Source organism: Sporosarcina sp. AD_1, assembly GCF_057373025.1.
The window spans coordinates 1-57,343 of sequence record NZ_JBPVIR010000003.1; the positions used below are offsets into that span (position 1 = coordinate 1).

A 57,343-nucleotide genomic window follows, 5' to 3' on the forward strand; every position below is an offset into this window, starting at 1 on the left:
AAAAACCCGTTTGCACGGGTTTTTGTTTTATTTTTCAAGCAGTTTCACAGATTCACGGACAAACGCAGGAATGTCATCAGGCGTCCGGCTCGTCACTAGCTGGTTTTGGCAGACGACTACTTCTTTGTCCGCGAATTTGGCGCCGGCGTATTCCATATCGACTTGGATGGATTTATAGCCCGTCGCATCTCGTCCTTCCAGCGTTTTCGCTGTGATGAGCAGTTGTGGGCCATGGCAGATGGCGAATACCGGTTTCTTGTCGTCCATGAAACGCTTTGCGAATTGGACGAAGCGATCATCAGCGCGAAGCTGATCCGGCGAAAAGCCGCCGGGGATGAATAACGCATCAAAGTCATCCGGATTGACGTCATCAATTCCTTTATCGATTTTCACCGTCGATTGGCCTTGCTTGCCTTTCACTTCCTTGCCCGCTTCTTTTTCAATTGTCACGACGTCATGTCCCGCTTCTTTGTAAGCGGACGCCGGTTCCGTATATTCCGAGTCCTCGAATAGATTCGTCAGTACTGCAGCAATCTTTGCCATTTGATTCCACTCTCCTTCAGAATATGCTACTGTCTCACTGTCGTCTATTCCCTTCAGGATAGAAGAGTAAACTCAGGGGCGGTACTTCGAGACGTACGGATTATCTTTTTCATAGAAACGCCAAGGATAATGGACCGCTTCTCCCGAGTTTCCGATGCCGACGCGAGGACCGCTTTCAACTTGCTGCGCTCCCGGACCTTCAGAAATGAAAAGTGGTTCATCCCCCCAGTGATGACCGTAATACTTCATTGTCACACCGAGCGCCTTCGCCAGCTTCCCCGGTCCATTTGTCCAATCAATCATCCGCAAGTGCTCCCCTCGGTTCTCCTTCATCCACTCCAGCCCTTCCACCGGCTCACCCGCGCGGATCAATACGGCATGCGGTGTTCCGACAGGACCGCTGACTATATTCATTAGTGTATGGGTATGCATCTGATACGTATAGACCATGCCGGGCTCACCAAACATAACTTCCGTTCGCTTTGTCCGACGGTTGCCAAAACTATGTGCCGCGCGGTCCTCAGGGCCATGGTATGCTTCGGTTTCCACGATGCGCGCAACAAGCAAGCCCTCCGGACGTTCGTGAACGATGTACTGTCCGACCAGTTCACGTGCAAGCTGTAAAACAGGCAGCTCAAAAAAATCTTTATCAATTGGCTTGTACAACTTCTCCACTCCAATCATCCAGTGTCATAATGCGACGAAAATATTCAACTTCATTATGGGAAATATTTCACGTATACTCAAAGAAAACACATAGGGGTGTTGAGTATGAAACAACTGCAAAAAGAAATCCGTCAATTCACAGATGAGCGGGGCTGGACAGGCAATCACGATGCGCGAAACCTTGCCATCTCGGTATCGCTTGAAGCGAGTGAACTGCTGGAGCATTTCCAATGGGAGGCTCCCGAAGACGCCATCGCGTTGCGAAAAGATGAAATCGCCGATGAAGCGGCCGATGTGTTTATTTACCTTTTGCAATTCGCGGAGGCAATTGGAATTGACTTGGAGGAAGCAGCCTGGTCCAAAATGAAAAAGAATGCGGCCCGTTTCCCTGTCAATTCAAACTAAACAGCCCTTATCTCACGATACCCTAAATGGAAAAGTGCGAACCAGAAGATATTTATTGCTAGTCAAGAGTTTGTGCAATCCTTGCTAAAGTACAGGTAAAGGCTTGAAGGGGGAAAAAATTTGAATGAAGCATCATTTATTGAGTTAGAAAAGAAACTTAAAAGCATTAAAATTGAAGCTTTTGTTATTTATAAAGGGGAAGACCGGATCTTCGAATACTTGAAGAATAAAAAAGTTGCTGAAAAGCCGGCTAAAATATATTCCATTACAAAGAGCATAGTAACTATCTTAATCGGTATCATGGTAGACAAAGGCATGATTAAAAATATTCACGAACCAATTCAAAACTATTTTCCAGAACTAGATGCGCTTAAGGATCCACAAAAGAGAGAAATTACGATCTTCCATTTGCTCACCATGACTTCGGGATTACAAGCCGGACAGTTTCAAGGATCAAAAAATTGGATCAAATTTATAGTTGAACAACCCATAACGCATGAACCAGGTTCCACCTTTCAGTATAATTCAGGAGACTCTCATCTACTAAGCGCAATCATACAGAACATTTCCGGAACTACCACCGCTGCATTTGCTGAGAAACACTTATTTTATCCATTAGGAATACATAAATATATTTGGGTGAAGGACCCGCAAGGAATTAATGGTGGTGGTTTTAGTCTCTCTTTAAACGTGGAGGATATGGTGAAGATTGGTTCATTATTCTTAAACGAAGGACGGTTTAATTCAAAACAGATCATTTCTTCCAACTGGCTCAATCAGGCGAAAACTCCATATAAACAGTTTGAAACCGAAAGAGAAGGAACAGCCGGCTATGGGTATCAGCTATGGACTTATGAAAGCTCTCTCCACCCAATTGACTACTATTATGCTAATGGCCTATATGGGCAATATATTTTTATAGTGCCGAAGCTAAATATGATGGCCGTCGCCAAAAGCCATCTACAAGATGATCAACAGCAATCTGCACCGAGACTCTTTTTTGATGAGCTATTAGGCAGTTGGCTGAATAATGACTAGAAGCAGTGGTGCATCAATAAAAAATGTACACGCCTAAAATTAGGGTGTACATTTTTCATATACATCAACTTTTCTTTCAGATTACAGAATCACGCTTTTTTCTTCTTTACACAAACAACCCTTGCCCTTCAGCAAACTCCCGATATAGGGCATGCTTCGCTGCCAATTCCTCGTGCGTTCCAATACCGGTGATCCGGCCAGCTTCCAAAAAAATGAGCTGATCCGCATGAATGACTGTCGCCAACCGGTGCGCGATGATCAATGTCGTCCGCCCTTCCATCAAACGCTGGAGTGCTTCCTGCACATGCGTTTCAGAGCCGCTGTCCAAATTGGAAGTCGCTTCATCAAGAAGCAGAATCTCCGGATTATGAAGCAATGCACGCGCAATCGCAATCCGCTGGCGCTGGCCGCCCGACAGTTTCATGCCCCGCTCACCTACAAGAGTATCGAACCCATCCGGCATTTCCTCAATGAAGGCAAGCGCATTGGCCGCCTCTGCCGCCTTCCGGACTTCTTCCAGAGTTGGCCGCTGATCCAATCCATAGGCGATGTTATCAATGATTGTTCCGCTTAACAGCGGACTTTCCTGAGAGACATATCCTATTTTCTTTCTCCATTCAGAGAGCGACATATCATGAATCGGAACGGCCCCAAGCCGAATCTCTCCTTCTGTCGGAGAATAGAACCGTTCAATTAACGAAAAGATTGTCGTCTTCCCGCCACCGCTTGGTCCGACAAATGCCGTGACTGTCCCGGGTGCCGCGTTGAACGTGAGGCCTTTCAGCACATCCTTTCCGGATTCATACGAGAAGCTCACGTCATCAAATTGTATGGCTCCGTCCACCGCCGATTGCGTTCCATCAGCCGGCTCGCTCTCCATCCGCAAGATTTGCTGGATCCGGTCCGTAGCACCGACGGCCTTTTGGAAGATGGTAAAGACTTGCGCCATCTGTGCAAACGGCATGATGATCTGGAACATAAGGAAGATGATCGCTACCAGTGTTCCAGCCGATAACTCTCCCCGAGACACTTGTGCGCCGCCATAGCCAAGAATAACGACGAGAATGCCCATCATTACGAGCGTCATGACAGGCGAAATGATTGCCTGGATTTTCGCTTCTTTTAAACCGAAAGAAAAGAGCGAACGAATCGCCTTCCGGCCATTCTCCTCCTCCGCAGGTTCCGCACGATACGCTTTTACTAAACGAATTTCGCCGAGCACACGACCCAAGTGGCCGGAAAACTTCGCCATTTCCCCTTGCGTCGCCTTCGCAATTTTATGCATGATCCGCCCAAGCGGCATAATGATCGCAAAACTGACAGGCACGCTAATTAACATAATGAGCGTCATTTTCCAATCAAGGAATAGCAAAATGGCGACCGCCCCGATAATCGAGATGATGCCTGTAATAAAACTGACCATATGATCAGACACAAGCGTCTTCAACATCGTCGTATCCTGCGTAATCCGGCTCATCGTTTCCCCGGTTTCATTGTCATCGTAATAAGAGACTGGAAGCCTTAGGATCTTCGCCCAAAGCCTGCTCCTAAGGTCAGCGACAATGGTCTCCCCAATATAGGCCAGCAAATAGAACGAGACACCGCCGAGCACGGCCTGTAAGATGAAAACGACAAACAGGAAAGCCCCGGTCTGCCAGGTGAAGGAAGCTTGTGTCAGCGAATCGACAAGCTCCCTTGTGACGAGCGGGACGGCGAGGCTCGCAATTGTTGAAAACAGTGCGAGGGTGAGGGCCAGCGCTGTTTTTCTCTTCGGCCAATCCAACTGTTTCAGCAAACTGAAGAATTCTTTCATCGAACCTTTGGCATGTACTTCTTTTTCCAATGCATTCACCCGATCCCTTTCAGATTTTCGAGCCACTTTTTCTGCTCAGCGGGATTCTTCAAAATGAGGATATCCGCATTGCAACGACCCAGCATCTCGAGGACGCCGGGACGTTTTTTCTTTGGATATGTCCAGATGAACTTAATGAATGCCCAATCTACTTTCTCAGGACATCCTTCTCCCATATCAGGTCGCGTCGTTCCCCTGTACATCCAGCGACGTTTCAGCACCCGAGCAGTACAAAGCCAATTCGGAAAATCCAGGAAGATCACCAAATCCGCATACGCTGCCCGCATTTCGATTGTAGAATTGAAATTGCCATCAATAATCCATCGCGGGTTTTCCAGTTCCTCTTGCAGAGCTGCACGGAATTCCGCCTTCGGGGTAGGCGTCCAGCCTTCCTTCCAGAATAACGCATCTAAATGCAGGACGGGCAAACCTGTTCTCTCCGCCAGCTCCCTGGACAGCGTTGACTTCCCCGCCCCGCTGCTTCCGATGATGAGCACTCTCTCATATTGCTGCATGAATTAGCGTCCTTCCAAAAGGCGGCCGATTTCCAGCCAATCCGCCTCCAGCGCAGGACGATGTGAAGGCCGGTAAAAGATGGACGCCGGATGAAATGTCGGGACAATCGAATACGTTTCCTCTGTCCATCCGAATGTACTGTCATCTAAAGATTCTAAATGGCGGACCGGCCCTGTGATCAGCTGTCCGTGCAATTCGGTCACTTTCGCCTCATTCCCGAGCAGGCGCTGCAATCCGACATTCCCAAGCGTCACAATCAGTTTCGGCTTCACATGCGTCAACTCATAATCCAACACCGGGGCATGGGCGATAATTTCCTTCTGCGTGGGTGGCCGGTTGTACTTCCGTTTCACGACCCTGCCATCCCGCTCCTTTTTCGTTCCCCACTTATAGGGCCTGCTGCGGACGGCACTCGTTATGTAGACGTCTTCTCGAGTCAAGCCGATTGTCGCAAGTGATTTCATGAGTTCTTTGCCTGCTCGTCCGATAAACGGGATGCCATCCACGATTTCAAACTCCCCCGGCGCTTCACCAATGAGCATGATTTCGGGGTTTTGCGGTCCTTCTCCGTACACGAACCCTTCCACAGGGAAGCCTTCGATTCGCTTCCGTCCAAGCTCCGCAACCGATTCAGGTATCCGGAACATCAGATCACTCCCTTTTAGGATTGTAATAAAGAAATCGTCTCCTCGATAAATTGCCTTCCCTTGCCCTGTTTAATCTGTTCAATCCCTTCTTCCACTCGATCATATCGGAAAGGCCGGATCACTGCGACTAAATCAGGGATGACCTGTAATTCAAGCTCCGTATAGGGCCGCTCTCTCTTGTAGGCCGCCAAGAAAGCTTCATATCGCTCTTCTTCAGATTCTTCCCCTCTGAATCCATCATAATGCCAGGCGAGGTAGATAGCACTTGCTACACTAAAATTCACAAAGCGTTCATCACCAGCGATATTATAATCATACACAGCAGATATCCGATTGCCATTAAAAAGCATATTATACGGCGCCAAATCACCTTGCGTCGCTCCAATTGGCAAGTCGCCCCAAACTTGTTCGAGTGCCGCCCGCCTTGATTCATATAGACTGCGAATTAACTCCAGTTCCTCCCGGAAGGAGCCATCCTCCTCCAGTGCCCGCGTCAAGTCCAGAAAGCATAATTCATTCTCGTCGTAATCACCGAGCGCATCAGTCGCATTGCCGCCGAACATCCCCCAGGAAGTCCCTCTGCCAAGCCGCAGCTCTCGGGAGAGGGAAAGGGCATGTTCCTTGCCCATCAAACAGGCGATTTCTTCTATCTGCCGTAGATTGATTCCTTCCACTTCTGTCCCTCGGCCTTTCCGCTCGAGAATGAACAGCAGGCCCTCATACTCCACATAATCTGCCCCGTCCAGCGTTTTTTCAGGCCCGATATACGGCAAGCCGGCCATGCTCGCCTCACGGATAAAGGCAATTAGCCTCCCAAGGAATGGTTTCTCGATTTTTTCACCTTTTAAATAAAATGTGGCTCCATTCACCACGACTTCCGCAACAAGCCTTTCCTTATCCCTCAATATTTCATGGCTTGTGAGCGGCTCCTCTGCGAACTTGCCCATCACTTCAGAAATCAAAGCGATCTTCTCCTCCAATCCGGTAAGGTGCAAGCGCTCGGGCGACGCTATTCGCGAAATTACTTCCAGCGCCCCAGTCAAACCGGAAGAACACACCTTCCGAGCTGCCAGCCGCCACCACATGGACAGTCGTCACACCATCAAAATTATCAATGGTCGACGTGACAGAAGCCCGATTATTGGACCGCATATAATATTTCTCCATAATCAGCACATGCATTTCGCACTCGCCGACCTGGCGAGAATAACTATCAACCAGCGTACCGCTAATGTTACGCTGCAATATTTCATTTTCAATCAAATCTCTCGCCTCTCTAGGCGAAATGCTCACTTGAAAAGTATCTTTTGCCATTGGAATAACCCCCTTGGTTTTATTACGAAAGAAGACAGGGAGAAGTTTCAAAATGGAAAAAGACCCCTTGAACAGGGGTCTGGCTTAGTCCTTCGAAAACTGCGTATCCTCTCGATTGGCTACAATGAACTCATACCAATTCGACTGCTCATATCGAAGAATGTAATGGAAGTCTTCCCAATATGATTCCCGATTCGTCCGCTCAAATGCTTCCGACGTCTCTTCTTTAAGGGGATATACTTCATTCAGTATACGTTGTTTCTCCTCATCGTTTAATTCCGGCTGGACCGACTCAATGACTGTCTCCATGAGGACAATCGCATCCTCTCGCGGTGCCTCAATACCCTCAAGCTCCAGCTTAATTGCTTTGATTTCCTTTTTTTCAGGCATCTCAATGACGCTCAGCAGAACATCTTTATCCAATTGGATGGATGCCGTCCGCGTACCATCGCTCTCCAGCCATTCATAATCCTTAATTGTAAAGGGGAGTTTGCGCCTTTCTGCATTGGCATTAAACGCCTCCTCGAATTCGTCCATTGTCATACCAATCGTCAAGTCATTCTTCACACCTATGCCCTTGCCGTCTTCCTGTTGTTCCGCACCGGACTGTTCGCCATTCGATGTGTTGCTGTCCTTAGAGGAGTCCGACTCATCGGTTTTATTGCTGCACGCGGCCAGACTCAAGACCAATGCGAAGACAAGCAGGAGAAATGAAACCCGCTTGTTCAATCTGCTCCCTCCTATTCTTCCTTCAGAGAAATCTATCCATCTTTACCCGTTCCCTCTGAGATGAATCATAGAGTCCTATTCCGTGCCTAGCGTTTTTTAAGGCGTTTGGCATTTCGGCTATTCTTTTGGTTATGCTTCTTCGATTTGTCGTTTAATTTTGGATGCTGCTTTGACTGTTGTTTCTGATACTTCGGCTTCAGCAGCCGCTCGCCTTTGTAGTAGGAACCCGTCCGCTTTTTGCGCCGCATCATAATGAACGCCAAACCGACCAGCCATGTCAACACGATCGTCACGTAATAAATGATCATCCGAGAATTAAGAGCGAGTTGAAATACACTTATGGCATCGATCTTCGATACAAACACATTGTATGGGTTGTCCCTCATATAACGGATTGGCAGTGTGCCGTCCTGCTTGTCATATACCGATCCCGTCACCTCTTTGCTAACATGTATCCGTTCGCCATCCTTCGTTTCAAATGTTAGCATCAAGTAATAAATTCTGTTTTCGTATCGGTTGCTTCTTCTCTCATAATACATATCTCCGACTTCGGCAACTGTCTCCACTTGCTTACCAGTCGCAAACCTCTCTGCGACGTTTTGAATGACCGGAATCGCTGTCCAGTAGGAGTACAAGAGACCGATCGCGATACCGCCCAGAAAAATATATGAAGAAAAAATGTTGAACAGCTTGTCTTGTCGATCCAACCATCGATTGAATGCCGGTATTTTCAACAATATATACAAAAGGTAACCCAGTGGGTAGACCGACCAGACAAACAATAAAATCGGAAACTCACTGAATGAGCCCTTCACATCTAAATCACTGTAGAAATCCCCCCCAATTTGATGTACCGGAATTGTTTCGTACACTTCCACAGCATCGAACTGTTCCTTCGTCAATTGGACAAACGTTCCCGAATCCAGCCTAATCGGATTTCTCCATTGATCCATCATTTGCAGCGTTGCAATATAATCCAGATCACCGAACAAATCCTTCACGCCTGTCTTGCCGTACACCATCGCCTCCGTCTGCTCGCCTTTTGAACCTTGCCCTACTTCCAGAAACTTCGTCAAATCTTCAATGAACAAACTGACAAACACATAACAGACAAAAAGCAAGATACTCTCTTTCGCGATCTTCTTCATTAATTTCATCTGATTCTCCTTAGACTTTACAACTATGTACCAGTTTGCTAGAAAGTTGGGGTGGATACAAGTGATAACAATTTGGATTGATTTGCTCGGGGAAGGGATTTTAGTTAATATGGGAGAATTTGATTAAGGAGAACAGATATGCAGGCATCGCTCCCCATACTCGGGGAATCGATTGCATTCTTTATGCGCGGGTAGCCACCCGGTATGCTTGGGTAGCCGACCAGTATGCGCGGGTAGCCGACCGGTATGCGCGGGGGGCTTGGTTTATGCACGCGATTCCCCATGCCGAAAACATTTCGAACGCTCCCTTCAGCCCTTGCGCTTGGCAAGCCAACATAGCGTCAGAACATCTCCACAAAAAAGAGCCGCTCCCAGGCGGCTCCTTCATTCCAGTTCCATTTGTTTCGTTTCCGTTCCTAGCGTCAGTACCGCGATAACACCAATTAGGATGGCACCGCAAAAGATGGAGAAGATGGCCCCGAAATCGTAGCCTGCCGTCAGCAGCCAGCCGACAAGCAAGGGACCGAAGATGCCACCGATCCGTCCGACCGCGGCGGCCATCCCGGAACCCGTGGCTCGTACTTCTGTCGGATATTGCTCAGGAGAATAGGCATACAATGCGCCCCATGCACCCAAGTTGAAAAACGACAGGAATGCGCCCGAGGTGAGCAGCCAGACAAGATGATCGGCATTGCCGAAGAAGAACGCGCTGGCTGCTGTTCCCAGAAGATAGGTGGCCAGCACAAATTTCCTTCCTGCCCGTTCGATCAGCCAAGCGGCCGTGAAGTATCCCGGCAGTTGAGCCAATGTCATCAAGAGTACATAGCCGAAGCTTTTAATCATATCAAATCCTTTGAGGACCATGACACTCGGCAGCCAGAGGAACATGCCATAGTAGGAAAAAACAACGGTGAACCAGACGATCCAGAGCATGAGCGTCCGGCGTCCATATGGCTTGATCCATATCGATTTTATTTTGAACCAGACCGATTGCTTCGGCTTGCCTTCTGCCTCAAACTTCGGGGAGTCCGGCAAGTTTCGCCGCAAATAAATTGCGTAGAATGCAGGCAGCGCCGTTAGCACTAATGCCACCCGCCAGCCGAATTCTGGAATGATAAAGTATGCAATCAACGCGGCAATCAGCCAACCGACCGCCCAAAAGCTTTCCAGCAGTACAACCACCCGTCCCCGTTCATGCGCCTTTACACTTTCAGAGACTAAAGTTGAGGCGACCGGCAATTCTCCGCCAAGCCCCGCCCCTACGAGGAACCGGAGTAGTAAAAAGATAAGCAGCGTTGAAGTGAGGGCCGACAATCCGCTTGCCACGGAAAAGAGGACAAGAGTCATCATGAATACTGCTTTCCGCCCGATCCGATCAGCCAGCAAACCAAATACAAATGCACCGACCGCCATCCCGATCGAGTTGACACTGCCGATCCAGCCCATCTCCGCCGGGGATAAATGCCACTCCACCGCTACTGCAGCGATGACAAAGGACAAGATACCCACATCCATTGCATCAAACATCCAACCCGTTCCGGCGATGGCTAACAGCCGGTTACGGGATAATTTCTTTGTTGTTTTCAAGTGAAAAAATCTCCTCGCTTGTAAGTGTCTTGACACGTGTAATTATAGTTCGAGATTCACAACTTAACAAGAAGATTTTTTCCAAAGAGGCTCCTTTTCATTCTAGAAGATGGTTTTCCCCTACGTATTCATGCTTATACAATCAGCTTCCCATCCACCATTCTTGCAAAAACACCGACCTGATCCTTCTCTACCAAATGACATTCAGTCCCTACCCACAGTTCAGTGCCTGCTCTCGCCATTCCGATGGTGATTGTGCCTGACTCACTCGTTTTAAAAACTGTCTTCCCGCCCGTCGCGGAGCCGGATTCTAAAACGGAAATTTTTTGATCGGCATACATCTCACCGCCTCTGCAGATGCCTTCCACGTACACATCTCGCCGAGCAGATACCGAACAATTACAAAGACCTCTATCTGTCACCGTAATCGTTCCGTTGCAAGTGAGGACACTGTTCAGGGCGTAGGGCAACTCCAGAAGGGAATCGAGCTTCCCGTCTTCTGCATGGCGGTCATGCATCTGCCTAGCCTCCCTCACAAGCCGTGAAAAATCCTGTGCATTTCGAACGCCAGATTTCACAGTATCGGACAAAACATTGTAAAGGTGGTCGGCTAATACCTCCCAATCATCCGAAAGCTGCGATGTATGTTTTTTCACCTTTTGAATAAACTCCTGTTTCATTCGCTGAAATGGAATGAACTTCTCCTCCAGAATCCAGTGGAAGAGACGGTTAAGCTCAGCCGCATCAATCTCCTCAGGAGACCTGTCCCGTACAACAAGAATTTCACTGATTGCCCGGTCAATGCGTTCCAAATAGTGGACGACCCCTTCCAGCCGAAAAGACAATTCATTTTCCAATGCATCCCGTACACCAACATGAATTGCAGAGGACAGCACATTCCCTCTGATCCGGACTGTCCTTTCTCCTTCCACAATCGCCTTTTGGACAGTGCCTCCGATCATAATGCTTCCGACTGATTCAATGAACAGAGAGGGTTGGACATTGCCTGAAATGTGAAGATCACCGCTTGATCTGATATTTCCGGTACTGCGATCCACGTCGCCATTCATCATCAAAGCCGTGCCTTCACAGTTCGACAAGTCATCCGTTTGTTGACGCCGGAACGCCTTCAATTCTACCGGCTGGCCAGGCACATACAATTCTGTCAGCAACTCAATGTCCATCTCTTTTCTCTTTTTCAAACCCAGTTCCACAAGCGCCTGCTCAATTGCCTCTTCCAATGTTGACGCCTTGACTACGACAGACTCCACCATACCCTTCGCCCCTTCTTCCCGGCTCCTTTTTTTCTATCGTAGCATAGACGCCTTCCCAGCGCGCTCGGCTAAAGGTAATGAAAACACAAATAGCCATCAAATTACCTTATTTTCCGGTAAAAAAAATCCACCTACCGTGATGGTAGATGGATCTTGAGATTTTATAGTCCTGCTTCTACTTCCGAAATCATTTCTTTCATTGAGATTAAACCGCCGCCGGACAAGTACCAGTACTCACCGTTCAAGTACACGATTTTTCCGTTTTTATAAGCATTCGTCTTTTTCACAAGGTCATTTTCAATAGAACCTTTTGCGCTGGCTCCGTTGCCGATGGCTGCATCACGGTCAACGACATAAAGGATGTCTGGATTTTTTTCTAAAATATATTCAAATGTAATGTTTTGGCCGTGTGTAGAGATTTCAATTTTTTCATCTGCCGGTTTAACACCAAATACGTCATGGATCAGACCGAAGCGTGAGCTTGGTCCATACGCGCTCACTTTACCTTCTGTTGCAAGTACAATTAACCCTTTGGAATCCATGCTAGTCGTCTTTTCCTTAATTGCATCAATACGCTTGTCGATATCTTCTAGTTCTGCTTTTACTTCATCTTCTTTGTCAAAAATCTGACCCATCAATTCAGCATTATGCTTGAACGATTCCATGTAATTCGCCGTATCCAAGCCAACATAGACAGTTGGAGCAATTTCAGCAAACTGGTCATACATATCAGCTTGACGGCCAGAGATGAAGATGACATCCGGCTTCAATGCGTGAAGCGCTTCGAAATCAGGTTCTTTCAAGCTTCCTAGATTTGTATACTTATCATCGTCATATTTAGACAGGTAACCAGGTACGTTTGCACGCGGAAGACCCGCCACTTCAACACCCAAATCATCTAAAGTATCGAGAGTTCCGAAATCGAACACGACAACTTTTTCAGGTTTTTTCGGAACTTCAACGTCTCCATATTCATGTTTGACAGAAACTGTTTCCGATTGTGCAGGCTCTGAAGAACCATTGGAATCTTTAGATGACGATGTATCGTCCGATTTACTTCCGCAAGCGGCAAGTACAAGCATAAGTGCTGCAAGCAGCAGGGTAGTTGAAAATTTTTTCATCACAAACCATCCTTTTATAATTATTATGAATTAAAGTACACACAAATATTACAGTTGTTCATCTTTTGGATTGGGATATCCATGTCATAAATTTCTTTTAGCGCATCTGAATTGATAATCTCCTCTGTCGGACCGTCCTTGACGACACGGCCATCCTTCAATGCCACAATGCGGTCGGAATAAACCGACGCGAAATTGATATCATGCAATACAATGACGACTGTTTTCCCCAGATCCTCAACAAGACGGCGCAAAATCTTCATTATTTGTACCGAGTGCTTCATGTCGAGATTGTTGAGTGGTTCGTCAAGCAAGATATAATCCGTGTCCTGGGCGATAACCATAGCAATAAATGCCCTTTGGCGCTGCCCACCTGATAATTCATCCAAATATTCATGCTGCATATCCATTAATTCCATATACTCCATCGCTTGCTCGACGATTCGGATATCCTCGGCATTTAAATGGCCTTTGGAATGAGGGAAACGGCCAAACGAGACAAGCTCCCGTATCGTCAAACGGACATTCATGTAGTTTGATTGCCGCAGGATTGATACCCGCTTTGAAAAATCATTGGACTTCATTTTCTTGACGTTGTCATTGTCGACTAGCACTTCACCTGTATCTGCATCAAGCAGACGGCTTACCATCGAAAGGAGTGTCGATTTTCCCGCACCGTTCGGACCGATGAAAGAAGTGATTTTACCGCGGTGAATATTGACATTCACCTTTTCCACAACCGCTTTCTTCCCATAAAACTTCGACAGCTCACGAACTTGAATCATGAAGATCGACTCTCCTTTAACAGTAGATAGATGAAGTACACGCCACCGACAAAATTGATAATGACACTAAGCGTAGTGGAGAAAGTGAAGACTCGCTCCACTACCCATTGACCGCCGACAAGCGCGATAATACTCATGATCGAAGCGCCGGCAATCAGGACCGAATGCTTGTAAGTATTGAAAAACTGATAGGACAAATTGGCAACGATGAGGCCGAAAAATGTAATAGGGCCAACGAGCGCTGTTGAAACCGAAATCAGCACAGCCGCAATGACAAGCATCAGTTTGACGACTTTGTCATAGGAAACCCCTAAATTAATCGCCGTATCCCTTCCGAGAGAAAGGACATCAAGTTCATTGAACGACCGCATGCCGATCAGGAACATGAGAATGACAATTGCCAATGCCCACCAAACGAGCTCGCCGCTAACATTATTAAAGCTGGCGAACATTTTATCCTGCACCCGAAGGAACTCATTCGGATCAATCAGCACTTGCAGGAATGTCGAGATGCTCTGGAAGAATGTCCCGATAATGATCCCGACTAGCAACAAGAAGTAAATCGGTTGCTTTCCTCTTTTAAATAAAAACTGATAGAGAATCAAAGCGAAAACAACCATGGTCGCAACAGATAGAATAAAATTCACATGCCGGTTCACAATCGTAATATGGCTGGAACCGAGGAAAAAAATAACGACCGTTTGAAGCAATATATAGAGTGAATCCAATCCCATAATGCTTGGAGTGAGAATCCGGTTATGTGTAATCGTCTGGAATATGACGGTCGAATAAGCGATCGCCACTCCAGTGAGCGCCATAGCTAGTACCTTGATGCCTCGGCGCGGCAATGCATAATCATAGCTTCCATTCAACTCATGGAATAAATACAGTCCGCAGAACAGAGCAGCGAGCGATGCCAGAATGATCATTTTATTTGAGTTACGCATAGGCTTTCCTCCTAAATAGCAGATAGAGGAAGATTCCGCTGCCGATTACTCCGACCATCAAACTGATGGATATTTCATAAGGGTAAATGAGAACCCTGCCAAGAATATCACAAATCAGCAGGAAAATAGCTCCTAACAACGCTGTGTGCGGTAATGTTTTTTGCAAGTGATCCCCTTTGAAGATTGAGACGATATTCGGAATGATCAATCCTAGGAACGGAATCATCCCGACTGTCAAAACGACCGTCGTTGTAATTAATGCAACGAGGATCAAACCGATGTTGACAATCCGTTTGTAAGCAAGGCCCAGATTTTTTGAAAAATCTTCACCCATTCCGGCAACCGTAAACCGGTTGGCATACAGATACGTAATGATAAGCACCGGGATGCTTATGTATAAAAGCTCATAACGCCCCTTCATGATCATCGAAAAGTCCCCTTGCAGCCAAGCCGACATATTCTGGATGACATTCGATTTATATGCAAAGAACGTTGTGATCGACGATAGAATATTCCCGAACATCAGACCGACCAGCGGAATGAAAATCGCATCCTTGAACTTGATCCGGTCAAGGATTTGCATAAACAGCAAAGTGCCAGCAAGTGCAAATGCAAACGCGACAGCCATTTTCTCCAGCATGGAGGCGTTCGTGAATAATAGCATCGAAACGAGTATGCCCAAACGAGTGGCATCGAGTGTACCTGCTGTCGTTGGCGAAACAAACTTATTCCGACTCAACTGCTGCATGATGAGGCCAGCGATGCTCATGCCGGCGCCGGCAAGTAAAATGGCGACTAGTCTCGGCAAACGGCTGATCAGGAATATCTCAGTTTCCTCCGACTTAAAATCTAGCAGATCCATCGGTGTTATATGGCTCACCCCTACAAAGAGCGATAGGAATGAGAGCAAGATGAGTGCGATGATCAAATAGCGTTTCTTCATGAAGATAAAATCCCCGATATCGAATATTTGCTTCTAATTGAGAAACATCAGATGAAAACGATTATCAATTAGCTGCAAATTCAATTATAGCAGGAATGAATGGAGTGTCAACCTGTAACTGAAAATGATTATCACTGAAGAAGAATGTTCCCCTATTCCAGCATCCAAAGGGTTGGGCAAAGCGCTTCGTTATGAAGTTTGAAGCATTTGTGACGGGATTTTAACATCTGACGGCAGAGGTTTGATTGGAGGAAAAATCGGTTGCGGCAGTGAGAATGATGAAAAAACGTGAACTGCTGATTTCAGCTTCCAGATGGACACCATTGAACTGAAAACGCATTGCTCTCGCATTCGGCTATCCCATCTATATGTCCCCCTTCCACCTCCCATTCTTCACAATAGGAAAGATTTCAAATCTTATAGGTTTACATGAGCGTCTCCGTGGGAATACTACTACCATCCCACCCCTTTCTTTTATAAAAAAAGCACTGCCACGACATTTAATGTCAGGCAGTGCTGTTTTTTTATTCACCCATTAATTCGCTTAGATCAACTGCATTGTCAATAACATCCTGTGGGATTGTCACTTCAACTTCGTTGATTTTTGAAATAACAGCCTTCACTTTTTGGTCTGTAGTGACAGTTTCCCCATCAATGACCATTTCAAGGCTCATGTCCATATTGAAAGCAGTTGTGTAGAAAGTTTCTTTGTCGATGTAGATTTCAAAGTAGACATCATGCAATGTCATTTCTTCTGCATCCGCTTCCGCATCGCCGCCAGCTTGATCTTCTTCCATTTGCTTCAAGAGCTTTTCAAACTTTTCGCCAGACGCTTTTAATTTTAGGATATAGGAGTCATCTGTCTGTTCGAATTTGAACTCATCCACATAGTCTTTGAATAACTTCATGTCTAATGTTGGATCAGATTCGCTGCCCATGCCCGCAAGGATTTCAGCAGAAAGCTCTTCAGGGAACTTCATCCACTGTCCGCTTTCCGGATCGTTCATGTATACTTCGTTTTCCGCGATATACATTTCGATGTCCATTTGGCCCAACTCTTCGCCCATGTCCATTTTCATTGTTTGGTGCATAGTAAGCGGATCAATGACTGCATCCATCTTCATCGTAATTTTGTTATTGGCAGTCTCGCCGCCGGATTTCATGACTTGCTCAATATCCATGTCCGTATGCATGCTCTTTTGCTCTTGGCTGACTGCCATTGCCTTCTCGTATACTTCTTGAGCCGTCATTTTACTAATATTCTCAGTTTCCTTTTCCTTGCCTGTCTCGGCATCGACCGTTGTTTTCGGTTCTGCTTGGTTTCCGCAAGCGGCTAGCGAGAATGCCAATACTCCGGCTCCAATAACTTTTAACCATTTCTTCAAACGTAACGCTTCCTTTCGGATGATAATTTGTGTTGCAGTGTTACATACGACAGGTTTCAACATTAGTTTCATAATCTATTAAAATCACGACATTCGACTTATAATCTATCCACTTTCCGGGATTTTTTGCCCAAAAAATTAAAAGAGTCCTTACTCACGTATATTCTTTACACAAAAGGGTATACTCTTTATATCCCACCCCCCTTTCTCTTATATCATAAAAGCGGCACCGCCACTGGTTGATCCAGTGCGGTGCCTTTTTTTTGTTAATGACTGATTATATAGGGATCGAAACGAGACTTCAGAGCTTCCGGCATTTCTACCGTCAGGACCGTCCCGTCTTCCTCATACTCTGTCCGCTTGACAGTCGCTTTTTCATTTAGGAACGAAACAAGATCGCCCCGATCAAAAGGAAGTCTCAGTTTACATGTGACATATTGTTCAAAGATATGTTTTTTGATCAATGCAATCAATTCGTCCAGCCCTTTGCCTTCTTTAGCAGAGATCCAAACATTATCTCCATGAATCCTTGGATATTCGATCATTGCCCTATCTGATTTGTTATAGATATGAAGGGTCTGTATATTCTCCACTCCGACGTCCTCCAATGTTTCCTCCGTCACTTTCATCATATAATCATGTTCCGGATTGGATACATCGACTACATGCAAAAGAAGATCTGCTTCCCGCGCCTCTTCCAGCGTCGAGCGGAAAGCCTTCACCAGATGATGGGGCAGTTTGGAAACAAAGCCGACTGTATCCGCCAGAAGAAACTCTTTATGATCTTGGAGACGGACCTTGCGCACGGATGTGTCGAGCGTCGCAAACAGCATATCCTTTTCAAAAACTTGCTTGGCATTGGACTCATCCATCCGAATCAATAACTGATTCAGCAACGTCGATTTGCCGGCGTTTGTATAGCCGACAATGGAAACGACCGGGATGCCGCTTTTCTTTCGTTGTTTCCTCTGGGTTTCCCGTTGATCTTTAGCGTGTTCCAAGTCTCTTCGAAGCTTGGCAATCTGGTCCTCGATCTTCCGGCGGTCAAGCTCCAATTTCGTCTCCCCGGCCCCTTTATTCTGGAAACCGCCGCCTGTGCCGCCGCCTTGCCTGCTCAAAGAAGCCCGCAAACCGACAAGCCGCGGCAGCGTATATTGCAATTGCGCCAGTTCCACTTGCATGCGTGCCTCGTGCGTACGGGCGCGCCGGGCAAAAATATCAAGGATGAGCATCGTCCGGTCAATCACCTTCACTTCCAGCTCGGCTTCCAAGTTACGGATTTGAGAAGGTGTCAGTTCATCATTAAAGATGACAAGATTCGCATCTGTCGCTTCATACATGTGGCGGATCTCATCGACTTTTCCCTTTCCGACATAATGTGTCGGGTTGCGCCGCTCCAAGTTTTGCGTCACACTCCCAACTACTGTCACGTCGATCGCTTCCGCCAAGTTTTTCAGTTCTTCCATTTCATATTCAAAATGCTCATCATCCGCTTCTTTCACTCCGACAAGCACTGCATATTCCACTAAGATATCCATAGATGGCCCCTTTCAGTTGTTACCTGCTTTTATGCTTCAGTTTTGCCAATGATGACGTCTGCCAATCTTTCTTTTCCCTCATCCTGTTGATGAAATGACAACTTCACGTTTTCCAAACGGATGGAATGATCGTCCCCTACTTTCTGTGAAAGGAGAACCGCCCACTCACCTGTCTCTTTTAATGGATCTTGCACATGAAAGATGCATTCCCGGATGGCCAGCTTTTCATTTTCAGGAGGCAGCGCACCTTCTTTTTTTAGTTTATCCATGCGGACACCTTCGGGCTCATCCCATTCAATGAAAAACGGATAAGGGAGCTCATCAGTGACTGGCTGGTCGATAAAAAGCATCTTCCACTTTTTCAATTCTCCTTGGGCCGTTTTACGCTGGGCTTCCAACACTCCCGACGTTTGAAATCCTTTATTTTCGACTTCTTCCTGAAACCCTTCGATGCCTTCCACCGAGAGACAGAGCGTCCCCCAGCCTTCGCCATCCGGAAGATCATGCAACAGAAGACGCGTCAGCGGGTGGTCCACTTGACTGGCAAGCTCAGATTTCTCGACTGCCAGCCATTCGACATACGCATTACCAGCATATAATAACGCATTATACGTTCCCCATTGCTCATGACGGCCTCCTTCAACAGCATGCCGTCCTTCTTCCGCTTGCCGCCGGACAACTTCAACCGGACTATTTTGTGTGAAATATACGACATGATCCAATTTCATACCCCAAACTCCTCCTCTTTATAGTAGCTATCTATTACTCTACATGATAGCATCAAGTTGTAAAATTGCATTGCATTGCATTGCATGTGTTAATTAAATAAGGGTACCCATACAATATATTTTATTATTATCGAAAGGAAGGTGTTTGCATGGATACCCCCTTTGTTCTTCATATCAGTGGTTCGTCATCGGAAACCGAGTGGATATCAGAACTTCTGGACTCAGAGCAGCTGCCGGGCGCAACGGTAAAATCAATCAAAGAAGGCCTGGACCGCCTAGATGTCCTGCATCCATCGGTCATTTTACTTTCTCTCCCATCTATGGCTGCTATGACATTGCTTTCGGAAATTAATGAACTGGCCGAACAGGCATTGGATCGCCTGATACCGTTGCTCATCATCGGTGATCCGCCATCGAACTTCGGCAAGGAAAAATTATTCGAGCAAGGGATCTTCGATTTCGTGGCGCGTCCTGTGGACCAGCAAGCTTTTCACCATCTTTTGCAGGCACGAATCGCTTTTAAACGAAAAGTAGACCAACTCTTCTCTTCAAGTAAACATTCTGATGAGAAGCTAGCGCAACCTCTATCTTCCCGGACAGTGGAAATTATTCTAATCGACGATGATCCGATCGCATTAGAAATAATGAAGCAACAATTTTCTGCCATACAAATAGATGATAGTGAGATAAAGATTATCACATTTAAGAATGGTGCCGACTTCGTTGCCGCCGATTGGTATGATCCGAAACATTATTACGCCATCATCCTGGATGGCATCATGCCGAAGATGACCGGGTTTGAAGTACTCTCTCATATCCGTTCCACCTATTCGAATAAAAACATCCTTATTTTCATGTTGACGTCCAGATCGGGCTCCTTGGACATGGAGCACGCATTGGAAGCCGGTGCAGATGATTACATCACCAAGCCGTTCCGTCCAAAAGAAGTGGCGCTTCGCGTGCAGCGGCTTATGACGAGGTTATTCAAATGAATGTGGATCTGTCGATTATTGGTTGGACCATTAGCGTTTTAGCAGCCCTGCAAGTCATTCTTCTCGCCATACTGATTTGGCGCAAAGTGCGGCGAAATCGTGTAGAACGAAAGGAACAGCAACGCTATGCCGAGCTGCTCCCCGAATTTGTTTCCTATTTATACGGCGAGTCGGAGCTGGACGTCGCCAAACTGAAAAATGATTATCGGGTCGCACAACGATTGGCTAGTGATATTATGTCTTCCACGAGTGACGAAGCCATTCAAGAGAAAGTCCGTTCAACCGCTTTCGCTGCTTTGCACAAACCTTATGAACGTGCATTGGAAGACCCCTCATGGCCTGTCCGCATGAATGTGCTGTATTATATCCAATCGTTCCAAATGAAAGGGCTTGCGCCCCTCTTACAATCCAAGTTTCAGAAGATGCCCGTGTGGAATGAAGAGAAAAAACAGATGGCCCGCACACTGGCTTCTCTTGGCGATACATCCATACTACCCGCCGTCTATTCAGGAAATCAGCATTCGCAAAAATTTTACCGGGATGTCTTATTGCGCTTTCCCGCGGAAGCCGACTTACATTTGCTTGCCTTTTATGAGGAGACCGACAATCCATCCTATCAATGCGCCTATTTGCAACGGATCGCTGATCGAGAAGCGCAGGAGCAGATCGCCCAGGTGGAAGCGGCGTTGGCTAGTAATCTTGCTGAAGTTCGTATTCAAGCGTTAAAAACGATTGGCAACCTGTACTATATGCACGCACCGGAGCTGTTGCGCCCGTTTTTCTTCGCGGCCCAATGGCAGGAGCGGATGTTGGTCGCTCAAACTGTTCGGAAACTTGACATACACCAGTTTTCGGAAGAGCTCGGCCAATTACTCAGCGATAGCGAATGGTGGGTCCGATACGCTGCGGCAGAAACAATCCTGGAAGTAGAGGGGGCTGAGAAATTGACGTACTACGTGAAGAACCATCCGGATTCCTTCGCCCGTGATATGGCTAGTCAATGGCTCAGTACGGAAAGCAGGTCGAATGCTTATGCATAATGCACTCTTCATCGCACTCAGCAGTTTATCGGCTTTTGTTATCATTTTTATGGCGGGGACAGCGATCAGCTATTTATTTCTTTTCCTATCCTCCATGCGAAAAGTAATACGGGAAGGTAAATTGGAGAAACGTTCCATTCTAGATGACCTTTCGTTGAAGGATCGGACCTATCCTGTGTCCATCCTTGTACCTGCCTACAATGAGGAAGTCGGCGTCATTTCTACGGTTCGGTCACTATTGACTTTGGATTACCCGGAATATGAAATTGTCGTCATTGATGACGGCTCCAAAGACCAGACATTGGCCAAGCTAATCAGCGCTTTCCAGATGAGACAAGTGAATCATGCGACAAGGCTCACGCTTCCCTCAAAGCCTATAAAAGGCGTTTACCAATCCGCGGCTTACCCGACGGTAAAAGTGATTTCAAAAGAAAATGGCGGAAAAGCGGATGCCCTGAATTGCGGAATCAATGCGTCTGTCTATCCGTATTTTTGCGCCATCGACGGGGATTCTATCTTAGAGCAGGATGCACTAATGAAAACTATGAAACCGATCATCGATTCGGAAGAGGAAGTCATTGCAGTAGGCGGTTCCGTCCGTATCGCGAACGGCATCACCATCTCGCGCAGCCAAGTCGAAAAGATCGACTTGCCACACAAACCGATCGTCATCATGCAAATCATCGAATACTTGCGTGCATTTTTGATAGGACGTCTCGGTTTCAGCCGATTCAATCAGCTGCTCATCGTCTCAGGAGCGTTCGGATTGTTCAATAAAGGCGCTGTCATCCATGCCGGCGGCTATACAGAAGGCCTCATTGGGGAAGACATGGAACTGATTGTCCGGCTCCATCGGGTTAATATCGAGAACAAATTGAAGAAACGGATTGAGTATATCCCGGATCCCGTCTGCTGGACCGAAGCGCCGGACACGTTCAGCGTATTGCGAAAACAGCGTGTACGCTGGCAGCGAGGGCTTGCCGAAACATTGCTGGCACACAAGAAAATGCTGTTCAATCCAGCATATGGTGCTGTGGGGCTGTTGACCTTCCCTTATTTCCTATTTGTCGAATTGCTCGGCTCTGTTGTGGAACTGGTTGGATTCCTGATTATTATTATCGGTGTCTTTTTTGATATTCTGAATCCCGTAATTGTAGGGACAATCTTTGCCGTCTCCATCCTTTATGGCTCGTTCATATCATCTCTCGCAGTTCTGCTTGAGGAACTGACCTTGCACAAATACCCGAAAGTCCGGCACCTGATTGTTCTGTTCGTCTGGGCACTGACCGAGTCACTTTGGTATCGCCCGCTACTCGTTCTTTGGCGAATCGAAGGGCTGCTTAATACGTTCAAGAAAAAGGCAGAGTGGGGGAACATGGAACGTAAAGGCATCTCATCGAATGAAGGATAAATGGTTATTATGAAAAATAGTACAAAGGAAACCCCGTCACACAACGACGGGGTTTCCTTTTATTCGATCGATTTAAAAAGCTGTTGCAAAATCGAGTAGGATTGTTTCAAGCGTTCTGTATGCGGTGGTTCTTCCCAAGTGTCCCACGTATACCGGTAGCCATCTTTTGCATCAGGCGCTAGTTGAAGCATTTTCCCCTTGTCATTCATGGCAGCCAGATACACACCGATATCGTCAATGGTTAGGCTGCTGGCCAGGCCATCTCCGCCATATAAATTCCCCATTACTTCCCGCTGACTCGGGTCTTTGAAATTCAGCAGAAGCCACGGCAAACGGACTTCCAGTACCCTGCCGTCCTCTGAAACCGCAAAGTCCGTCAGGGAATCGTACGATGTGGAATCTGGATTTCCATTGCCAAACTGAAGCTTCCCTGTCTCGTAATAAGAAAACGGCATGACTTCTCCCGTGTCCGGACGAGTCATTTCTTTATTTAACGCGAAGCGGATCGGATGAAAGATCCCATCTCCTTGTTTCGGCAACGAACCATCCATTTTCAACATATTCAGCTCGACGCCATACATGTAATAGAAAGGATCATACGCTGCTTGCACAAATGCCTTGCTGTCATCCTTGGACGTTAAGCTGATGTGGAAATCAGCTGTCGGTTTCGCCAGCTCTACACCGGGCAGCTGATTCGACGAACGGCTTCCCTGTTCCGGAGCGGTATCCAACATAAAATGAGCATCGACATCTTGCAGCCAGCGTCCCGCATCTTTTTTCAAATCGGCCCTCAAATACAGATACGCTTCATCATGATGGACATACATTCTTTCGATCGTGTCGTCAGACGATTCAAAGGCAGGAGCAATTCCCTTCCAATCGTCCATCTCGCCATCCACTCGGATCGACAGCGTATTAAAGCTGAGCAAACCGAAGTTCTGTTCGTTCGTTTGGACATTCGACCAGAACGGACGCCTGTCAGGATCATCCAGATCCATCGTGTTCCACGTCCGTTTAAACCATTCATCCTGCCAAGTGAAAACGAGACCGCCCATCAACCCCTCCTGAACGATATCTTCGTAGAGCCTACTTAAAATTTGGCCCTGTTCCTTTTCGGAATGAAAGCCCTGGTTCCAGCCATTCACATTCTCATGCGTCATCCCTCGGGAAGCCGGCATCCCAAATTCAGCGATTAAAATTGGCGTTTTAGTTGATTGATGTAAATCATTTAAATAGCCGGCATAATTATTCTTTTCACCACGATGGTCAATAAACTCGGTATACTTTTTCTCCAAATTCAAGAAATCCGGATAATAGGGATACACATGATAGGAAGCGAACATGCCTGCCTCCTGTTCCTCCCGGATAAACTGGATATGGTCAGGATGAACGCTGGCCATGTCTTCCTGCTCGCTCGGCTCGGCCGGCTGTTCCAGGTGATCCGTTGTCACCCAATTCGTATAGCTGATCGGTCGGGTCCAGCCGTACGTATCTGCCTCGTAGGATAGCAAATCGTCCATTCGTTCAGCAAGCCAAAGCTCAAACCCTTCTCCCCCATTTGTGCGAATATGCTTTCCTTCGTACTGGGGACGTTCGGCGTACACCTCTTTCATATTGGCTACCATATGTGGATACCACTCGATCCCAATGACCCAGCCCGAGACATATTCAGACACATCGGATGCGTAGACACCTGAAGCATGGCCTGGCCGGGGCTTCACAGTTGCATTTCCATGGATCACATCGGCAATCCGTTTCATCTCTTCCTCAAACGTTTGGACAATTTCAGGTGTGAAGGCATCGAGCGTCTCCTCCAAAGGTGCCTCATCCGCCCAGACGCCATGCAGAACATAGAGCTTTTGATCATGGGTTTCGTTGTACTCCAGCAACGCATCATAGAAGGCAGGCGGATGCAAGGTGTACACCCGAATCGTATTGGCATTCATTTCTCCGATTTGCTTGAACCACCTGCTATATTCCTCTTTCGTGATAGCTGCCTCTCCCGGAAATGAACCCGGCCGTCCCATGCCGAGGTTGACTCCTTTCACCGTCATTGGCTTCCAAGTTCCATTTTGAAACACTTCAAACTTTCCTTCTTCAATTCTGGAAGAATAGGTTAAGCCAGACGCAGTCTTCTCAAGCGCTTTATTCTCTTTCTTTTTCGGCTCTTCCTTTTCCAAGTGTCCTTTTACGATCGCTTGCATGACCGGCACATACGTACGCCAGAAAAATGAGCGATCTGAGGAGGAATCAAAACCGGAAACCCATTGATGCATTTTTGCATACCCTGCATATTGGTAAATGGACGGAACCTCTCCCACAGTACCGAACTCACCAGACAAATAATAATTTCCTCTGTTTTGTACAATTGCCGGGAAGCTCACAGGAAGTCCGGCCGCGTTTGCCTGTTCTTTTCCCTTCGCAGTAAGACCTAGCGAAAACTCCGCCATGGCCTCCCCCTCATCTCCTATTGCTTCCACCACGTCGAACCACCCTTCATAGAGAGGACTTTCCGTAATGCCAAAAACCGTTTTCCCTTTTTCGGTAAAACGCAGAATGTTGCCTGTACTTTCGACATCCCCCTTTTCCTCTGAAAATACAACGACTTCTTCTGTATTTTCATTCACAAACAAGTAGCCTGGCCCGGTAAATGACCAGGATTGGCCGGATGTCTTTTCGTATCCGCCAACAGACCATTTAGGCAAATCCTCATTGCTTTTTGATAAATCCTTCATATAGCGACCATTCCAACCCGTCTGGCGGATGCCGACCAGCTCGGAGGCAGCCGATTGAATATCAGAATCCATACCAGAAGACAGCGAATCAAATTCAAAGACGACTGTCGCATGTCGTTTACTCATGGCTGTCCTGATTCCATTCAGGGTTTCAATGTCCATTTGCACAGCGTGATCCGTTGTAGATGGCACATAAATAACATCTACCTCCTCAAAATCCATTGCATCCTTTGCCCGTTCCGGTCCGGGAATTTTCATATAACGCAAGAGCCATGATACCCCTTGAATAGATGCTTCTTCCCCAGACGTTTCCCATACGGCAAACTTTATCTTTTTATCAGATTGCACTTGCCAAACAAACCAAGGCAACAGAACAATCACCAGTACCACGGCACCGATTTTCAAGTATTTCACGCATGCACCCTCTCTCCTAAACTCTCATACTCGTATCATACCAAGTAGATATATTCCATGAAAGAAATTGCACAAAAAAAGACCGCCCCGAAGGACGGTCTCAGAATCTTGGTCCGTTCGTCTTTGGTGACGATGATCGCATGTTCGATTTGAGCGACGGATGAATTTGCAGGAGTACCCGATTAAACTGGGGAGGACTGTCAAATTTCGAACCGCTCGATTAAGTTAGACGACCGCTCGTATATTCATAATACCTCTCGATTAAGTTGGACAACCGCTCGTATATTACGCATACCTCTCGATTATTGAAAAGACCGCTCGTAAATTGCTCCGAACCTCTCGTATATCCTCACCAACCGCTCGTATGTTTTCCCGAACCTCACGATTAAGCCGCAACACACTCAAATTCCATCGACAAATAAAAAGACTGTAGGCAAACTCCGTAATTTCTCGAGTTTGTCTACAGTCTGAGACCGCCCTTAAGGAAGGTCACATTCACTTATCTTTCCTTCTCAAGCAATTCCATCGCCTCTGAGAATTCCCTATTAATTTCCTTGTTAGGACGATATGTGATCAAACTGACGATCACTGTCACGATCAGACAGATCGCAAAACCTGGAACAATTTCATACAGCGCATCTGACAACGCTTTAACATTGCCCCATACACCAACCGTGATCGCTCCTGCTACCATACCCCATAATGCGCCGGCTGCCGTAATTTTACGCCAGTACAACGACAAGATAATGATCGGACCGAACGCCCCGCCGAAACCAGCCCATGCAAATGAAACGAGCTTCAAGATGGATTCTTTGTTCGGCCAAGCAAGTGCCATCGCAATTAAAGATACAACAAGAACTGCCATTCTCCCAAGGAAAACGTACTGTTTATCCGATGCATCCGTTTTGATGACTGCCTTATACAAGTCTTCAATCAAAGCAGAAGAGGTTACGATCAATTGAGAAGAAATCGTACTCATAACAGCTGCCAGAACCGCAGCTAACATGATTCCTGCAATGAAAGGATGGAAAATGATTTGACCGAGGGAGATAAAAACTGTTTCCGCATCGACCAATTCCACATTCGTATTTTGATGATAGTAGGCAATCCCAACTAAAGCAGTTGCAATTGCTCCGAACAAGCTGAGAATCATCCAGCCAATACCGATTCTTCGGGCACTCTTTGTTTCCTTGACGGATTTGATGGCCATGAAACGCACGATAATATGCGGCTGTCCGAAATAGCCGAGACCCCAGGCAACAGAAGAAATAACTCCGGCGATCGTGACCCCTTTGACAAGGCTCAGCATGTCAGGATTCACTTCCCGGATTGTCGCAGTCGTCTCCGGCAAACCTCCTGTAATGAATACGCCTACAATTGGTACAAGAAGTAATGCTAAGAACATGATAAGACCTTGTACAAAATCAGTGTAACTAACTGCCAAAAATCCTCCGAACAGCGTATAAGCGATAACAACGGCGGACACAATCAATAGGCCAACATGGTAATCAAGTCCGAAAGAACTCAAGAAAAATTTGCCGCCCGCAACCATTCCGGATGAAACATAAAATGTGAAGAAAACTAAAATGATAATACCGGATGCAATCCGCAACAATCTGGATTTATCCTTCAGACGATTTTCCAAGTAACTAGGAATTGTAATGGAATCATTGGAAACTTGTGTATACACACGAAGACGAGGTGCAACCAATAGCCAGTTCAAGTAGGCACCGATTGTCAGCCCTACCGCAATCCAAGCTTCACCTAGTCCGTTCAGGTAAATAGCACCAGGCAATCCCATGAGCAACCAGCCGGACATATCCGCGGCTCCCGCACTCAATGCTGTAACAGCAGGACCTAGCGAGCGTCCGCCCAGCATGTAATCCGTCAAATTTGCTGTCCGTCTGAATGAATACCAGCCGATGAACAGCATTGCCGCCATGTACAAAATAATGGCAATTAGTTGATATACATCATTTGACATAGAATCTCCCCTTTCTTATTTAATTTATCATATCATTGTCAACACAAAAAGAAAGCAGGTATTTTCTGCTTTGTCCCGAATAGTATGGATGACAAAATATTTATTATTCCGGAGTATTTCCCGGGAAATGCTGAATATTCGACAGGAGGTTTTCATTTTGACACATAAGGAATGGTTATCCGTAACAATTGAAATGGCAGTGGAAAATGCAAAGAATGGTGGCGGCCCTTTTGCCGCTATCGTAGTGAGAGACGGCAAGATCATCGGCAAAGGGACAAACCAAGTACATGTGCTGCATGATCCTTCTGCTCACGCAGAAATGTCGGCAATTCGCGAAGCATGCGAAGCGCAGCAATCGATTGACTTGTCGGATTGTGTCCTGTATGCAAGCGGCGAGCCTTGCCCGATGTGTTTAGGAGCAGCGTATTGGTCGACTGTCGGCCACATTTATTATGCCTGCGGCAAACAAGAAGCGTCTGAGGAGGCCGGTTTTCCAAACCCGCTGGAACGCTATTTTATCGACCAGGATTTGCCCGGTGAACAACGGCTTGTCCCCTTTATCCAAGTAGCATGCGAAAATGCACTTGAACCATTTATCGAGTGGCAAAAGACAACTGGGCGCAAAAAATAGGTTTACAGAAAGAGTGCATCGGGAATTGGCTCGTAAGGAGGCGATTTGTATGCCATGGGATGAGCATGATTACCCCGCATCATTTAAGAATTTGGATAAAGAGGTACGCCATAAAGCAATCGAAATAGCAAATGCCTTGCTAGAAGAGAAGTACGACGAAGGTCGTGCTATAGCAATCGCCATTTCGAAGGCACGAGAGTATGTGCATGGAGATGAAAACAGCCGGACCACATATGAGGTGAAGCCAAAGGAAGAAGATTGGATTCTGGTGGAAAAGGGCGGAGACCGTGCAATTTATAAGGAAGCTGCAAAAGAGGATCTGCTTGATAAGGCAAAGCCCTATGTAAATGACCATGATGGCATCTTAGATATTTATCATGCAGATGGTTCTCTTCAAGATACACTTTACAAATAAAGAAGAGGCAGTCGACTGACTCTGCCTCTTCTTATTTTACTGTCTTTATTCAATAACGGCAGATCATTGTCGCATAAGTGCCTCTTCCACCGCCATCTCCCGCAACTTAAATTTTTGGATTTTACCCGAAGCCGTCATCGGGTACTCCTTTGTAAACATGATATATTTAGGAATTTTATGATATGAGATATTGCCTTTACAAAATTCCCGGACGGATGCATCATCCAGTTTGGCTCCTTCTTTTGGAATAATCCAGGCCATCAGCTCTTCCCCGTATTTCGGGTCAGGCACACCAACAATTTGCACATCTGAAATGCCAGGGTGCTGATACAAGAATTCCTCCACTTCACGCGGATAAATATTCTCCCCTCCGCGAATGATGACATCTTTGATCCTTCCAGTAATATCAATATAACCTTCATCATCCATGACTGCTATATCTCCTGTGTGCAGCCAGCCTTCCGGATCAATGGCATCATGCGTTGCTTCCTCATTATTATAGTAGCCTTTCATCACATGATAACCGCGTGTGCACAGTTCTCCAGGTGTCCCAATCGGCACTTCTTCCCCTGTGATCGGGTCAATGATCTTTACTTCGACATGAGGATGCGGTTTGCCAACTGTTGACACACGCTTTTCAATCGGATCATCCGTCCTCGTTTGCGTGATGACTGGTGACGATTCCGTCTGGCCATAACAGATCGTAATTTCACTCGCGCCCATATCATGGATTACTTGCTTCATGACTTCAATTGGACAAGTCGAGCCGGCCATAATTCCCGTCCGAAGCGAAGAAGTATCATACTTTTTAAAGTCCGGATGGTTGAGCTCCGCGATAAACATCGTAGGAACTCCGTGCAAAGCGGTACACCTTTCATCCTGTACTGCCTCCAGTACAGCCAATGGATCGAATTGCTCCACAATGACCATGGTTGTACCATGAGTAACAGCAGCCATGGTGCCGAGCACACATCCGAAACAGTGGAAGAACGGTACAGGAATGCACATCCGGTCTGCCTCGGACAAGTTCATATAGTCACCGATCAGTTTGCCGTTATTCACGACATTATAATGAGTCAGCATGACACCCTTCGGGAACCCGGTTGTTCCGGAGGTATACTGAATATTGATCACATCTTGTGGGTCCAACGTGTTGAATCTCGATTCCAAATCATCGTCAGATACACCCGCGGCATGCGCTAAAAACTCAGACCATTTGTAAATGCCCGGCTCTGCCCGATCTGTCATCAAGATGACCCGTTTCAGCTTCGGCAGCTTGGCACTTTCGATCCGGCCATTCCGGCTGTCGAGCAGCTCAGGGCAGATTGTCCGGATAATGTCGATATAACTCGTCCCCTTAAAGCCCTCATCTAAAATTAATGTCGTTGCATCCGACTGTATTAATAAATATTCCAGTTCTCCAGCTTGATAGTTCGTATTGACTGTGACTAACACCGCGCCCATCTTGCCAGTAGCAAACTGGCTCAGCAGCCATTCTCTCTTATTATCCGACCAAATGGCGACATGTTCTCCTTTTTGGATGCCCATGCCGATGAATGCCTTTGCCAATTCGTCTGTCTCTTTGTCGAATTGAGCGTAATTTCGCCGGATATTCAGTTCGGGATAGACATAGGCTTCCTGTTCAGGATGCATCTTAGCGCGTTCTCTTATTATTTGCCCAACGGTTTGATTCACTAAAGACATCGTCATGCTCCCTTCCCTAAATATTTCTCCCCTTACTATCCATATTATCACAAAACTTAGACAAACGAAACAAAACATTCTGAGTCTTCATAATCAAAAAGCCATTCCGCTAAATAGGCGGAATGGCTTACATTATTCAACCGGGTACACTCGGCCCCGTTCATCTTTGTATACAATATGATGCCGCTCGAGTTTTGTCGGAGAGTCAAGACCGGCGGCCGCTGCGATTCGGAATAATCCTTCACGCATCGTCAAAATATAATTGGTCACGCGGAATTTTTTCTCTTCGACAACCAACCCCTTTTGTAATTTCGGATCAGTTGTCGCGACTCCGGCAGGACAATCATTCGTATGACAGCGCTGAGCCATGATGCAGCCGACCGAAATCATGAATCCGCGCGCCACCTGTACTAGATCCGCACCCATTGCCAGCGCGATCGCTGCTTTGTCAGGCGTCGTGATTTTGCCGGAGGCGATCACTTTTACCCGATCCCGCACTTCATATTTCCGGAGGGCATCATCCAGCAAGATGAGTGAAGAACGAAGCGGCAAGCCGACACTGTCTGCGAGATCCTGATAAGTGGCTCCTGAACCGCCTTCCGCCCCGTCCAAAGAAATAAAATCAGGTCCTTTCCCCGTTTCCTGGATGAAAGAGGCGAGTTCTTCCGCATCCTGTTTGCCTCCGATTACAATTTTGATGCCAACCGGCTTGCCTGTATGGTCTCGGACTTTTTCAATGAAATCAAACAGCGTCGGGTAATCCGAAAATTGCTTGAAACGGTTTGGACTATTAATTGTAGTATACGGAGTGACATTCCGGATCTTCGCGATTTCTTCTGTCACCTTCTCCCCTTCCACATGGCCGCCGCGCATCTTGGCACCTTGCGCCATTTTGATTTCAAATGCCTTCACTTGCGGGAGTTTTGCCTTTTCCGTCAGCCGTTCCCAACTAAATTCTCCATCTTCTGTCCGAAAGCCGAATAAACCGGAACCAATTTGGGCAATAATATGAGCATCCCCCGCAAGATGATACGGTGAGAGCCCCCCCTCTCCCGTATTCATCCATGCTTCTTTCGCCATCCCAATCCCTTTTGACAGGGCGGTGATGGCATTTTGCCCGAGAGCGCCATAACTCATTGCCGACTGGCCGAGCAGACTGCGGACATGAAAAGGATGCCGGCAATCCGGCCCGATGACAATCGCATCCTCTTCCGGCAGTAACCATGGCAAAGCAGGCACCTCTTCCCGATGTTCATGTCTGGAGAGAAGCCCTTCCTCGTCGATATGGTATCGCATCGTTGTTACTAAATCCTCATTGTCCACCCGCATCTCTTCATTCTGCTTCGTAAACATCGCATTGCGGATATAAAAGCCCGCCCCTTCAAAATCACGCTTGGACCCAAAACCGATGATGCCGCTTAAATATTTCCCCGGCAGCACCATATGCAAGTACTCCGTACGGCTGAATGGCTTTCCTTCATTATCACCTTCAAATAAATATTGCCGTAGTTCAGGTCCCGCTTTTTCCGTCGTGTAACGGAGCCTCCCCAAAATCGGGTAATTACGCAAAATCGCATGCTGCTTCTGACGCTTGTCATAGAAAAAAATTAAAATAGCTATGGAGATTGGCACGACGACAAGCACCAATACGAGGATCGTTGTTGTCATCGAAATTCCTTCCAACCAGTTCACAAGACACACCCCTTTTCAAAACATATGGTAATGTCATATACATACCCTGATTTCACAAAAATAAATGTATTTGGAGGGATAAATATGGTCATGGAACTACTAACATCCCATGCATCTGTAAGAAAATACAAAGACGTACAGCTGTCTTCCGAAGAAGTTCGGGAATTGGTCCACGCAGGCCAGCATGCCGCAAGCTCCCATTTTGTTCAAGCCTACTCCGTCATCCATGTGACAGACACGGCTAAGCGCGAGAAACTGGCGGAGCTCTCAAAGAACAAACGGCAATTTTTATCAGCCGGCGCCATTCTCATCTTTTGTGCCGACTATGCTCGCTTAGACAAAGCGGCTGCACTTCACGGCAAGACAATTGATTACTCATTTGCCGAAAATCTGCTTGTTGGTTCTATCGATGTCGCGCTTTTTGCCCAAAACGTCGCCATTGCCGCTGAATCGAAAGGTTACGGCATCTGCTACATTGGCGGTGTTCGGAATGCACCTGAAGAAATCAGCGCGCTGCTCCGCTTGCCGAAAGGGGTTGCTCCCATGTTCGCCATGTCCATCGGCGTACCCGATGAAGCGAATGAAGTAAAACCAAGACTGCCGGTGGAAGCCATCATCCATGAAAACAGCTACGATGGTTCCAAATACGATGATCTCCTGCCAGCCTATGACAAAACGATGCACGACTATTACTTGCACCGAGGTTCCAACCAAAAGGACACTGCTTGGAGCCAGCAGATGGCAGAGTTCCTCCACGAACCGAAACGGACGTATATGAGGGAGTTTTTGGAGAAGCGCGGGTTTGAGATGAAATGAGAATAGGTTTGGCAATCCTGTTTGGAATCATGCTCCTTGTATCCGCCTGCAACAACGAATTATCTATACAAGAAGTCCAACCTGAGAAGGCCGATTCGGATTTGCTGGAATCAATTCAACCAGCCACCTCTGAAAACGTTCAAATGATTACCGATCAAAAGAGACAGCGCTATATTGTCGTTTATGCATATAGTGCGGTCACCATGTCTGTCAAAGATGAGGGGGCGACCCTCGCAATTCATATAAAGAACAGTCCCGATGATGAAGCGGGAATGCTGAAACGCTTTATTTTCAAATTAACTGCAGATCGTGACTACGACAACATCCAGCTCTACCGCAATGCAAAAGAAATTCCTTTTGATAACATTACATCTTATGAATAAGCATGCAAGGGGTTAGCAATTGCTGGCCCCTTTTGCTATTCTGTGGATACAGAATTTGACCGTAAAGGAGTCAACCTAAATGGAATTTGAACAATTGATCAACGAACTGGCGGAACGGCTGTCAAACGGCCAACTGATCCGGGCAACCGCCAGCCAGCCACGCCATAAATCGGAAGGCTTGTCTAAAGTAAAGCTCAAGCCTGTTGAAATAAGAAACGAACTGCATATCCAATTCGAATATCATTATGAACGGATCCTCAAGCATGAAAACGTAAAAATCTGCGATATCCGTACTGCAGTTCAACAGCTGATGGAGCAATTTAAGCAAATGCAAGTCGAATTTACTGAGGAGAATGTACATATTCAGCTTTCCAAAAAATTCAGGGTCTCTTGGAAATCAGAAAAAACAACGGAACGCAAGGTGGCGGATCTATCCCATAACCGAAAGAAAAATTACTTATTGGATGAATCTACTCCTTACCCATTTCTGATCCGGTTAGGCGTACAGACAGCAGAAGGCAAAGTGAAAAAGCAGAAGTATGATAAATTCCGGCAAATCAATCGCTTTATTGAATTTATTGACGATGCGCTCGAGCACTTGCCAAAGGACCGAACTGTGCGGATTCTAGATTTTGGCTCCGGGAAGTCCTACCTCACTTTCGCCCTGTATCATTATTTGCATATCGAAAAAGGGCTCGACATCCGGGTTACCGGACTCGATTTAAAAAAGGAAGTCATTGAAGAATGCAACCGTATCGCCCAGGATCTCGATTACAAACAGCTGGAGTTCCTTGTCGGGGATATCAATGACTACAACGAGGAAACGGCGGTCGACATGGTCGTCACGTTGCATGCGTGCGACGTAGCAACGGATATGGCCCTTGCCCGTGCAGTAAAATGGGGAGCCGAAGTCATTTTAAGCGTCCCGTGCTGCCAGCATGAACTCTTTTCCCAAGTGGCTGCGCCTGAACTCGACGTCATGTTGCAGCATGGATTGATGAAAGAGCGTTTTTCCGCACTTGCAACCGATTCGATCCGGGCGGAACTGCTCACCCTTGTCGGCTACGATGCCCAGTTACTTGAATTCATTGATCTGGCACATACACCAAAGAATATCCTGATCCGTGCCTATCGAACCCACAAGACACCGGCAAGCGCAGACGTTGGCAGATATGAAGCTTTCCGCGACATGCTTCACGCCAAACCGTTTCTTGAAAAGGAGTTAAGGAATTATGGTTTCCTCTCTTGAGGTGCTGGATGATCACTTGGCCGGCAACCGAGCACTTAAGTAATCAATATCAAATAGAGTTTCCAAACATCACAGTTCGTGAAGGAGCATGCATTCCTTTTGTAGAATGTAGGCAATAGCCTAATGAAATAGGAGTGGTATTATGCCGACATACAATAAACTTGTTCGAGATCTCATTCCAAAAATCATTCAGGATGCCGGCCAAGTATGCCATACCCGGATCCTCGGCGAAGAGGAGTACATAACGGAACTGAACAAGAAAATGCACGAAGAACTGGCCGAATACGAAGCGGCCGAAAATGCCGAGGATGCCATCGAGGAAATGGCTGATCTACTTGAGCTCATTCATGCAGCTGCTTCTTACTATGAAATCTCATTTGATGAGCTGGAAAAGATCCGTGCGCAAAAAGCAGAGAAGCGTGGCGGTTTTGAAGAACGTATTTTTTTGGTGGATGTGGAGGAAGCATAACCAGAAAAATAGTTGAGTTAAGGAGTGAAGTCATTGGAGAGACGATTATTTTACGCCATGCTGGGGATGTTGCTGTTTTTTATTCTCGGTACCGTTTTAGTGGTAATCGAGCAATCTTCCATTTTTATTAAAATGCATTCGGCAGGCATCGTCATCGCCTTATTCTCTTCTTGGGTTCATTTTAAAAGAATAAAAAAGGCTGAGGCTTCCCACTCTAGTTCTACCTGACCAAAAAGACCGCCACCGATAATCGGCAGACGGTCTTTTTGCAATAATAATTAAATGATAGCTACTGAATCCTGCGTGACTTTCCTCTCTTGATAGACGGCCAAATCCTTTTCATAGGACGTCTGGTAGGAGGCCAAGCTATGCTCCTTCACCTTCAAGAAATCATGCCAATCAATAATCTCGTAGTAACGGTTCAACAGTTCTGCATTTACCCAAGCCGTCTCTTCAAAGACGATGTCCCGTTCATGCTCTTCAATCAGCATTTCCAGGAACGGCAAATCTCGATCGCGATTTTCCGCACAAACCTGTTTCTTCGCTTTAATAATTTCCACAGCGCGGTCCAACGAGGCAAGCAACGCTTCCCGGTCCATTGCATGGCCGAGTTCATGAATGGTCAATGTGCGGATATACGTTTCGAAAGGCATCGATTCAAGAAGTTCCCCGTACGCCTTTCGTATGCGTTCCATATCGATCAGGATTTCATGTTTGATGAAATCATACATCATATTGACCCCTGTCGCCTCCTGCTTCACCGCGACCTCCATTTCCACATCTCGAATCGTTTGTTCCACTACATCCTGAATCTGCCGAGCTGGTCTTCTCATTCTCTCCCCTGACTTCCTTTACATTCTTTTACGTTTCACAGTCTATTGCAGCGGGTATATAAACTAGTTAATAAAAACCAAGGAGTTCATTATATGAAAATAAAAAAAGGCTTTCAAGCAGACGGGCGCTTGGTCGCTTGCCATGCTAGTCAGCCTTCTTCTTCCGTTCGACCTTCAGGAGAAAGAGTAGGCCGTTCTCCTTCAGGGGCTCTACACCAGGAGCCCGCTTCGGCACAACGAAGATTCGGCCATCTTGTGAGCCGGCCCAGAAAGCTAGATAAATCGGTTTATCTAGGTGGAGTTGTTTTTTTCCATCATGGAGTGTATCCCCTCCATAACTGTCATACAGCCCATCCAGGATCACGGATTCCATTTCATCTGCCGGTCCCAGTGATAACGTTTGCTGTTCCTCAAAGATGTCATTCTCCACAATAAAGCTCATCTTTCGGTAGTCCTTCAGATTCCCTGCCAACGGAAGGATAATCGGATCGCTTATCTCGTTTCCTTCGTCATATTGCTCGACTGTGAATACCAGCTCTTCATTCTCCTCCAAGTTCCCGTAAAGTGAAAGCTGTACATTATTCACTTTCATGGCATTGTCCGTTTCATCGTTTACCACGCTCGCCTTAATGTACATCTTTCCATTCACAGCGCAGCCACTTAGTATCAGCGCCAAACTCATTAAGACAGATAACTGTAATTTTTTCACTGCCTCACTCCCGGTTCATATTGGACCACTTTTGGCGTTCCACCTTCACGAGATAACATTGCTTGTTTTTTACTAATGAAGCATACCCTTCTTCATTCGGAGAGGAAAAATGAAATGTCCCATCGTCTGATCCGATCCAGTACGCGATATAGACAGGTTCTTCAAGCGGAATATCTATTTTGCCTTTTAGCATCGTTCCGATAGCACCAAATTCGGCAGTCCCATCGATTGTTATAGAGGTAGTTTCATTCGGTTTCTGAAAGGAAAACGTCAAACTGTCTTGCTGGAGGTCACTTGTTACGCCGAACACCATATCCTCTTTCGCTGTCAAATCCCCAAATGTCAACAATGAGTCCCCTAGGCTTTGCCCATCTCTGTAATGTTCTATCGTGAAAACATACGTTTCGCCTTCCGGTAATGTTCCTTCTATTCGAAAGGGAACGACGTCAGTGGCTTCCATTGTTTCGTCTGCCTGCACGGTTCCCAGTTGAATTGTGGAGTAACCTGATCCATGACATGCTCCAACCGTGGGCAGTGTAAGCACCAATAAACAAAGGAACAGGATCCGCTTCACTCTGCCAAACTCCTTGCCTCGGCGGCGGCCCGTGCATCTCCACCCTTTTCAAACGCTTCAGCGCTCCGAATGAAATGACTGCGCGATTGCTCCAATTCCCCTGTTTCGCTATATGTTTGGCCAAGCCCTCGATGAGCACACCCGATACAAATGCCACAACCGGCAAGTTCGCCTTCCCGCAAGGCTTCCTCAAGATAGCGGAACGCTTCCTGAATCCGTTTTTCAATCAATGCTATGAGACCCAGCTCATAAGCGACAGCGGAAAAGCCAACGTGATCTTCTGGCATTTTTGCTTTGCGATGTGCAAGCTCTTGGATAAACGCCTCTGTCGCAAGATCATATGCACCGCGCATTCGATGGACCATGCCAATTTGATGAAGTGCAATCGCTTCATCTGAAATATTGCCCTCTTCCACTGCCCAGCTATGCAATTTCTCGTAGCATGCCAGTGCCTCATGCCACTCTTCCTTCATCGCAAGGGCAAAGCCAAGTCCATGCAACGCACTCTGTTCGTCCTCTCTGTTTTCCGCCTGTTCTAGGCATTGCCGGTAGATCGATTCACTTTGCTCTAGCTCGCCCTCGTCAAAAAGTCGAAACGCTTCCCCCAGCGCTTGTTTGACGTCCATTTCCCCTCCCCCTTTCTATCGTTATGCTTCCAGCTGCACTTCCAGAAATACATAGCTGTCCCGTTCATGCTGCTGTTTAAACATGATCGGCACCCGCTTGCTAAAGATCGGCCCATCGACGACCACTGTATGAAATTCACCTGACTCCCCGCAAGCATCAATTCCGAGCGCTTCAAGTTCATCCATTAGTTCAATTGTGAATTCCCGGCCGATGAACTCTGCAGGCATCATTTTAGTATTCACTACCACAATATATGCTTCAAATCCGGCTTGAACGAATTCCTCCAGCAACGCCCTGCGCGGCTCCATCCATAATGGATGCACAGCCTCCATGCCGACTTTGGCGCACGTCTGCTGCACCCACTTCAAATGGTCTTCCAAATCAATGTCACCGAAGACTCCAGTCGTAACGCCATGGTCGACACATTCTTTCATCGCATCAAGAAATTGTGCTTCGTATCCTTTCCAGTCAGAGCCCCGTGTCATGAACGGAACCCCAATGCTTTCCGCTTGCGCTTGCACTACCGCAAAAGGCAACGCATGTGATTTGGAACGCTCCTCATCCGTCTCAAACATCGTCCATATCCGTTTCGGTTCGCCCCCTGCCTCAACTGCACGGTAAAAAGCGAGTGCCGAATCCTTTCCGCCGCTCCACGAGGCGACAAATTGCCGATTTTCCAACTTCAAATCCTTCATTTTTTTCTCATCTCCTGTTTCATAAGTTCATTTGCTCTTTCTCTAGCATCAGATGGAATGGCAATGGTGTTTACTTCGACATATCCCATTCCTGCATTTGCATGCTTAACGCCTATAATAAAGTCAGTTACACATGGCAAGAAATAAAGAGAATCTCACGTTTTCACTTTTCCTCCGAGCTAATTGTAAGAAAATTATACCATGAGCCTTACGTTAATAATTCACTAATTATGATTTAATAGCTCCAAACTATTTCCCTTCCCACTCCGTCCAATTTAATGAGACGCAAGCGCGCTGGCGTTATTTCTATAGAAGGTGATTTGATTTGTCATGACAAAAGATGAAAAATTCAAATTGGTAGAGGATTTTATTGTGGAACACCAGCAAGCCCACTACCGACTTGCTTATAGCTATGTAAAAAACAAGGACAATGCACTGGATATCGTGCAGGAGTCGATCTTGAAAGCTCTCCGCTCAGTGGACCGGCTGGAGGAAGTGAAATACCTGAAGACCTGGTTTTATCGGATCGTCGTGAATACAGCCATTGATTTTCTGCGTAAAAACGGGCGGATTTCTGTCATGGATGATGAAATTCTAGGTACGCATCTTCCTGCCTCTACAGATGGCAAGGCCGACCTCGACTTGCGGGATGCAATTGATGAGTTGCCTGCCGTGCATAAAACCATCATCATCTTACGCTTTTTTGAGGACCTGAAAATCGATGAAATTGCCGCTATCACGGGAGACAATGTAAACACGGTGAAAACCCGGTTATATGCGGCTTTGCGGAAGTTACGAGTGGAAATGGGAGAGGAGTACAACGTATGAGTAAATTTGACGAATTAAAAAAGGAATACGAATCTGTGGACATTCCAGAGGAGCTGGCGGGTGTAGTAAAGCGATCGATCCGTGAAGCGAAACAGAAAAAAGCGAAACGGCCAGTCATGAGGAACTGGTTGATTGGCACAGCTGCGGCGGCTGCCCTTTTCGTCGGAAGCATCAATGTCAGCCCTGATTTGGCTAAGGCCATGGCGAAAGTGCCGGTTCTCGGTTCACTTGTTGAAGTGTTAACCGTCCAGCAGATTTCATTTAAAGAAAAAACATATGATGCAGACGTATCCACCCCGGGCATCACAGGACTTGGCGATAAGGATTTGGAAGCTGCTTTGAATGAAAAATATTTGAAAGAAAACAAAGCATTATACGAGCAGTTCCAAAAAGACATCGCCGAACTGGAGAAAGCAGGAGGCGGCCATATGGGAATGGACGTCGGCTATGAAGTCAAAACGGACAATGACCGCATTCTTTCCATCGCTCGCTATGAAGTCAATACCGTCGGATCTTCCTCCACTGTCATGAAATATGACACAGTGGATAAGGTGGACAATATCTTGATCACCTTGCCAAGCCTCTTCAAAAACGATCAATATATCGAAGCAATTAACAACTACATTGCAGGAGAGATGAAACGGCAGATGGAAGCAGACGACAACATCTCCTATTTCACAGCAGAAGATGAATACGCTGACGGCTTCACGACAATCAAACCCGATCAATCCTTCTATATTAGCGACGAAGGCAAACTCATTATCTCCTTCGATAAATACGAAGTGGCCCCCGGCTATATGGGAATCGTAACATTTGAAATTCCAACCAACGTGATTCAAGACTACTTGGTGAGTGATGTTTATATTCATTGATAAGCATCCCCGTGCATTGTGCATGGGGATTTTTTATGTGGAAGTGTAGTGAATCTGTTGTTCATTAGAGTTAAGGCAGGAAATAGCTTCGCCGTGTGAACTCGCTCTATCACCGGCTGAATCGTTCTTATCACCGGGTAATTTGAATGGATCACCGCTTCGCTACAATTCACTGGAACCGAACAGGCTTACAAAACGTCTCTTTACTACTGATTGACAAAGGGGGGATTGAATTGAAATACGCTGCTCCTATCGCTCTTTTATTGGCGGTCATCGGCGGTCTCTTCAGCCACTTTTTCCAAGACATTTATTATTGGACGGGTCGCTCCATGTTTTGGTTTTTCACCGGGGCTGTGTTCTCGTATCTATTTGCCATCTCAGCTATTGTGCTTGCCATCAAATCGGATATTCGCAACAACTCCGCTAACCTCCTGTTCAATGTGGTGACTATCCCGATAGCAGGCTTCACGGTAATGTGGTCCACTCTCGTAATCGGATTTTGGCTTTCCTAATATACAAATTCCCATAAAAAAATCCCAATGCCTCATTCGCATTGGGATTAGTCGTTCCGTCCGCCGACTGGCTCGAAAGGACGGTTCTCCATTTTCAATTCGTCAATTGTTTTCCGAAGACGCTTCAAATGGCATTTCTCGTAAAGTCCAATGAACGGAAACCATTGGATGAGCGGGAGATGCCCGTAGTTCGGATGGGCAAATGATTTGTCCCGCAATGCATCTTTGCAGCTGGCATCATATACGTCTAGCAGATAGATTCTAGAATTATGAAGCTCTTCCTTCAAATCTGCAATTGTTTTATAGTGGTCCGTCGGATGTGTCTGCTCCGGCAGGTTCACGTTTACGACCCGATCGCTCGCCAAAAGGATGAGCTTTTTAGAAGCCCGGAGGCTATCCGGGTTTTTCATTTCCTTCATTATCTTTGTTGCTATATAAGTTTCCATCAACGTCAGATGCTCCAGGATCTGTTTAGGGGACCAGCCGCCGCCAGATGGTTTGCCGTTAAATTCCTCATCAGTTAATCCTTCGAGTGCCTGATAGATTTTTCTCCGGATTTTGTTATTGCCTTCGAAAACCATTTCATCTCTCCCTCATTTGCTAATGAAATAGAGTGTCCTCCGGTACAACTATGCACCGGTTGTCCAAATTCATTCCCACATCATAAACCCTTTTGCAGGAAATTTAAAGTCCTACGCACAAATTCAGAAAAGTGAATGTAACTTTGTCAATCAAAGCGACTTAGCGCCTTCTTGGCTTACTCCAAAATGAATCAAACCGACCCTATTTGACGATATTTAAAGTGAACTCCAAATCTGCTTCCAAATGCTTCTCCATTAACCGCCCGGCTTCTTCAATTTCCCGATCACGGATGGCCTCGCAAATTTGTTCATGCTCCTCGAGCAAAAACGGGCGTTTATGGAAGACAACAGCCCTACTGAATAAATAGATGATGGATTGCATCTTATCAACGGTTTCAATCATGATCGGGTTCCGGCTTTCCTTGACAATTAAGTCATGGAATCGTTTATTCGCCTTCACAATCTCATCATGTGTCCCGGTTTTTGCTTGTTCAATGGAGGCTTTTAATTTCTCGATGTCCTCTTCAAGCATGTACGTCGCAGCCATCTTGGCGGCATGGCTTTCAATAAGCATCCTCATTTGGAAAATGTGGCGCATGTCCTGTTCTGTCGGTTTGATCACTTTTTTTCGTTTGATCAATCCTTCCTGCTCCAGGCGGCGGATGGCTTCACGAATCGGAGTTCGGCTCACTCCGATCTCCTCGGCTAATCGTTCCTCCACCAGCTTCATGCCGCCGGGGTATGAACCCGTGACAATTTGCTCCCGAATCGTTTCGTACGCCAGCAACTGTGCGGTTCCCGCATGCTGTTCCATGTCGCACCCCCTGTTCTTATCCATAGTATACAGGATGATGGACAAGAATAGGATATTGTATGCAAGTATAATCACATTGTATACAAGTCAGAATTATTGTTGTATACTCAAATTGCAATTCGATAGATACGAAGGAGGCTTTCCCATGAAAGTTGGTTTTGTTGGTCTAGGAATCATGGGCCGTCCGATGGTCCTCAATTTGCTTAAGGCCGGTTTTGAAGTTCGCGCATTCGACGTGAATGAAGAAGCACGAAAGGCCGTTGTTATAGAGGGTGCACAAGAGGCAAAAACGCCAAGAGAGGCAGCAAATGGAAGCGATTTCATTATTACGATGCTGCCGAATGCAAAAATTGTGGAACACGTATTATTTGGCCCTGAAGGGGTCGCGGAAGGTTTGCAGGCGGGTTCCATTGTCATTGATATGAGCTCGGTATCCCCTGTCGACTCAGTTGCCTGCGCAGAGAAATTGAAGGCATATGGCGCTTCTTTCCTCGATGCACCTGTAAGCGGAGGCCAGCCGAAAGCAGAGGACGGCACTCTGTCCATTATGGTGGGCGGTGACGAAGCAGCTCTTGAGAAAAGTCGTCCTGTGCTGGAAGCAATGGGAACCGATGTAACACATGTCGGCGGAAGCGGAAGCGGCTCCACGACAAAGCTCGCGAATCAAATCCTAGTGAACGTCACGATGGCTGCCATGTCCGAAGCGGTCGTGCTCGCTGCGAAAGCTGGCGTTGATATTGAAAAAATGTACCAAGCGATCCGCGGCGGACTTGCTGGCAGTGCAGTACTCGATGCCAAGATTCCGCTGATCCTGGAACGCAATTTTGCACCGGGCGGACGGATTGATATTAATATGAAAGATTTAACGAATGTCGTAAACGCAGGCCGTGACATTGGCGTACCGATGCCGCTCACATCAAATGTCCTTGAAATGTTCCATGCACTTAAAGTGGATGGCAAAGCGACAGATGACCATTCGGGCGTCATCCAGTATTATGAGAAGCTGGCGAACTTCGAAGTGCCGAAAGGCGGGAAGTGACGTGACGAATATAGCGGAACAAGTCCAGCAGCTCCCGCACTATGGCGAAGAACTTGAAAAGTTATGGAAGCAGGAACGTCCTTCATTTACTCACAAAATCATTGTGCTCGATGATGATCCAACGGGTGTCCAGACCGTGCATGGCATTCCGGTCTATACAGACTGGTCACTGGAGACGATCCGTGCCGTATTCCGAGAAGAACGCCAAATGGTGTTTCTGCTAACTAACTCGAGATCCTTTTCGGCTGTTGAGACAAGAAAAGTGCATACGGATATAGCTGAACGGATTGCGAAGGTTTCTACAGAAATGGAGCTCCCCTTCCTGTTGATCAGCCGCGGGGATTCCACGTTGCGCGGCCACTACCCGCTCGAAACGGAAGTATTGCGCGGAACGTTGGAAAGCAATATGGGACAAGCGATCGACGGAGAGATTATTTTGCCATTCTTTAAAGAAGGCGGCCGGGAGACAATCGGTGATATCCATTACGTTAAGCAACGCGGCGACTATGTGCCTGCCGGAGAGACTGAATTCGCGAAAGACCGGATGTTCGGCTTCCAAAGCAGCGATTTGAAACAATGGGTTGCCGAAAAAACCGAAGGCGCTTATCCGGCTGATAACGTTGTATCCATTTCCTTGGAGGAATTGCGCTCGCTCTCGATTGATTCAATTGTTGATAAATTACTCAGTCTGAATGGCTTTCAAAAAGTAGTCGTCAACGCCGTCTCTGAAGACGATGTCAAAGCCTTTTCTATTGCCCTCTTGCAGGCGATTGCCAAAGGAAAACGGTTTTTATTCCGTACGGCTGCTTCCTTTACGAAAGTCATTGGCGACGTTTCAAGCAAACCGTATTTAACCAAGAGCGAACTGGTCAAAGAAGCCTCCAGCAACGGCGGATTGATCATCGTCGGCTCCCATGTGCAGAAGACGACCGATCAGCTGAATGAGCTTCGTCAAGTATCGGGCATTCATTTCATCGAATTTGATTGCCATCTCGTCCAAAACGGCAATGAGTTTACAGACGAACAAGTGCGCATTCAGCAACTCATCAATCAGAAAATCCGTGAAGGTCAGACGGTTTGTGTTTACACATCCCGGCAGCGGCTCGATTTGGGAGAAGGCCGGAAAGAGGAAGAGCTGGCTTTGTCCGTTTCCATTTCTGATGCGATGACGCAGTTTGTCCACAATTGTAATCCGAGCCCATCCTATGTAATTGCCAAAGGCGGCATCACGTCAAGTGATGTCGGGACAAAAGGGTTAGGTGTGAAGAAAGCGGAAGTGATGGGGCAGGTCGCTCCTGGTGTTCCTGTTTGGCAGACAGGTCCGGAGAGCCGTTTCCCCGGCATCCCTTATATTATCTTCCCGGGTAACGTCGGAGAAGTTGATACATTAAAGAAAGTTGTTCAAGAATTGGAGTCTTAAAGAGAAAAGGGGTTATGAAATGGTTGAAGGCAATATGCTCATTGTGATTTTCCTCCTGGCGTTGGCCGCATTGTTTTTCTTGATTCTCAAATTAAAAGTGGAGCCGTTCATTTCACTGATCAGCGTGGCTCTCGTAGCTGCCCTGGCACTCGGCTTCCCGCTTGCGGATATTCCGAAAACTGTTGCAACAGGCTTCGGGAATACATTAACTGGCGTCGGAATCCTCATCGGTCTCGGCGTCGTCTTCGGACAATTTTTAGGTGTTTCGGGTGCAATTGAGAAGATTGCCCAAGCCGTGTTGCGTGTGTTCGGCATCAAACGGTCGGCGGCAGGACTTTCCTTGACAGGGGTCGCCGTTTCGATTCCCGTTTTCTTTGACGCTGCATTTGTCATTTTGAGCGGATTAGTCAGAAGCTTGTCCAGAAGAACTGGCATCTCGATTGTCACTTTCGTTACGGCACTCGGGATCGGTTTGATCGTCTCCCACAGTATGATTGCACCGACGCCAGGACCGCTCGTCGTCGCGGAAAACACGGGGGCAGATCTCGGCCTCTTCATTCTGTATGGAATCATTTGTGCAATTCCTGCCGCTATGGTGGGCGGGTATTTGTACGGCACATTCATCGGCAAGCGAATCAAAACGGACGCAGATGTTCCGGAAGAAGAAATGATTGCCGATCCGGTCGCTGCACCGCGGAAAGAAATTTCCACTGGCTTGTCGTTTTTCATGCTCGGCTTGCCGATCATTTTGATCCTATTAAACACCGTGACCCAATTATGGCTGGAGGAAGGGACATTATCCCATATACTCGGGTTCATCGGTGATAAAAACGTTGCCTTGCTCATTAGTGTAATTGTCGCGCTTATTGTATTGCGCCCTTATATTTCCGTTCCATACAAGGATCTCTATGACGAAGCCATCAACTCCGCCGGGATGATTATTCTCGTTACCGGCGCAGGGGGAGCATTCGGCGCCGTCATAAACCAAAGCGGCATCGGTGATTACTTGATTGGCACGATGCAAGGATGGAGCATTCCAGTACTTGTTCTGGCATTCATTTTTTCTCAGATTCTACGGGCTTCCCTCGGTTCCGCAACAGTCGCGCTCGTTACGACTTCCTCGATTTTGGGACCGATGGCCGTCGAACTTGGCGCCTCCCCGATTTTACTCGGGCTTGCTATCTGTGCAGGGGCAATCGGATTGTCCTTGCCGAACGACTCGGGCTTCTGGGTTGTTAATAAATTCGGGCGTCTCACGATTCCCCAAACGATTCAAGCCTGGTCTGTCGGCGGCTTCATCGCCGGCCTGACTGCGCTTGCCATGGTCTACCTACTCAGTTTGCTAAGCGGCATCTTGCCAGGCATCTGATGTTGCAAAAAGCCGGTAAGAGAAGGCATTCCCTTCCCTTACCGGCTTTTTTTATTTCACTGCACCCGCTTGAAAAGCAATTGTCTGCCTTAGCCCTTCTTTGTAAGATGTTCTCGGCAGAGGTCCGATTTCCCTCTCATATTTGCCGCCATCGAGTTGGAATGGTTTCTCATATAGATAGGACAGTTCGAGGAATTCCCGCATGAATGGATTGAAAAGACCAGCTAACCGGATCATCGGCTTTGTAACTGAACTGACTTTTTTATCATAGCCAGTCAGACTACGGATCATATCGACGATTTCATTTCCCGTCACCAGACGCTCGCCGGGAATATTCCAGTTCTGGCCGTATGTCTTCTCGTTCATCGCCAGTTCTACAAGCGCCTTCGCGCCGTCCGGGGTATAAATGAATTCTCGCGGGATTTCCAAACTGCCGACATACCCAGCTTTTTTATTTAATAGAACACTTTTCAATGTATGATGGAGAATCGTACTCTCCGCTCCGGGTCCGTAGAAGTCTGGAAAATGAGCAACGATATAAGGAATTTCGGATGCTTTTAGCTCCTGCTCCAACGCCAAGCGCAGCCTCCCCTTTTTTGTGTGCGGGTTTTTCTCGGTCTCCTCTGAAACACTTTTGCCATCTTGCCTGCCGTATGCATAGACATTGTCCACTACGACAAGCTTACGACCTGTCGCCGCATTCATCACATTCTTCATAATGCGCGGAAGTTTTTCATTCCACTGCTCATAGGAAATGCTCACGGAGTGGAAAACGGCATCGACTCCTGCTGTCGACTTATACACCGCTTCCCTGTCCAGTACATCCCCAGGCTGGATTCTGACGAGTGGATTTGAAGCAAACAGTGACTGCAGCTTCTCTTCGTTTCTTGCAAATGCAACTACCTCTATACCTCTTCCAGTCAATTCATTGACAAGAGAATATCCCATTCCTCCTGAAGCTCCAAGGACAATCACTTTTTTCATTGTTATTCCTCCTTTTAATTAACCGCCGTTCAATTAAATTCAAAAAGGGACCATTACATCCCCTTCATCAAGAAAGCCACATGCGCCTCCGCTAAAACCTGCACATCGTCAAATGTTTGGGAGGTGTAGCAATAATACGATACAAATCCATGCAACGATAAAAACAGACACCACATATCTTTAATGGTCATCTGCCCATACGTCAGCAAATGCAAGGCGTCCGCAAACTTTTCATAGCTTTGATTCGGATGATCCTGCAAATAGCCTTGCACTTCTTGATCCTTCAGCATGAACATCATTTCATAATGGCTTTTATTTTGAAGGCCGAACTCGATATACTTTAATAGAATCGCACGGCATTTTTCCAGAGGCTGCGAGTCAGTTGCCATGATCTCATCAATCAGAATATCTAACTTCGAAAAATCATGTGAGACGACCGCTTGAAATAAATCCGCCTTGTTCTTGAAATGATAATAAATGGCGCCATGACTGCACTTTAATTCGGTTGCCACTTGCCTCATCGATGTTTTGTCATATCCATTTTCAATAAACAACTGCCGGGCCGTGTCCAGTATGGCCTCCCTCGACAGTTCTTCATTTGCCGTTCTTCTTGCAGACATTTGAGCTCCTCCTTGCTTGACCACTGTTCAATAAAGAGTAAAACAAACGCACGATTTTCGCAAGAAGCGCCTACTGCTCCCAAACTGATATGAAGATTCGGTTCCCTACAACCAAGACCCCATACCCCCATCCAAGTGCTCCTTTCCCAATAAATAGAAGCAACACTGCTGGGGTTAGAAAAACAACGCCCTCCAGAACTGCATGAAGGCTCGCTGGTAACTGTACTGCTGCTTGCGGAGAACCGAATAATCCCCAGATGACTGCAATGCTGAAAGGCAGCCCTATGGATAATCCGAATTTTATCATTGGCGTTGTGCCAAGTTTATATCCTGCATATCCATAGATGGCCAGCCCAAGCAGCTCTAACAGAAAGCGCAGCATGATGTTCATTGTTTGCAACCCTACTAGAATGTAAATCACCTCCCAACATTTATTTGACCACTGTTCAATTAAGTATATTCGCTTGTTTTCTCTCGTGCAACCGAAAAGGTACAATAAACAAAAAAATCGGCAAGTCTTTGTTTAGACTTGCCGAGAACACCAATCATCTTACGCTGGCATCGGTGTGTCGGTTGGTTCAGCATAACCGTCACTATATGTGCTATCAATGTATTCACGAATTTCCTTCATTGACTTGCCTTCTTGCTTCATTTGCACAGATTTCGCCGCAATTTCCAGGCAGACGAGGCAACGAGTGCCGTGATCGTCCCAGACAACAGATCCATCTTCGCGAATTTCATCAACGAAGCAATTTAGATTGCTCCCGTGACCCGCGCTTTCACCACAACCGCAATAGCAAGGCATGTAAGCTAAGACATCTTCAGCATTAGCTGCCACTTGATACACAAGCCGCATATCTTCCGGTTTGTCATCCAAGAACTTCGGCAGAACCGCTGCAGATTCCGTCACTTCCTGTAAATCGCCGTTCGGCAAATGCTTTTCATGACCCACTTCCATCTCCCCATGGGCAGAACCGTTATCTTTCGACTTGTCTCCGCATGCGGAAAGGACAAGCACAAGTATCACTATGATAGGCATGAGCTTTTTCATCAATCATGTCTACTCCTTTATATTGTAATGTCCTTCCATCATAACGGAGTTCCGGGTGCAAGAGGGTTACAACTTTGTGGACATTCCATGCATTTTCCGTGCATTTTTGTCTTGTTTGATCCAATACCGGATTCCCTTTCCCGCAAACGGCTCATCTGTAAAACGCGGAATCACATGCAAGTGCGCATGCATAATGGACTGGCCCCCGACTTCGCCCGTGTTCCAACCAACGGAATAACCTTCATGGCCATACCGCTCTTCCAAATAAGCCTTCGCTTTCAAAAGCAGCTCTTGCGTATCCCGCCATTCTTTCTCCGACAGCCCGAAAACATCTGGGACATGACGTTTCGGGACAATTAACCCGCTGCCTTCCAGGATGGTCTGCTCGGAAGCCTTCTGTATATAAGCGCACGTCTCGTTTTCAAATAGTATCTGCTGCTCGGGATCATCTGTCAGATGGCAATAGGGGCAATGTGTATTCTCCATGCTTACCGGCCGATCATTTTGGACGGATCGACATATTCATCGAACTGCTCTTCCGTCAATAAACCCGTTTTGAGCGCCGCCTCTTTCAATGTTGTGCCTTCCTTATGAGCCGTCTTCGCAATTTTAGCCGCATTTTCGTAACCGATATGCGGATTCAATGCAGTTACGAGCATGAGTGAGTTCTTCACTTTGCGATCAATTTCCTCGCGGTTTGGCTCGATGCCGACTGCACAGTTGTCATTAAAGCTATGCATACCGTCCGCGAGCAACTTCGCGGATTGCAGGAAGTTGTAAATGATGACCGGCTTGAATACGTTCAATTCAAAGTTTCCTTGGCTTGCCGCGAAGCCGATTGTCGCGTCATTCCCCATAACTTGTGCAACGACCATTGTCAGCGCTTCACTTTGTGTCGGGTTCACTTTCCCCGGCATGATGGAGCTGCCCGGTTCATTTTCAGGAATCGTAATTTCTCCAATGCCTGAACGCGGACCGCTTGCCAGCCAGCGAACGTCATTTGCGATTTTCATCAAATCTGCCGCCAGTGCTTTGAGGGCTCCATGTGTGTAGACGACTTCATCATAGCTAGTGAGGGCATGGAATTTATTCGATGCGGACGTGAATTCGATACCGACCGATTTCGAAATTTCCTCTGCCACTTTGTCTCCGAAGCCTTTCGGTGCGTTCAAACCTGTTCCGACCGCAGTTCCGCCAATAGCAAGCTCCTTCATCGATTGAACGCTATCCTTCAGCATGCGCTCGGTCTTTTCCAGCATCCGGTGCCACCCGCTGATTTCCTGTCCAAGCGTAAGAGGCGTCGCATCTTGTAAATGCGTTCGGCCGATTTTAATAACATCCATGAATGCTTCGGATTTTTTTCCGAGTGTTTCTTTTAACACGGCGATTGCCGGCAATACGTCACGTTCCACCGCGATAACACCCGCCACATGCAGAGCTGTCGGGAAGGTATCGTTGGAGCTTTGGGATTTATTTACATCATCATTCGGATGGAGGCGTTCTTCCTCTCCCCATTCTTCAAGCAGTTGGTTACCTCGGTTCGCTAACACTTCATTCATATTCATATTCGATTGCGTTCCGCTTCCGGTCTGCCAGACGACGAGCGGGAAATGGTCGTCCCATTTGCCTTCCAGCACTTCTTCCGCTGCCGCGACAATCGCCTTCATTTTCGCTTCGGACAGATTTCCGAACGAATGGCTTGCGATGGCAGCCGACTTCTTCAGATGTGCAAACGCACGAATGACTCCGAGTGGAATCCGTTCGCCGCCGATTTTGAAGTTTTGTTTACTCCGCTGGGTTTGGGCACCCCATAGCTTTTCCGCCGGAACTTTAATTTCTCCAAACGTGTCATGCTCGATACGATATTCCATACTTCCTCCGCCTTTCGAAAATAGAATGAAACTCCTCTTTCTATCATGCACCTTTTTGTCTGGGAAATAAAATGAAAAGACCCGGTCTCCCAGGTCTCCGTCGTCATTCTATGAAATTTTTTCCTGCTGCCCATTCTTCGATGAATTGTCGTTGACGCGGGTTTATATTTAAAGGCAGCTCTTCTTTTCCGAAAAACTGATGGGCATGACTTTCCTCCCCGCTCTGGTGGAGACTGCCGCTGAAATCGGATGTAATGAAGATCACCTGGACGCTATATGTTTCATCTCCATTCGGATAGGTGACAAAACAGGCATCACCTGAATAAAGGCCGAACAACTGCAAGTGATTCACGTGAAGACCCGTCTCTTCAAATGTCTCCCGCCTGGCTGTTTCCTCAAACGTTTCCCCGATTTCCATCACGCCACCCGGTATACACCAATTATCCTCATCTACGCGGTGCTGAAGCAAAATACGATGATCTTTCGTCAAAATGACGCCACAGCCTACCGTCAGCAGAGGTCGCTGGCCAATCAGCTTTCGCATCGCTTGAACATAGTCCATCCAATCTCGCCCTTCTTCTCTTCTATGACTTCCACAAAAGCGTCCACCACATCCGGGTTGAATTGTTCCCCTTTTCCTGCCACCAATTCCTCCAAAGCCCTTTCCACGGGCATGGCTTTCTTGTAGACACGATCCGTCGTCATGGCGTCAAAGGCATCTACTACAGAGACAATGGCCGCTTCCAAGGAGATTTCATCTCCTTTCAAGCCAAAAGGATACCCTTTGCCATCATACCGTTCATGGTGCTGCTCTATGATATAGGCGACTTCTCTCAGCCATTCCACCGGATGATTCCGCAGCATGTCCGCCCCTCTCTGCGAATGGGATTTCATAATGTCCCATTCCGCCGGCGTGAGTTTTCCTGGTTTATTCAATATGTCGGGCGGAATTGCCAATTTCCCGAGGTCATGGAAGTAAGCTCCCCACCTCATCAGCTTTAAGCTGGCCGCAGGCTGATCAAACTTCTTCCATACTTCAATGGCGTATTGCCTAATGCGATCACAGTGCTGATACGTATAGCCGTCGACCTGGGCCACTGCATCCATTTCACGCTGAAGCAATTGCATTTCAAAGAAATTTTTTTCATAGAAGGGCGCATCCATATGGATCACCACTTCTGCGTCCGTCAACGCGTAGAACGTAATCACTTTGGCATGTTGGGAGGCATCAACTGTCTCTCCTATTGTCATTCTCCGCCTACTGCCTTCATGCTCATAATCCATCGCACCGTTAATTAACGTATACCGCTCCACCGTGGCATGATCTGAATTATATTGCGCGCAAAACGAGCCGCCCGGCGGCAAAGCAAAAAGTGCTTCCGCGATATTTTGACGACTCTCCATCAGCGTAACCGTTCCAGAAGACAGATATAGCACAGGGAGACTGCTCTTTTCCTGCTGACAGACCTTCCTCATTTTCCCCTTCATCGGCACCCTCCGCCCGTCATAATTCGACTGTATATCCCATTTTTCTTCATTATACAGGAGGAGGGCAGGGCTGGCTATCATGTTTTTAGAATTAATAGATTATTTTATTATAACTCTTGCCTCAAGGCTTGAATGACATCGATCTTGGTCGCTTTTCTCGCAGGACGCCACCCTGAAACCATTGCAACTGTAATGCTGATAGCGGAGGCGATGAGTACGAGCTGCCATGGAATAATGGAAAATGTAACATCCAACCCACCGAGATCCTCTTCACTAAGAGCAGCCGAGACAATCATCGGCAAGACCAAATTTGCTATATAACTGATGCCATACGATAGGATGATTGCGATCACCGTCCCTAAAATGCCGATCCACGCACTCTCCATTAAGAAAAGCCGCTGAATTAATTTTGGGCTTGCGCCGATCGCTTTCATGACGCCGATTTCACGCGTTCGTTCCGTCACAGCCATCGTCATTGTGTTAAAAATACCAATCGAAGCAATCAAGATGGCGATGGTTCCGACAAACACCAGGCCTGCTTTGAACGCAAGGAAAAACACATCAATCTGTTCCAGCTGGTCAGCAATAGAGTAGACAGAATATCCCTCTTCCTTCAATGCGTTGCTCACAGTCTTTACATTCTCCAGCTTGTCAGCATACAACTTGACGTTGCCATAAAACAAATCGCCATCCTGTTCTTCGACATTGGCCTTGTAGATTTGATTGAAAGAAGGGATGATGCTTGCATCCGCATAGATATTAGCATCCTGAATCCAATCTTTCGCAGGTTCTTTTGCAATACCGACAATCGTAAACGTCGTCTCCTCAGGGAATAAATCTTTCGCCTCGTATAACCCCATCTGATACGTAAACTGTTTTCCAATTAGCTTACCATCGTACGTGACAGGCAACTCCGGATCCTCACCCGGCTCTATCAGATTCTGGGCAAAATGACTGCCGACCACAACCTCATTTGCGGATTGCGGAAGACGCCCTTCCTTAAGGGCAAAGCCTACTTTCTGCTCTTCTTTAAAATCAGTGATGATGAGCTGCTGGCTTCCCTCGAAGCCATCTAGGGATGTCGTAGATTGCAGGTTCATGGATTGCCGATATACAACTGCTTTGACATGGTCACGTTTCTTCAGTTTCTCGACTGTCGACTCGTCCATTTGATCCGAATACACTTCAATTTCATTTACGACGCGATTATCCAAAATCTCTTTTCGCATCGTATCATGAATCCCGAAGCCGACAGATGCAAGAACGATTAGAAAGGCCGTTCCCATAGTCGCAGCCAGAATGGTCATGAACACGCGCAACTTATTCTTCTTAATATGCTGCCGGACAAAATCCAGTTGATCCTTAAACTGCATGGGTCACGCCTCCTTCCTTCAATTCACCATCGTGCATGCGATAAATTCGATTGGCCGTCTCCGCCACCGTGTCGTCATGCGTAATGATAATGAACGTAATCCCGCGGGTTTTATTCAACGACTGAATCAACAGCAAAATATCCTGCTCCGTCTCCGAATCCAAACTCCCCGTCGGCTCGTCCGCGAAAATAATCGGCGGATCCGTAATAAGCGCACGCGCGATACTCACCCGCTGCTGCTGCCCACCAGACAACTCATTCGGATAATGATGCTGCACGTCCGTCAATCCAACGATCGGAAGCAGCTCCTTCACTTTCTGCTTCCGGATGGCCCGATCCACCCCGCTCAACTTAAGTGGCAACTCCACATTCTCAAACGCCGTCAACCCCGGCATCAGCTGGAAGTTCTGAAAAATAAACCCGTACGTCGAAAGCCGAAACGCCGCCCGCTCCGCCTCCGAATAAGAGGTCGTCATCGTGCCATCCACCCGAATCGTTCCCCGATCCGGCGTCAAAAACCCCGCCAATATATGCAGCAACGTCGACTTCCCCGACCCGCTCCGTCCTACAATCGAAACAATCTCGCCCTTCTGAATCGAAAAATTCAACCCTTTCAGCACCGGCACGTCCTTCTCCTTGCCCTTCTTGCCAATCTTAAACGAATGATACAACTCCCGAACCTCAATCATCCTGCAACCTCCATTTATTTCATTTGTAGGTTTAGTATAGGCGGCGAATCTTAAGAGGGAGTGAGGGGGAAAATGAAGAATTTCTTAAGAATGGGTGGGTTGGGGGTGCTGGGAGGATTGATTATTCGGCGTTTGGGCTGCGGTTCTGGCGTTCGGACGTGTTTTCTGGCGTTCGTTTCGTTTTTCTGGCGTTCAACTGCTTTTTCTGGCGTTCGTTTCGACTTTCTGGCGTTCAGCTGCTTTTTCTGGCGTTCGTTTCGACTTTCTGGCGTTCAGTCGCTTTTTCTGGCGTTCGTTTCGACTTTCTGGCGTTCAGCTGCTTTTTCTAGCGTTCGTTTCGACTTTCTGGCGTTCAGCTGCTTTTTCTAGCGTTCGTTTCGACTTTCTGGCGTTCAGTTAAATATTCAACCTTTCTTGTTGATCACTAGTTCCTGTAATAGTAAGCATCTTTAGATACTCCGTACATAGTGAGTCCCGAGTTTTGAAGAAGCCTTTTAGCAACATGAGTGTCTTGAATACATGCAAACTCTCTAAATTGTTGATTTGTTAGCTTCCTTTCCACCAAAACCAACCAATCCTCAATCAGTTCCAGATGAGCATCTGTAGATGTGCATCCACAATTACTGCAACTCCATCTTCTGAGCAGTCTTTTCATACCGAAATGAAAGCAATTCGGACAGATAACACCAGGCAAAATACCGATCAATGGGATCCCAAACATTTGTAATAGGGGTTCCGGTACATACTCTTGATGTTCAACAACCATTACACTTGCTATCTCTCGAATCTGCTGTGAGGTAATAATCTCTTGCTCGAGCCTTTGATTGTACAAAAGGATTGGCACATCCTGTGTAATTACAACTTGCTTGGCAGGTTGTTCATTCATGATAATTTCGTTTGTATAAGCCAAGACAACAATACCGATGATCGGCAAATCAATCCCCCTTTCTAATAGCCACTGCTTAAGGAATATCTCCTTGCGCTCCAGTTCCAAAATGGGATTCTGAAGTACTTTTCTTTCATTCAAGTTTTCTTGAATAAACTGAGTAGGATCAGATTTTACAATTATTTTTCCTGCTAAGTTTTTCACTTCAAAAATGAAGATTCCAGTGGGAGTAATTAACAATGAGTCCATTTGAAAGTAAATGCCATTCTGCTTTAAGCAAACATCATGAAGTATAACGTAGGGATAGGATGGTCGAAACTCATTAATATGCTTATCAAAATAGGACTCCCCCGAAAAGCCCGCTGCCCTCCTCCTAAAATCCTCAGATACATAACCGTATTTCTCATGTGTCTCCGGTAATCTTCTTAATAACTTTCTCAAAGCTTGCAACGTAGCTGGTTCTTTCCTCTTCTTATATATCATTTTCCTCACCTCGATTGCACCATACCAAAGTTTCTCTATTACTCAAAATCCGTAAATCGAGGATTTGATGTTGTTTTGATTATCAAAATGAGGATTTCAAGAGTTTACAAATTGGACAAAGACTATACTCTCAACATTTGAAGAAATACAAAGTACATATTTGGGACATTCCGATTATCTGGCGTTCATCTGCTTTTTCTGGCGTTCACTTCGATTATCTGGCGTTCGCCTGCTTTTTCTGGCGTTCATTCCGACTATCTGGCGTTCGCCTGCTTTTTCTGGCGTTCATTCCGATTATCTGGCGTTCAGCTGCCTTTTCTGGCGTTCATCCCGATTATCTGGCGTTCAGCTGCCTTTTCTGACGTTCATTCCGATTATCTGGCGTTCAGCTGCCTTTTCTGGCGTTCATCCCGATTATCTGGGGTTCACCCACTTCCCCGGCGTTCATTCCAATTATCTGGCGTTCACCCGTGTTTTCTGGCGTTCATCCCGATTATCTGGCGTTCACCCACTTCCCCGGCATTCACCCCGACACACCAAACCAAAAACCCCCGATCCGCCAGGCGGGTCGGGGGCATTCCATTAATTATTCTTCTGTCGATGAATTTTCTTCTTTTGCAGCAACACCGGCACTCGATTTAGTAGCAGACAGTTCTTCGGTTAGTCGGTCGATGCTAGGGCGTAGCGTGTTTTTGCCTACGTAGCTTTCCATCATTTCTTTGACGTCGATGCCGGAAGAAGCCTTTAAGGATTCCTGCAGCGTGGACATAAGGTTTGTTGCGTAGGATGTTACTTTGTTGGCGCCGCCACCTTCGCCGCCGCCCGTGTCAACGACAGTGATCTTGTCGATGTTGGATAGTGGGCTTGCGACTTGTTTCGCATATTCAGGAATCATGCGGACAATCATATCAAGGACAGCTGCCTGGCCGTACTGTTCGAAGGCTTCGGCGATTTTACGCTTGGCTTCGGCTTCGGCGAGACCTTTAAGACGAATGACATCGGCTTCGGATTCCCCTTGTGCCCGTTGCGAGTCGGCTTTTGCCAAACCATCAAGCCGAATTTTTTCCGCTTCGGCAGCGGCTCTAGCCTCGATGCGGTATTTTTCAGCGTCGGCTTCTGCCAACTGACGGGATTTTTCAGCCGCTGCATTTTGCTCAATCGCATAACGGTCGGCGTCTGCCTTCTTCTTAACTTCGGAGTCGTACTGTCTTTCCCGACGCAAGATCTCTTTTTCTTCCAATTCGATTTGCTTTTGACGCTCGATGATGCGGACTTGCATCTCTTGCTCGGTTACTTCTTGTTTAGCCCGTGCGGATTCCAGCTCATATGCTTGGTCCGCCCGCGCTTTCGCAACATCCTGTTCACGGCGGTACTCAGCCACTTTCAACTGGTTTTCCTTTTCTGCTTCAGCAATTTCAGTAGCACGCTCAATTTCAGCCTTTTGTGCTTCCTTCGATGCTTCAGCATTTTTGATGCGCGTTTCTTTTTCCGCTTCTGCAGTTGCAATATCAGCGTCGCGTTTTACTTGTGCGATCCTCGGCTTCCCTAATGAATCAAGATATCCGTTCTTATCGCGCACATCTTTAATTGTAAAGGAGACAATGACAAGCCCCATTTTCGCAAGGTCCTGCGAAGCAACCCGCTGTACTTCCTGTGAGAACTTATCACGGTTCTTATAGATTTCTTCAACAGTCATCGAGCCTAAGATGGAGCGCAAATGGCCTTCTAGAACTTCTTTCGCTTCATTTTCTCGGTCATCCTTTGATTTTCCTAAAAATTGTTCGGCCGCCGTTGCGATTTCCGAGATGGAACCGCCAATCTTAATAATGGCTGTACCGTCGGCCATCACTGGAACACCTTGCTCCGTGTATACTTCTGGTGTTGTTACTTCCAACTTGCTTGAAAGCAAGCTGAGC

61 protein-coding genes (1 of these 61 cut by a window edge) are annotated in these 57,343 nt (G+C 46.9%); 20 read left to right on the top strand and 41 right to left on the bottom strand.

The window, feature by feature from the left end:
• Positions 1-27: 27 nt before the first annotated feature.
• Positions 28-543 (bottom strand): type 1 glutamine amidotransferase domain-containing protein, encoded by a 516-nt coding sequence (locus ACSW3C_RS06115; protein WP_486561528.1) that lies wholly within the window; start codon positions 541-543, stop codon positions 28-30.
• A 72-nt stretch (positions 544-615) separates the two neighbouring features.
• Positions 616-1,209: a DNA-3-methyladenine glycosylase gene (locus tag ACSW3C_RS06120; RefSeq protein WP_486561530.1), complete on the bottom strand. Its 594-nt coding sequence runs from the start codon at positions 1,207-1,209 to the stop codon at positions 616-618.
• A 105-nt stretch (positions 1,210-1,314) separates the two neighbouring features.
• Here ACSW3C_RS06120 and ACSW3C_RS06125 point away from each other — a divergent pair, with 105 nt between their 5' ends.
• Both ACSW3C_RS06125 and ACSW3C_RS06130 read left to right on the top strand, forming a co-directional pair.
• Positions 1,315-1,614 carry a nucleotide pyrophosphohydrolase gene (locus tag ACSW3C_RS06125; protein ID WP_486561532.1) on the top strand — a complete coding sequence of 100 codons (300 nt, stop codon included), beginning with the start codon at positions 1,315-1,317 and terminating at the stop codon, positions 1,612-1,614.
• 120 nt (positions 1,615-1,734) lie between these two features.
• Entirely contained in the window at positions 1,735-2,652 is a 918-nt protein-coding gene (locus tag ACSW3C_RS06130) for a serine hydrolase domain-containing protein (protein WP_486561533.1), read from the top strand.
• A gap of 106 nt (positions 2,653-2,758) precedes the next feature.
• Here the strand turns inward: ACSW3C_RS06130 and ACSW3C_RS06135 are convergent, their stop codons facing one another.
• From ACSW3C_RS06135 to ACSW3C_RS06210, 16 genes are all read right to left on the bottom strand, one after another.
• Entirely contained in the window at positions 2,759-4,465 is a 1,707-nt protein-coding gene (locus ACSW3C_RS06135) for an ABC transporter ATP-binding protein (RefSeq protein WP_486562094.1), read from the bottom strand.
• A 35-nt stretch (positions 4,466-4,500) separates the two neighbouring features.
• Positions 4,501-5,019 (bottom strand): AAA family ATPase, encoded by a 519-nt coding sequence (locus tag ACSW3C_RS06140; RefSeq protein WP_486561535.1) that lies wholly within the window; start codon positions 5,017-5,019, stop codon positions 4,501-4,503.
• A gap of 3 nt (positions 5,020-5,022) precedes the next feature.
• Complete coding sequence (locus ACSW3C_RS06145) at positions 5,023-5,667, bottom strand: uracil-DNA glycosylase (protein WP_486561536.1); 645 nt, start codon at positions 5,665-5,667, stop codon at positions 5,023-5,025.
• A 14-nt stretch (positions 5,668-5,681) separates the two neighbouring features.
• Positions 5,682-6,629 carry a phosphotransferase enzyme family protein gene (locus tag ACSW3C_RS06150; protein ID WP_486561538.1) on the bottom strand — a complete coding sequence of 316 codons (948 nt, stop codon included), beginning with the start codon at positions 6,627-6,629 and terminating at the stop codon, positions 5,682-5,684.
• Positions 6,619-6,981, bottom strand: coding sequence for a DUF6054 family protein (locus tag ACSW3C_RS06155; protein ID WP_486561540.1), 363 nt, complete (start codon positions 6,979-6,981; stop codon positions 6,619-6,621). Before ACSW3C_RS06155 ends, ACSW3C_RS06150 begins: the two co-directional genes overlap by 11 nt.
• Positions 6,982-7,065: 84 nt before the next feature.
• Positions 7,066-7,710: a hypothetical protein gene (locus ACSW3C_RS06160; RefSeq protein WP_486561542.1), complete on the bottom strand. Its 645-nt coding sequence runs from the start codon at positions 7,708-7,710 to the stop codon at positions 7,066-7,068.
• An 86-nt stretch (positions 7,711-7,796) separates the two neighbouring features.
• On the bottom strand, positions 7,797-8,867 hold the full coding sequence (locus ACSW3C_RS06165) for a hypothetical protein (protein WP_486561543.1): 1,071 nt from the start codon (positions 8,865-8,867) through the stop codon (positions 7,797-7,799).
• A 384-nt stretch (positions 8,868-9,251) separates the two neighbouring features.
• The gene (locus tag ACSW3C_RS06170) at positions 9,252-10,394 is read right to left on the bottom strand and encodes an MFS transporter (protein ID WP_486562096.1); all 1,143 of its coding nucleotides are present in this window, start codon (positions 10,392-10,394) and stop codon (positions 9,252-9,254) included.
• A gap of 194 nt (positions 10,395-10,588) precedes the next feature.
• On the bottom strand, positions 10,589-11,728 hold the full coding sequence (locus ACSW3C_RS06175; RefSeq protein ID WP_486561545.1) for a FapA family protein: 1,140 nt from the start codon (positions 11,726-11,728) through the stop codon (positions 10,589-10,591).
• A 161-nt stretch (positions 11,729-11,889) separates the two neighbouring features.
• Positions 11,890-12,849: a siderophore ABC transporter substrate-binding protein gene (locus ACSW3C_RS06180; RefSeq protein WP_486561547.1), complete on the bottom strand. Its 960-nt coding sequence runs from the start codon at positions 12,847-12,849 to the stop codon at positions 11,890-11,892.
• Between the two features lie 23 nt (positions 12,850-12,872).
• A complete protein-coding gene (locus tag ACSW3C_RS06185) occupies positions 12,873-13,634 on the bottom strand; it encodes an iron ABC transporter ATP-binding protein (protein ID WP_238079253.1) in 762 nt (253 codons plus the stop codon).
• Positions 13,631-14,581 (bottom strand): iron chelate uptake ABC transporter family permease subunit, encoded by a 951-nt coding sequence (locus tag ACSW3C_RS06190; protein ID WP_486561549.1) that lies wholly within the window; start codon positions 14,579-14,581, stop codon positions 13,631-13,633. Before ACSW3C_RS06190 ends, ACSW3C_RS06185 begins: the two co-directional genes overlap by 4 nt.
• Positions 14,574-15,524 carry an ABC transporter permease gene (locus ACSW3C_RS06195; RefSeq protein WP_184208998.1) on the bottom strand — a complete coding sequence of 317 codons (951 nt, stop codon included), beginning with the start codon at positions 15,522-15,524 and terminating at the stop codon, positions 14,574-14,576. Before ACSW3C_RS06195 ends, ACSW3C_RS06190 begins: the two co-directional genes overlap by 8 nt.
• Positions 15,525-16,048: 524 nt before the next feature.
• Positions 16,049-16,909, bottom strand: coding sequence for a DUF6612 family protein (locus ACSW3C_RS06200; RefSeq protein WP_486561551.1), 861 nt, complete (start codon positions 16,907-16,909; stop codon positions 16,049-16,051).
• A 266-nt stretch (positions 16,910-17,175) separates the two neighbouring features.
• Positions 17,176-18,447: a GTPase HflX gene (gene hflX / locus ACSW3C_RS06205; RefSeq protein WP_486561553.1), complete on the bottom strand. Its 1,272-nt coding sequence runs from the start codon at positions 18,445-18,447 to the stop codon at positions 17,176-17,178.
• Positions 18,448-18,476: 29 nt separating this feature from the next.
• Positions 18,477-19,175 carry a VOC family protein gene (locus ACSW3C_RS06210; RefSeq protein WP_486561555.1) on the bottom strand — a complete coding sequence of 233 codons (699 nt, stop codon included), beginning with the start codon at positions 19,173-19,175 and terminating at the stop codon, positions 18,477-18,479.
• Positions 19,176-19,324: 149 nt separating this feature from the next.
• On the opposite strand from ACSW3C_RS06210, the gene ACSW3C_RS06215 reads away from it, so the two are divergent.
• Genes ACSW3C_RS06215 through ACSW3C_RS06225 form a run of 3 tightly spaced genes read left to right on the top strand, consistent with a single transcriptional unit; the run spans position 19,325 to position 22,618 of the window.
• Positions 19,325-20,167 (top strand): response regulator, encoded by an 843-nt coding sequence (locus ACSW3C_RS06215; protein WP_486561557.1) that lies wholly within the window; start codon positions 19,325-19,327, stop codon positions 20,165-20,167.
• The gene (locus tag ACSW3C_RS06220) at positions 20,164-21,207 is read left to right on the top strand and encodes a HEAT repeat domain-containing protein (protein ID WP_486561559.1); all 1,044 of its coding nucleotides are present in this window, start codon (positions 20,164-20,166) and stop codon (positions 21,205-21,207) included. The genes ACSW3C_RS06215 and ACSW3C_RS06220 overlap by 4 nt, the downstream gene beginning before the upstream one ends.
• Positions 21,200-22,618, top strand: a complete 1,419-nt coding sequence (locus tag ACSW3C_RS06225; protein ID WP_486562098.1) for a glycosyltransferase family 2 protein — start codon at positions 21,200-21,202, stop codon at positions 22,616-22,618. The genes ACSW3C_RS06220 and ACSW3C_RS06225 overlap by 8 nt, the downstream gene beginning before the upstream one ends.
• A gap of 59 nt (positions 22,619-22,677) precedes the next feature.
• On the opposite strand, the gene ACSW3C_RS06230 is transcribed toward ACSW3C_RS06225, so the two are convergent.
• Both ACSW3C_RS06230 and putP read right to left on the bottom strand, forming a co-directional pair.
• On the bottom strand, positions 22,678-25,767 hold the full coding sequence (locus tag ACSW3C_RS06230; RefSeq protein WP_486561561.1) for a hypothetical protein: 3,090 nt from the start codon (positions 25,765-25,767) through the stop codon (positions 22,678-22,680).
• A gap of 499 nt (positions 25,768-26,266) precedes the next feature.
• On the bottom strand, positions 26,267-27,751 hold the full coding sequence (putP, locus tag ACSW3C_RS06235; RefSeq protein WP_486561563.1) for a sodium/proline symporter PutP: 1,485 nt from the start codon (positions 27,749-27,751) through the stop codon (positions 26,267-26,269).
• A gap of 157 nt (positions 27,752-27,908) precedes the next feature.
• Here putP and ACSW3C_RS06240 point away from each other — a divergent pair, with 157 nt between their 5' ends.
• On the top strand, positions 27,909-28,382 hold the full coding sequence (locus ACSW3C_RS06240) for a nucleoside deaminase (RefSeq protein WP_486561565.1): 474 nt from the start codon (positions 27,909-27,911) through the stop codon (positions 28,380-28,382).
• A 49-nt stretch (positions 28,383-28,431) separates the two neighbouring features.
• Positions 28,432-28,797, top strand: coding sequence for a DUF2188 domain-containing protein (locus tag ACSW3C_RS06245; protein WP_486561567.1), 366 nt, complete (start codon positions 28,432-28,434; stop codon positions 28,795-28,797).
• 63 nt (positions 28,798-28,860) lie between these two features.
• Here the strand turns inward: ACSW3C_RS06245 and ACSW3C_RS06250 are convergent, their stop codons facing one another.
• Both ACSW3C_RS06250 and ACSW3C_RS06255 read right to left on the bottom strand, forming a co-directional pair.
• Positions 28,861-30,501, bottom strand: a complete 1,641-nt coding sequence (locus ACSW3C_RS06250) for an AMP-binding protein (RefSeq protein WP_486561569.1) — start codon at positions 30,499-30,501, stop codon at positions 28,861-28,863.
• A gap of 132 nt (positions 30,502-30,633) precedes the next feature.
• Positions 30,634-32,193 (bottom strand): FMN-binding glutamate synthase family protein, encoded by a 1,560-nt coding sequence (locus tag ACSW3C_RS06255; protein ID WP_486561570.1) that lies wholly within the window; start codon positions 32,191-32,193, stop codon positions 30,634-30,636.
• A gap of 84 nt (positions 32,194-32,277) precedes the next feature.
• On the opposite strand from ACSW3C_RS06255, the gene nfsA reads away from it, so the two are divergent.
• The 5 genes from nfsA to ACSW3C_RS06280 all read left to right on the top strand — a co-directional run bounded on the left by nfsA (position 32,278) and on the right by ACSW3C_RS06280 (position 35,338).
• Positions 32,278-33,009, top strand: coding sequence for an oxygen-insensitive NADPH nitroreductase (gene nfsA / locus ACSW3C_RS06260; protein WP_486561572.1), 732 nt, complete (start codon positions 32,278-32,280; stop codon positions 33,007-33,009).
• Positions 33,006-33,392 (top strand): hypothetical protein, encoded by a 387-nt coding sequence (locus tag ACSW3C_RS06265; protein ID WP_486561573.1) that lies wholly within the window; start codon positions 33,006-33,008, stop codon positions 33,390-33,392. The genes nfsA and ACSW3C_RS06265 overlap by 4 nt, the downstream gene beginning before the upstream one ends.
• Positions 33,393-33,471: 79 nt before the next feature.
• Entirely contained in the window at positions 33,472-34,641 is a 1,170-nt protein-coding gene (locus ACSW3C_RS06270) for a class I SAM-dependent methyltransferase (protein ID WP_486561575.1), read from the top strand.
• A 142-nt stretch (positions 34,642-34,783) separates the two neighbouring features.
• A complete protein-coding gene (locus ACSW3C_RS06275) occupies positions 34,784-35,110 on the top strand; it encodes a nucleoside triphosphate pyrophosphohydrolase (RefSeq protein WP_486561577.1) in 327 nt (108 codons plus the stop codon).
• Positions 35,111-35,143: 33 nt separating this feature from the next.
• A complete protein-coding gene (locus ACSW3C_RS06280; protein ID WP_486561578.1) occupies positions 35,144-35,338 on the top strand; it encodes a hypothetical protein in 195 nt (64 codons plus the stop codon).
• A 50-nt stretch (positions 35,339-35,388) separates the two neighbouring features.
• On the opposite strand, the gene ACSW3C_RS06285 is transcribed toward ACSW3C_RS06280, so the two are convergent.
• The 5 genes from ACSW3C_RS06285 to ACSW3C_RS06305 form a co-directional block, all read right to left on the bottom strand.
• Positions 35,389-35,943, bottom strand: coding sequence for an integrase (locus tag ACSW3C_RS06285; RefSeq protein ID WP_486561579.1), 555 nt, complete (start codon positions 35,941-35,943; stop codon positions 35,389-35,391).
• A gap of 145 nt (positions 35,944-36,088) precedes the next feature.
• Positions 36,089-36,652 carry a hypothetical protein gene (locus ACSW3C_RS06290; protein ID WP_486561581.1) on the bottom strand — a complete coding sequence of 188 codons (564 nt, stop codon included), beginning with the start codon at positions 36,650-36,652 and terminating at the stop codon, positions 36,089-36,091.
• A 4-nt stretch (positions 36,653-36,656) separates the two neighbouring features.
• Positions 36,657-37,226 (bottom strand): hypothetical protein, encoded by a 570-nt coding sequence (locus ACSW3C_RS06295; RefSeq protein WP_486561582.1) that lies wholly within the window; start codon positions 37,224-37,226, stop codon positions 36,657-36,659.
• Positions 37,223-37,852 carry a tetratricopeptide repeat protein gene (locus ACSW3C_RS06300; RefSeq protein WP_486561584.1) on the bottom strand — a complete coding sequence of 210 codons (630 nt, stop codon included), beginning with the start codon at positions 37,850-37,852 and terminating at the stop codon, positions 37,223-37,225. The genes ACSW3C_RS06295 and ACSW3C_RS06300 overlap by 4 nt, the downstream gene beginning before the upstream one ends.
• A gap of 21 nt (positions 37,853-37,873) precedes the next feature.
• On the bottom strand, positions 37,874-38,548 hold the full coding sequence (locus ACSW3C_RS06305; RefSeq protein WP_486561585.1) for a Dph6-related ATP pyrophosphatase: 675 nt from the start codon (positions 38,546-38,548) through the stop codon (positions 37,874-37,876).
• Between the two features lie 330 nt (positions 38,549-38,878).
• Between ACSW3C_RS06305 and sigV the strand changes: the two genes are divergently transcribed.
• The 3 genes from sigV (at position 38,879) to ACSW3C_RS06320 (ending at position 40,760) form a co-directional block, all read left to right on the top strand.
• On the top strand, positions 38,879-39,376 hold the full coding sequence (sigV, locus tag ACSW3C_RS06310; protein ID WP_238079276.1) for an RNA polymerase sigma factor SigV: 498 nt from the start codon (positions 38,879-38,881) through the stop codon (positions 39,374-39,376).
• Positions 39,373-40,248, top strand: coding sequence for an anti-sigma-V factor RsiV (rsiV, locus tag ACSW3C_RS06315; protein WP_486561587.1), 876 nt, complete (start codon positions 39,373-39,375; stop codon positions 40,246-40,248). The genes sigV and rsiV overlap by 4 nt, the downstream gene beginning before the upstream one ends.
• Before the next feature lie 233 nt (positions 40,249-40,481).
• On the top strand, positions 40,482-40,760 hold the full coding sequence (locus ACSW3C_RS06320) for a hypothetical protein (RefSeq protein ID WP_486561588.1): 279 nt from the start codon (positions 40,482-40,484) through the stop codon (positions 40,758-40,760).
• 47 nt (positions 40,761-40,807) lie between these two features.
• Here the strand turns inward: ACSW3C_RS06320 and ACSW3C_RS06325 are convergent, their stop codons facing one another.
• Both ACSW3C_RS06325 and ACSW3C_RS06330 read right to left on the bottom strand, forming a co-directional pair.
• Complete coding sequence (locus ACSW3C_RS06325) at positions 40,808-41,341, bottom strand: DinB family protein (RefSeq protein ID WP_486561590.1); 534 nt, start codon at positions 41,339-41,341, stop codon at positions 40,808-40,810.
• 202 nt (positions 41,342-41,543) lie between these two features.
• On the bottom strand, positions 41,544-42,155 hold the full coding sequence (locus ACSW3C_RS06330) for a GntR family transcriptional regulator (RefSeq protein WP_486561592.1): 612 nt from the start codon (positions 42,153-42,155) through the stop codon (positions 41,544-41,546).
• Between the two features lie 145 nt (positions 42,156-42,300).
• Here ACSW3C_RS06330 and garR point away from each other — a divergent pair, with 145 nt between their 5' ends.
• The 3 genes from garR to ACSW3C_RS06345 are packed head-to-tail and all read left to right on the top strand — an operon-like array spanning position 42,301 to position 45,983.
• A complete protein-coding gene (garR, locus tag ACSW3C_RS06335; protein ID WP_486561594.1) occupies positions 42,301-43,194 on the top strand; it encodes a 2-hydroxy-3-oxopropionate reductase in 894 nt (297 codons plus the stop codon).
• Positions 43,151-44,614 carry a four-carbon acid sugar kinase family protein gene (locus ACSW3C_RS06340; protein WP_486561596.1) on the top strand — a complete coding sequence of 488 codons (1,464 nt, stop codon included), beginning with the start codon at positions 43,151-43,153 and terminating at the stop codon, positions 44,612-44,614. Before garR ends, ACSW3C_RS06340 begins: the two co-directional genes overlap by 44 nt.
• Positions 44,615-44,633: 19 nt before the next feature.
• Complete coding sequence (locus ACSW3C_RS06345) at positions 44,634-45,983, top strand: GntP family permease (RefSeq protein ID WP_486561598.1); 1,350 nt, start codon at positions 44,634-44,636, stop codon at positions 45,981-45,983.
• 51 nt (positions 45,984-46,034) lie between these two features.
• Here the strand turns inward: ACSW3C_RS06345 and ACSW3C_RS06350 are convergent, their stop codons facing one another.
• The 10 genes from ACSW3C_RS06350 to ACSW3C_RS06395 form a co-directional block, all read right to left on the bottom strand.
• Complete coding sequence (locus ACSW3C_RS06350) at positions 46,035-46,967, bottom strand: SDR family NAD(P)-dependent oxidoreductase (RefSeq protein ID WP_486561599.1); 933 nt, start codon at positions 46,965-46,967, stop codon at positions 46,035-46,037.
• Between the two features lie 53 nt (positions 46,968-47,020).
• Complete coding sequence (locus ACSW3C_RS06355; RefSeq protein ID WP_486561601.1) at positions 47,021-47,587, bottom strand: TetR/AcrR family transcriptional regulator; 567 nt, start codon at positions 47,585-47,587, stop codon at positions 47,021-47,023.
• Positions 47,588-47,657: 70 nt separating this feature from the next.
• A complete protein-coding gene (locus ACSW3C_RS06360; protein ID WP_486561603.1) occupies positions 47,658-47,978 on the bottom strand; it encodes a YrdB family protein in 321 nt (106 codons plus the stop codon).
• Between the two features lie 159 nt (positions 47,979-48,137).
• Entirely contained in the window at positions 48,138-48,638 is a 501-nt protein-coding gene (locus tag ACSW3C_RS06365; RefSeq protein ID WP_486562100.1) for a PCYCGC motif-containing (lipo)protein, read from the bottom strand.
• 66 nt (positions 48,639-48,704) lie between these two features.
• Entirely contained in the window at positions 48,705-49,124 is a 420-nt protein-coding gene (locus ACSW3C_RS06370; protein ID WP_486561605.1) for an HIT family protein, read from the bottom strand.
• Between the two features lie 2 nt (positions 49,125-49,126).
• Positions 49,127-50,509, bottom strand: a complete 1,383-nt coding sequence (gene fumC / locus ACSW3C_RS06375; RefSeq protein WP_486561607.1) for a class II fumarate hydratase — start codon at positions 50,507-50,509, stop codon at positions 49,127-49,129.
• Positions 50,510-50,612: 103 nt separating this feature from the next.
• Positions 50,613-51,071 carry an NUDIX hydrolase gene (locus tag ACSW3C_RS06380; RefSeq protein ID WP_486561608.1) on the bottom strand — a complete coding sequence of 153 codons (459 nt, stop codon included), beginning with the start codon at positions 51,069-51,071 and terminating at the stop codon, positions 50,613-50,615.
• Entirely contained in the window at positions 51,041-51,997 is a 957-nt protein-coding gene (locus ACSW3C_RS06385) for an HD-GYP domain-containing protein (protein ID WP_486561610.1), read from the bottom strand. The genes ACSW3C_RS06380 and ACSW3C_RS06385 overlap by 31 nt, the downstream gene beginning before the upstream one ends.
• A 107-nt stretch (positions 51,998-52,104) precedes the next feature.
• The gene (locus tag ACSW3C_RS06390; RefSeq protein ID WP_486561612.1) at positions 52,105-53,370 is read right to left on the bottom strand and encodes an ABC transporter permease; all 1,266 of its coding nucleotides are present in this window, start codon (positions 53,368-53,370) and stop codon (positions 52,105-52,107) included.
• Positions 53,360-54,058, bottom strand: a complete 699-nt coding sequence (locus ACSW3C_RS06395) for an ABC transporter ATP-binding protein (RefSeq protein WP_486561614.1) — start codon at positions 54,056-54,058, stop codon at positions 53,360-53,362. Before ACSW3C_RS06395 ends, ACSW3C_RS06390 begins: the two co-directional genes overlap by 11 nt.
• A gap of 72 nt (positions 54,059-54,130) precedes the next feature.
• Here ACSW3C_RS06395 and ACSW3C_RS06400 point away from each other — a divergent pair, with 72 nt between their 5' ends.
• On the top strand, positions 54,131-54,427 hold the full coding sequence (locus ACSW3C_RS06400; RefSeq protein ID WP_486561615.1) for a hypothetical protein: 297 nt from the start codon (positions 54,131-54,133) through the stop codon (positions 54,425-54,427).
• Positions 54,428-54,482: 55 nt separating this feature from the next.
• Here the strand turns inward: ACSW3C_RS06400 and ACSW3C_RS06405 are convergent, their stop codons facing one another.
• Complete coding sequence (locus ACSW3C_RS06405; RefSeq protein WP_486561617.1) at positions 54,483-55,427, bottom strand: nuclease-related domain-containing protein; 945 nt, start codon at positions 55,425-55,427, stop codon at positions 54,483-54,485.
• A gap of 160 nt (positions 55,428-55,587) precedes the next feature.
• On the opposite strand from ACSW3C_RS06405, the gene ACSW3C_RS06410 reads away from it, so the two are divergent.
• Complete coding sequence (locus ACSW3C_RS06410; RefSeq protein ID WP_486561619.1) at positions 55,588-56,013, top strand: hypothetical protein; 426 nt, start codon at positions 55,588-55,590, stop codon at positions 56,011-56,013.
• Here ACSW3C_RS06410 and floT read toward each other — a convergent pair whose 3' ends face one another.
• Positions 56,014-57,343, bottom strand: partial view of a flotillin lipid rafts scaffold protein FloT gene (floT, locus tag ACSW3C_RS06415; RefSeq protein ID WP_486561621.1) — the 3' portion only. The gene runs 224 nt beyond the window's last position; 1,330 of the gene's 1,554 nt are visible here — the last part of the coding sequence; the start codon falls outside the window, past its right edge; it ends in the stop codon at positions 56,014-56,016.

Excerpts from the sequence above, each read along its gene's own strand:
- ACSW3C_RS06115 (WP_486561528.1), bottom strand. The coding sequence starts at position 543 with ATGGCAAAGATTGCTGCAGTACTGACGAATCTATTCGAGGACTCGGAA.
- ACSW3C_RS06125 (WP_486561532.1), top strand. The coding sequence starts at position 1,315 with ATGAAACAACTGCAAAAAGAAATCCGTCAATTCACAGATGAGCGGGGC.
- ACSW3C_RS06135 (WP_486562094.1), bottom strand. The coding sequence starts at position 4,465 with ATGAAAGAATTCTTCAGTTTGCTGAAACAGTTGGATTGGCCGAAGAGA.
- ACSW3C_RS06140 (WP_486561535.1), bottom strand. The coding sequence starts at position 5,019 with ATGCAGCAATATGAGAGAGTGCTCATCATCGGAAGCAGCGGGGCGGGG.
- ACSW3C_RS06145 (WP_486561536.1), bottom strand. The coding sequence starts at position 5,667 with ATGTTCCGGATACCTGAATCGGTTGCGGAGCTTGGACGGAAGCGAATC.
- ACSW3C_RS06155 (WP_486561540.1), bottom strand. The coding sequence starts at position 6,981 with ATGGCAAAAGATACTTTTCAAGTGAGCATTTCGCCTAGAGAGGCGAGA.
- ACSW3C_RS06165 (WP_486561543.1), bottom strand. The coding sequence starts at position 8,867 with ATGAAATTAATGAAGAAGATCGCGAAAGAGAGTATCTTGCTTTTTGTC.
- ACSW3C_RS06170 (WP_486562096.1), bottom strand. The coding sequence starts at position 10,394 with ATGTTTGATGCAATGGATGTGGGTATCTTGTCCTTTGTCATCGCTGCA.
- ACSW3C_RS06175 (WP_486561545.1), bottom strand. The coding sequence starts at position 11,728 with ATGGTGGAGTCTGTCGTAGTCAAGGCGTCAACATTGGAAGAGGCAATT.
- ACSW3C_RS06180 (WP_486561547.1), bottom strand. The coding sequence starts at position 12,849 with ATGAAAAAATTTTCAACTACCCTGCTGCTTGCAGCACTTATGCTTGTA.
- ACSW3C_RS06185 (WP_238079253.1), bottom strand. The coding sequence starts at position 13,634 with ATGATTCAAGTTCGTGAGCTGTCGAAGTTTTATGGGAAGAAAGCGGTT.
- ACSW3C_RS06190 (WP_486561549.1), bottom strand. The coding sequence starts at position 14,581 with ATGCGTAACTCAAATAAAATGATCATTCTGGCATCGCTCGCTGCTCTG.
- ACSW3C_RS06195 (WP_184208998.1), bottom strand. The coding sequence starts at position 15,524 with ATGAAGAAACGCTATTTGATCATCGCACTCATCTTGCTCTCATTCCTA.
- hflX (WP_486561553.1), bottom strand. The coding sequence starts at position 18,447 with ATGGATATCTTAGTGGAATATGCAGTGCTTGTCGGAGTGAAAGAAGCG.
- ACSW3C_RS06210 (WP_486561555.1), bottom strand. The coding sequence starts at position 19,175 with ATGAAATTGGATCATGTCGTATATTTCACACAAAATAGTCCGGTTGAA.
- ACSW3C_RS06215 (WP_486561557.1), top strand. The coding sequence starts at position 19,325 with ATGGATACCCCCTTTGTTCTTCATATCAGTGGTTCGTCATCGGAAACC.
- ACSW3C_RS06220 (WP_486561559.1), top strand. The coding sequence starts at position 20,164 with ATGAATGTGGATCTGTCGATTATTGGTTGGACCATTAGCGTTTTAGCA.
- ACSW3C_RS06225 (WP_486562098.1), top strand. The coding sequence starts at position 21,200 with ATGCATAATGCACTCTTCATCGCACTCAGCAGTTTATCGGCTTTTGTT.
- putP (WP_486561563.1), bottom strand. The coding sequence starts at position 27,751 with ATGTCAAATGATGTATATCAACTAATTGCCATTATTTTGTACATGGCG.
- ACSW3C_RS06245 (WP_486561567.1), top strand. The coding sequence starts at position 28,432 with ATGCCATGGGATGAGCATGATTACCCCGCATCATTTAAGAATTTGGAT.
- ACSW3C_RS06250 (WP_486561569.1), bottom strand. The coding sequence starts at position 30,501 with ATGTCTTTAGTGAATCAAACCGTTGGGCAAATAATAAGAGAACGCGCT.
- nfsA (WP_486561572.1), top strand. The coding sequence starts at position 32,278 with ATGGTCATGGAACTACTAACATCCCATGCATCTGTAAGAAAATACAAA.
- ACSW3C_RS06265 (WP_486561573.1), top strand. The coding sequence starts at position 33,006 with ATGAGAATAGGTTTGGCAATCCTGTTTGGAATCATGCTCCTTGTATCC.
- ACSW3C_RS06270 (WP_486561575.1), top strand. The coding sequence starts at position 33,472 with ATGGAATTTGAACAATTGATCAACGAACTGGCGGAACGGCTGTCAAAC.
- ACSW3C_RS06275 (WP_486561577.1), top strand. The coding sequence starts at position 34,784 with ATGCCGACATACAATAAACTTGTTCGAGATCTCATTCCAAAAATCATT.
- ACSW3C_RS06285 (WP_486561579.1), bottom strand. The coding sequence starts at position 35,943 with ATGAGAAGACCAGCTCGGCAGATTCAGGATGTAGTGGAACAAACGATT.
- ACSW3C_RS06300 (WP_486561584.1), bottom strand. The coding sequence starts at position 37,852 with ATGGACGTCAAACAAGCGCTGGGGGAAGCGTTTCGACTTTTTGACGAG.
- ACSW3C_RS06305 (WP_486561585.1), bottom strand. The coding sequence starts at position 38,548 with ATGAAGGATTTGAAGTTGGAAAATCGGCAATTTGTCGCCTCGTGGAGC.
- sigV (WP_238079276.1), top strand. The coding sequence starts at position 38,879 with ATGACAAAAGATGAAAAATTCAAATTGGTAGAGGATTTTATTGTGGAA.
- rsiV (WP_486561587.1), top strand. The coding sequence starts at position 39,373 with ATGAGTAAATTTGACGAATTAAAAAAGGAATACGAATCTGTGGACATT.
- ACSW3C_RS06325 (WP_486561590.1), bottom strand. The coding sequence starts at position 41,341 with ATGGTTTTCGAAGGCAATAACAAAATCCGGAGAAAAATCTATCAGGCA.
- ACSW3C_RS06330 (WP_486561592.1), bottom strand. The coding sequence starts at position 42,155 with ATGGAACAGCATGCGGGAACCGCACAGTTGCTGGCGTACGAAACGATT.
- garR (WP_486561594.1), top strand. The coding sequence starts at position 42,301 with ATGAAAGTTGGTTTTGTTGGTCTAGGAATCATGGGCCGTCCGATGGTC.
- ACSW3C_RS06340 (WP_486561596.1), top strand. The coding sequence starts at position 43,151 with ATGAGAAGCTGGCGAACTTCGAAGTGCCGAAAGGCGGGAAGTGACGTG.
- ACSW3C_RS06345 (WP_486561598.1), top strand. The coding sequence starts at position 44,634 with ATGGTTGAAGGCAATATGCTCATTGTGATTTTCCTCCTGGCGTTGGCC.
- ACSW3C_RS06350 (WP_486561599.1), bottom strand. The coding sequence starts at position 46,967 with ATGAAAAAAGTGATTGTCCTTGGAGCTTCAGGAGGAATGGGATATTCT.
- ACSW3C_RS06355 (WP_486561601.1), bottom strand. The coding sequence starts at position 47,587 with ATGTCTGCAAGAAGAACGGCAAATGAAGAACTGTCGAGGGAGGCCATA.
- ACSW3C_RS06360 (WP_486561603.1), bottom strand. The coding sequence starts at position 47,978 with ATGAACATCATGCTGCGCTTTCTGTTAGAGCTGCTTGGGCTGGCCATC.
- ACSW3C_RS06365 (WP_486562100.1), bottom strand. The coding sequence starts at position 48,638 with ATGAAAAAGCTCATGCCTATCATAGTGATACTTGTGCTTGTCCTTTCC.
- ACSW3C_RS06370 (WP_486561605.1), bottom strand. The coding sequence starts at position 49,124 with ATGGAGAATACACATTGCCCCTATTGCCATCTGACAGATGATCCCGAG.
- fumC (WP_486561607.1), bottom strand. The coding sequence starts at position 50,509 with ATGGAATATCGTATCGAGCATGACACGTTTGGAGAAATTAAAGTTCCG.
- ACSW3C_RS06380 (WP_486561608.1), bottom strand. The coding sequence starts at position 51,071 with ATGGACTATGTTCAAGCGATGCGAAAGCTGATTGGCCAGCGACCTCTG.
- ACSW3C_RS06385 (WP_486561610.1), bottom strand. The coding sequence starts at position 51,997 with ATGAAGGGGAAAATGAGGAAGGTCTGTCAGCAGGAAAAGAGCAGTCTC.
- ACSW3C_RS06390 (WP_486561612.1), bottom strand. The coding sequence starts at position 53,370 with ATGCAGTTTAAGGATCAACTGGATTTTGTCCGGCAGCATATTAAGAAG.
- ACSW3C_RS06395 (WP_486561614.1), bottom strand. The coding sequence starts at position 54,058 with ATGATTGAGGTTCGGGAGTTGTATCATTCGTTTAAGATTGGCAAGAAG.
- ACSW3C_RS06400 (WP_486561615.1), top strand. The coding sequence starts at position 54,131 with ATGAAGAATTTCTTAAGAATGGGTGGGTTGGGGGTGCTGGGAGGATTG.
- ACSW3C_RS06405 (WP_486561617.1), bottom strand. The coding sequence starts at position 55,427 with ATGATATATAAGAAGAGGAAAGAACCAGCTACGTTGCAAGCTTTGAGA.